Source organism: Jiella pacifica (assembly GCF_010500815.1).
GTDB lineage: Bacteria > Pseudomonadota > Alphaproteobacteria > Rhizobiales > Rhizobiaceae > Jiella > Jiella pacifica.
Map to the genome: position 1 here is coordinate 1 of NZ_JAAAMG010000015.1, position 55,553 is coordinate 55,553.

Here is a 55,553-nt window from a genome sequence, read left to right on the forward strand (position 1 = left end):
TAACGACTTGGTTGTCTCCAGAACTCACAAACCAATCAGATCACTCCGATCAATCCATGAGCCGCAGATCCCGCGCCGCCCACGCTTCTCTTTCTTGTCTCTACTACCAACAATGTCAAAGAGCACGATCGAGTTCGATCGTCGAGTGAAAAGGCGTTTCCGCTTCGCCACCCATTTTTTCAGTTCCGACCGAAGCCTGAAGAACCATTTTCGAGGCGTTTCGGCAACCGTTGGGACGAACCGTCTGGCTCGCCGGCGGCGCCGCTGCCGTCGATGACCGGCTTATAGGCCCTACCCGTTTTCGAAGTCAACGCGTTTTTTTCAGAAAAATTCAGACCCCCCAAAACCCCCGAAAAAGTGCGAAAACCGCCGGTTTGGCTGGGCTTACCCGTGTCATCGCCCGGTCATGATGACGAATCGATGGAGGATTTTGCGCCCTCGCGATTCGTCATGGGGCCGATTTTTGTCGCTCGCGCGGTCGATTTTGGTCGAAGCGTCCGGGCGAGTTCCCGCGATCGGGCTCGGGACGGCCTCTACAGGTGCGAATCCCCGCCCGGCCCGTCGCGGGCTGGCGCAGGCGGATAAGTTTCTTCTTCGGAAAACTATTCGCGGCCGCAGGCCGCTCGCATCATTGCTTGCGCCAGCGCGTCGGCCCGCCTGGGTGCCGTCCCCCCCCCGGCGTCCTCTTGGGATCTGCGTCGACGGGTCGGATCAGAAGCCGGCTTGGATGAAGTCGAAGACCAGCTTGGCATTGAGGACGACGATGATCACGGCGATGACGGCCGTCGTCGCCAAGAGCCAGCGGGGCGGCATGTGCTCGCCCATCTGGCGCTTCTGGCCGGAGAACAGCACCAGCGGGATCACCGCGAAGGGCAGCTGCAGCGACAGGACCACCTGGCTGAGCACCAGGAGTTCGGCAGCCCCCTTTTCGCCATAGGAAACGATCGCGATCGCGGCTGGGATGATGGCGAAGCCCCGCGTGATCAACCGCCTGGCGACGACCGGCATGCGAAGCTTCAGGAAGCCCTGCATGACGATCTGCCCGGCGAGCGTTGCCGTGACCGTGGACGACAGGCCCGAGGCCAGCAGCGCCACGGCAAAGAGGATGGGCGCCAGCGACGATCCGAGCAGCGGCTGCAGGAGCGCATGGGCGTCGGTCAGATCGTCCACCTGGCCCGATCCCGAGCCGTAGAAGGCGGCGGCGGCGAGAATCAGGATCGAGGCGTTGACCAGGAAGGCGAAGCCCAGCGCCGTCGAAGAATCGATGGTGGCGTATTTGATCGCCTGCTCCCGCCCCTTCTTGTCGAGCGCGTAGGCGCGGGTGTGGAGGATGCCGGTGTGGAGGTAGAGATTGTGGGGCATCACCGTCGCCCCGAGAATGCCGAGGGCGAGATAGAGCATCCGGTTGTCGGTGACGATCTCCGGCGAGGGGATCAGCCCGCCGAGGACTGCGGCGATCTCCGGCCGGGCGAGAATCAGCTGGCCGACGAAGCAGAAGGCGATGACCAGAATCATCGACGCGACGAAGGCCTCCAGCCGGCGAAAGCCCTTGGCCTGCAGATAGAGAATCAGGAAGACGTCGAGGGCGGTGACCACCACGCCCCAGACCAGCGGCAGGCCGAACAGGAGTTGCAGGCCGATCGCCGTGCCGATCACCTCGGCAAGGTCGGTGGCGACGATGGCGAGTTCGGCGAGCACCCACAGCACCCGCGACACCCAGCGCGGAAAATATTCGCGGCAGGCCTCGGCGAGATCCATGCCGGTGGCGATGGCGAAGCGGGCACAGAGGGCCTGCAGGAGGATCGCCATCAGCGAGGACAGGAGCACGGCCGCGAGCAGCGTGTAGCCGAACTGCGAGCCGCCGGCGATCGAGGTGGCCCAGTTGCCGGGGTCCATGTAGCCGACGGCGACGAGGAAGCCGGGGCCGAGAAAGGCGAGGAAGCGGCGCCAGGGATTTTTCCCGCCGACTGCGATCGAGCGGTAGGATTCGTCCAGCGAGGCCTGCCGGGCGCCGGAAGCGAAGCCGGATGGCGCCGCCTGATCGGACCGTTCCTCGAATGCCATGCCGTCTCCTTCGCCCGCCTCGTGCGGCCGTCGCATCCCGGGGCTGGCCGGCACGGTGCAAAGGACGCTGGCCGGCGACGATGATGCGCCATGTTGATAAGAATGCAAATCATTTGCAAGAGAGATCGTTCCGGGTTTCTCCGCCTCCCTTGCCGTCTCCCGAGCTTGAAGCCGCCGCGACCTCGGCCGGGCCTTCGGACGGTGGCCGATCCTGCCGTCAGCAAAGCCCCATCCCTTCCTTCTTCCCTAGACGCGGCCTGCCGGTGAGCCCCCGTCCTTTCCGATCGAACGCAACGAGCGGCGCGGCGTTCACGGCGGCCGCCTCTCGCCGCCGATCCGATCGCAAGACGACTGCCGATCGGGGTCTGCCGGGGGGCCGCCTTCGCGCTTCGTCGCGCCGCCCGGTTGCCATGGCGGGCCGAACCGGGCAGGACTTTCACGATGGACGCATGAACGAGACGGCACCTTCACGAATGACCGACGGACGGGAACAAGGCGGGGCTGGCGAGCTGGAGGCCGTGCTCAGGGAGGCGGGTCTCAGGATCACCCGGCAGCGGCGCACCATCCTGGCGATTCTCGCCGAGGGCGGCGATCATCCCGATGCGCTCGCCCTCTTCCGCCGCGCCTCGCGGCAGGACCCGTCGATCTCGCTGTCGACGGTCTACCGGACGATGAAGGTCTTGGAGGAAAAGGGCGCGATCCAGCGCCACACCTTCGAGGGCGGGCCGGCGCGCTTCGAACATGCCGACGGCCAGCACCACGACCATCTCATCGACCTCGACACGGGTGACGTGGTGGAGTTCCGCTCCGACCGGATCGAGAAGCTGCAGGAAGAGATCGCCCGGGAGCTCGGCTACGAGATCGTCTCCCACCGGCTGGAACTCTACGGCCGCCGCCGCCGGGACTGACGCCGCCCCGAAGCCCGAACGGCCACGCCAATGCCACCGGCGCCGCGGCGCGGCCCGGTTTCTCCCGCTGCCCCGACCGACGAGAACGGCGGGGCGCTGTCTTCGCCGGCCGCCAACCAAGCGGACAGCGGAACGCCGGAGGCAAGCCCTCCGAACTTTTGTGTTGATACGGCTCGCCTCCGGCGTTCCGCGCGGTGTCTTTGCAGGCCCTTTCGGCTCGCTCGCCCCGCCCGGCGCGACGACTTTCGCCCTCGCCCCGAGCCTCGAGTTCGCTCACCGGCTGCCGACGCTTCACCCGCCCCGCCTTTTCAGCAGGGCGACCTCAAGCGGACCAATCCGCACCCGCGCCGTATTACGCGAGGGGTCGGCGGAGCCTTGGACCCGTCCGGGACGCGAAAACCCTCCGGAAGGGTTCGCGCCGCGGACACCGCCCGCCCTCCCGAACGATCCCGGCGATCGTCCGTGTCCCTCGGGACGGCGGTGCGGGGATTGTACGGGCGGCGCGGGGGGCGGGGATATCTTTTTGGCGCTCGCTCTCTTCCCTCGCCCGCAAGCAGGCGCGGGATGAGGGAAGAGAGCGGGTGCGGCCATGACAGTGCCGGGCAAAGATATTGACGGGTCGACGCCTCACGGCGGTTCGGTAGCCCCTCATCCTGAGCTTGTCGAAGGACGAGGGGCGCTCGGTGGCTGCTGTCGGCTTTGCGCCCATGTTGGTCATAGGTGTTCTAGTGGTACGCGCCCGAAAGCGGACATAGCTTCGCGTGCCGCGATGCCTCCTGCGCGCCAGAAGCCGAGATTGCCGCTGTCGCAATACCGTCTCTTCTAGAACGGTGCAAAAAACCAGAAGAGAAAGTGTTGCTATGATCGCGAATTTTCGCGATGCGCGCTGATTAGTCGCCTGAAGCCGGTTCGTCCTTTATGGCATCGGCAAACTTACGCATGAGCCGCACCAGGTCATCGACCTCGCGGGCGTCCCAGGTCTTGAAGATCGCGCGTGCGTTCCTGTCGCGCACTGCGTCGACCTTGTCGGTCATGGCCTTGCCCTTCGGTGCGATCACCGCCTTGTGGACCCGGCGGTCGGCCTCGCTTTTCTGGCGCTCGACCAGGCCGAGGCTTTCCAATTTTCCGACCTGACGGCTGACGGTCGTATAGTCGCGCCCCACTCCGTCAGCGAGTTCCACGACGCCGATCGGTCCGCGCCGCTCGATCACGACAAGCAGCGGAAACAAGGCCCGATCAAGGGCGATGCCGGCGTCGCGGACCATGCCTTCGTCGCGCTGCGGCCTGTTCATCACACTGGCAATGTCGATCAGTGCATCGTGAAGTTCGCGGATCTGAAGGCTTATATGTGTAATTTGCACATTCTTTCTTGACGTCATACCAATCCTCCTATTATGTGCAATTTACACATATGGAGGTGAGCATGACAAGAGACGTCACAACCGAGGTGCTGATTTGCGGCGCAGGCGCAGCCGGCCTCACCCTTGCAATCGACCTCGCAAGGCGGGGAATCTCCTTCCGCCTGATCGAGAAGATGGACGATGCCTTTCGCGGTTCGCGAGGCAAGGGACTGCAACCGCGCACGCTGGAAGTCTTCGAGGATTTGGGCATCGTTGACCGGATTGTTGCTGCGGGCGGCCCCTATCCGCTGCAGCGGGAATACGCAGAAGGCGGCGCGTTTACCGAGTCTCCTATTGCTGAGGCCGTGGAGCCGCGGGCGGACGAGCCTTACCGCACGCCCTTGATGATTCCGCAGTTCCTCACCGAAGGTGTCATGCGCGATCGGCTCGCCGAGCTCGGGCATCGTGTCGAGTTCGGCTGCGAGCTGATCGCCTTTACGCAGGATGATGACGGTGTGGCGGCTTGCATTGTCGGGACCACCGGGGAAGAGGTTGTGCGCGCGCGTTATCTCGTCGGAGCCGATGGCGGCCGCAGCTTTGTCCGCCACGCGCTTGGCATCGACTTTCCGGGCAAGACGCTGGGCGTCCGCGCCGTCGTGGCCGATGTTGTCCTGACGGGGCTCGATCGCGATGCGTGGCACCGCTTCAACGAAGGCGACATGCAGCGGCAGATCGGAATATGCCCGCTCGCAGGCACCGACCTGTTCCAGATTCAAGGTCCGGTCCCGCTGGAAGGCGACATAGACCTATCGGCGGAGGGCCTTTCGGCGCTCGTATCCGAGCGCACAGGCAAAGACATCAGCGTCCAGTCGGTGTCCTGGGCGTCGGCCTTTGATATGAACGCCCGGCTCGCCGACCGCTACCGTGTCGGGCGTACGTTCCTCGCGGGGGACGCCGCTCATACCCATCCGCCGACGGGTGGCCAGGGCCTCAACACCAGCGTTCAGGACGCCTACAATCTCGGCTGGAAGCTGGCGACGGTTCTGCGGGACGGTCCCAGTTCGTTGCTCGACAGCTACGAGGAAGAACGCCGCCCGATCGCGGCGCAGATGCTCGGTCTTGCGACCAAGCTGCTCGACGCGATGAAGCGCGGTGAGATGCGGCGCGGGCGCGAAGTTCACCAGCTCGACATCGGCTATCCCGAATCTCCGCTGGTTCTGGAAAAGCCCCCGCGGGCGGGCGGGCTGCTTGCCGGCGATCGTGCGCCCGAAGCTCCAGTCATGGGAGCATCCGGCCGCCCGACGAGCCTCTTCCAGCTTTTCAAGGGGCCTCACTGGACGCTGCTCGGTTACGAGGTCGAACGGTCCGCCATTGCGCCGCGCTATGGGCTGCGCATCCACGTTTTCGGCTCGCGCGGCGATGTCGTCGATCATGGCGACCACGTGCGTGATGCCTATGCCTTGACGCCCGGCACCTGGGTGCTGGTCCGTCCCGACGGCTATGTCGGCGCGATCGTCTCGGCCGAGGAAACCGCCGCCCTGGAGGAATATCTGCGAAACGTCGGGCTGAAACGGGGCCGCATGCGGCCCGTTGCGTGACGCGCTGCGCACAAGGCGGGTGACAAGATGGAAATCTGGCAGACTACCGAACATGTGCGGTTCTTCCGCAACTGGCTTTCCGACCCGTTGAGGGTCGGAGCGATCGCACCGTCCGGCCAGTCGCTGGCGGCCCTGATGACCTCAGAAATATCCGCCGCCACCGGTCCGGTTCTTGAGCTTGGTCCAGGGACGGGCGTGTTCACACAGTCGCTCCTGGAGAGAGGCATCCCGCCCCGCAACTTGACACTCATCGAATCCGGCGAGGATTTCGCGCTTCTCTTGGAAGCCCGGTTCCCCGGGGTGCGGGTCATTCATATGGATGCTGCACGGCTTCCTCGGACCACTCTGTTTGAAGCTGCTTCCTTGGGAGCCGTCATCAGCGGCTTGCCGCTTCTGTCGATGCCTCTGCGAAGAGTCATGGCTATTCTTGCCGGCGCAACCGGCTTGCTACGGCCGGGCGGAGCCTTTTTCCAGTTCACCTACGGGCCATCCTGCCCTGTGCCACGCCCGATACTGGACCGACTTGGGCTGAAGGCAAGACTCATTGGCCGCACATTCCACAACGTGCCACCTGCAACCATTTACCGCATCAGTCGGCGGCGGCTGCTGAATCCAGCAATTAAAGGAATGGCAACATGAAAGCTGCCGTCGTCCGGCAAGCCGGGCAAGACCCCGTCTATGGCGATTTCCCGGAGGCCGTCGCCGCCCCCGGCGACAGCCGCATCACGGTCACCGCGGCCGCTATCAGCAACGTCGCCAGAAGCCGCGCGTCTGGTGCGCATTACAGTTCATCGGGCGAATTCCCCCTCGTCGCCGGCATCGACGGCGTGGGGCGACTTGATGACGGGCGACGGGTCTACTTCGCCCTGCCGCATCCGCCCTATGGCAGCATGGCCGAGCGCACGGTTGCGCCGAGCACACAGTGCCTGCCGGTCCCTGACGAACTCGACGATGTGATGGCGGCCGCGATCGCCAATCCCGGCCTGTCCTCCTGGGCGGCCTTCACCGAACGCGCCCGGCTGAAGGCGGGCGAAACCGTGCTGGTGAACGGCGCAACCGGCATGGCGGGCCAGCTGGCCGTGCAGATCGCAAAGCATCTTGGTGCAGGCAAGGTGATCGCGACCGGCCGCAACGCGGATACGTTGCGCGCACTCACCGGCGTTGGCGCTGACGTGACGATCCAGTTGACCGGCGACGGCGAAGCGCTGGAACGGAGTGTCATGGCGCAGTTCGCGGAAGGGGTTGATGTCGTCATCGACTATCTTTGGGGCGAGAGCGCCGAGCGGCTTTTGATCGCTGCTTCAAGGACCGGAGCAGAGGCGGTCCCGATACGTTTCGTTCAGGTCGGATCGGTGAGCGGGCTAGAGATCACGCTTCCAAGCGCCGTGTTGCGCGCCTCGGCGATCGAGATGATGGGGAGCGGCATCGGCAGCATTGCGCTTGATCGGCTCGTCAGTCTCACCGGCGAGGTGCTGCGCGCCGCCGCATCCAGGGGGTTCAGGATCGCGGTCGATCCGATCCCGCTGTCAGAGGTCGGGGAGGCATGGTCGAAATCCGACAGTGCCTCGCGCACCGTTCTGACCCTTGACTCCAAAGGGGCCTGATATGAGCGGGCCAACCGGAGCGAATGGAGCAGAACAGGCTCCATCTCACCAAACACGGCTGAACTGGCAGGTCATGCTGCCAGTCTTCATCATCGTGAGCCTCGACGCGGCGAGCGCCGGGGCAGTCCTGCCCATTCTGCCCTTCTATATCAGGGAGCTTGGCGCTACGCCCCTGGTCCTCGGTGTCGTTCTCGGCGCGGAAGCTCTCAGCCAGTTCGTGGCCGCTCCGATTCTCGGGCAGCTTTCCGACCGTTTCGGTCGCAAGAAAGTGCTGCTGGCAAGCCAAGCGGGGGCGTTGGTGAGCCTCACCCTGTTGGCACTTGCGAACGCCGTGGTCTTCGTGCTGCTGGCGAGGGTCTTGCTCGGACTCACCGCGGCCAACTTCTCGGCCGCCGCCGCATATGCCGCCGACAACAGTTCGCCCAAGAACCGGCGTCAGGCAATCGGCATCCTCAGCGCGGGCCTCGGCCTTGGCGGCATCGTCGGGCCGGGCATTTCGGGGTATGTCTCCGATATTTCGCTCACGGCCCCGATCTGGCTGTCACTGATCCTTTCGGCAACCAGCATCGTCGTGACCACCTTTTGGGTGAAGAGCGCGCAAGCGCCCGGCCAGCCCGAAGGCGCGGCCGAGAGTGCCGAGATTCACGAAAGGGTGTCATTCAGGTCGATCGTCGCAGCGCCTGCCATCCGCGTGCTCATCATCGTTCTTCTCTGCCACTATTTCTCTTATGGCCTGTTCACCTCGCAGCTCGCCGTTTTTCTCGGCGACACCTTCTCGTGGAACGGACATGCCTTTGGCCCCAAAGAACTCAGCTACCTTCTGGCTGCCGACGGCGTCATCAACATCGTCGTCCAGCTCTTTCTCCTCAAGCGGATTAGCGAATACTTCACCGAACGCAATCTCGTGGTCTTGGTGTTCTGCGTTCTGTCGCTCGGTTACATTGCGGCGGGCATCGCCACAAATATTCCGACACTTGCCTTTGCCGTGCTTTGCATCAGTACAGGCGTTGCGCTGGCGCGTCCGACCTTCATGGCGGCGCTCTCCGTCCAGGTTCCACAGGAACGGCAGGGCGTTGTTATGGGAACCATGCAGTCGCTTGTTGCTGTGACGGACATTGCTAGCCCGGTCGCTGCCGGCTCCATCCTCGGATTGGGTCTTTACGGAGCATGGATTGGGGCGGTGGTGGCGATTGCGCTGACCGGAGCGTTCATCGCGCGCACGCATCTGCGTCGTGAGGACGATCCCGAGGCGATTGAATGCCGAGCTGGCAGGGAAGTCTCGGAGTATGGCAATAGTTGCCAATCAACGGAGCGTAGATAGGTTGTCTCACAAATTCTAGGTTTCGCGACAAAATCGCCGGCGATGAATCTTCAGGAAAATCTCTGCTACAAAACTCAACGCCGGCACGGACTTACCTGTCTTCGGAGTTGTCTCGAAGCGGACATCAGCTGTGCATGGTTTGGATGACCGCAGGGGGGAAACCCGAATGGCGGCTTTCCACCCGCGACCCCTCAAAGCCGCCAGTCTATTTTCGGCCCATCCTCGCCAACCCTCCGCCCCCGCAAAAAACCCGCGCGGCCTTCACCGCACGGGTTCCCTTGCATCGTCCGGAGCCGCTTCAAGGCAGCGGCCGCCTCACATCAGCTTCGCGTCCAGCGTCACCGTGATCGCGCCCAGCGCCTTCGAGACCGGGCAGCCTTCCTTGGCTTTCGCCGCCAGCTCGCCGAAGGTGCCTTCGTCGATGCCGGGGACCTTGGCCTGAAGGGTGATGGCGCTCGACTTGATGGCGAAGCCGCCGCCTTCCTGCTCGACGCTGACCACCGCCTTGGCGTTCAGCTCTTCGGCCGGCGTGCCGTTTTCGGCAAGAAAGTGCGACAGCTGCATGGCAAAGCAGCCGGCATGGGCGGCGGCGAGCAGCTCTTCCGGGTTGGTGCCCGACTTGCCGCTTTCGTCCTCGAAGCGCGCCTTGAAGGAATAGCCGTGATTGTCGAGAGCGCCGGACTGGGTGGTGATGGCGCCGGTTCCGTCGGAAAGGGCACCCTTCCAGATGGCGGTGGCATGACGTTTCATGAGAGTGTCTCCGTGGTGTCTGTGGGAATTTCGAAACTGCCGCCCGCGCCGCGAGGGCGCCGGGTGGCGATGACGAAGGGAATAGTGCAGGCGTGAACGAAATCGAGGCGTCCGTTCGCCGCCCGTCCTCAGAAAGACTCTCTCAACGGGCAGATGGTTTCATGCGCCGAGCCCTCAGGGCACGAAAAAGACGGTGCGGGGCCAAGCCCTTGAGGCGGCGGCGCGGCGGCAGGAGCCTTCGGGAATGAGCGACACCATCCTGGTTCATGCGACGGGGGAGCTTCTGGCCGAGAAGGCCGCCTGGCTCGCCGCCCTTGCCGACGAGCGCAACGCCAGCGCCCATACGATCGCCGCCTATGAGCGGGATCTCAGGCAATTCCTCGTCTTCCTCACCGGATACAACGCCCGGCCGGCGGCGCTGGCCGACCTCGCCGATCTGAGGACCGCCGAGCTGCGCGCCTTCCTCGCCTCGCGGCGGGGGGACGGCGCCGGGGCCCGCTCGCTCGGCCGCAATCTCTCGGGCGTCCGGGCGTTTCTCAAGCATCTGGAGCGCAAGGGCCTCGTCTCGGCCGCCGGCGCGCGGGCGATGCGGGCGCCCAAGGCGCAGAAGTCGCTGCCCCGGCCGCTGTCGGTGGACGACGCGCTGGAGGTCACCGAGGATGCGGGGAGCTTTGCGGTCGAGCCGTGGATCTCGGCGCGCGACGTCGCGGTGCTGACGCTGCTCTATGGCTGCGGCTTGCGCATTTCCGAGGCGCTCGGCCTTCCCGGCGACGCGCTCGCCGATCCGAACGAGCGGGCGATGGCGATCTCCGGCAAGGGCGGCAAGACGCGGCTCGTGCCGCTGCTTCCGGCGGTGCTTGCGGCGGTGGCGGAATATCGCCGGCTCTGCCCCTTCGCACTGCCCGCCGAAGAACCGCTGTTTCGCGGCGCAAGGGGCGGTCCGCTTCGGGCGCAGATCGTCCAGCGCAACATGGCGCGCCTGCGCGGCGCGCTCGGGCTGCCGGCGTCGGCGACGCCGCATGCGCTGCGCCACTCCTTCGCCACCCATCTGCTGGCCGCCGGCGGCGACCTCAGGACCATCCAGGACCTGCTCGGCCATGCCAGCCTCTCGACCACCCAGACCTATACGGCGGTCGACTCCGGCCGGCTGATGTCCATCTATCGCTCGGCCCATCCGCGCGCCCGCAGGAAGAGCGCGGCGGAGGGGTGAGCGCCGTCGCGTCCGACATGTCGCCGGATTGCGGTGCGCCGGGGTGACGGACCGAAAGAACGGGAGCAGGCGGTGATCGGACGAGCGAAGACCACGGTGGCCCGGCGGCGAGGCGCCCTGCCGGCGATGCTGATTGCCCTTGCGGGCCTGTTCTGGCCGGTGGAAAGCCTCGCCGCCTCCCCCGCCTGCGAGGGCGAAAACCTCGTGCCGGGGCTCGTCGCCGCCGGCAAGTACGAGGCCGTCGAGGCGAAGGCCGCCAAGGTGGAGAACGGCGAAGGGCGGTTCTTCCGGGTCGCGGCGGAGGGCGTCGCGCCGTCCTATCTCTTCGGCACCATGCATCTCGGCGATCCGCGGCTCCTCGCTCTGCCGGCGCCCGTCGAGACCGCCTTCGAGGAAAGCGACCGCCTGATCATCGAGACGACCGACATCCTCGATCAGATGAAGATGGCCGGCGCGCTGTTTGCCGATCCTGGCCTGACGACGCTGGCCGACGGCAAGACGCTTGAAGACTATCTCACCCCCGACCAGCGGCAGAAGCTCGAAACGATGCTTTCGGCCAAGGGTGTCCCCTTCCAGGCGATCGAGCGGCTGCAGCCATGGTTCCTGTCGAGCGGCTTCATGCTGCCGGACTGCCTGAAGCCGGCTCCCGGCGGCGTCCCGCTCGTCCTCGACACCGATCTCGCGGCGGCGGCGAGGCGGTCGGGCAAGCCGGTCGAGGGGCTGGAGACCGCCGCCGAACAGCTGCAGAGCCTCGCGGCGATCCCGATGAAGGAGCAGATGGACGGGCTGGTCGCGCTGCTCGCCGCCGAGGATCGGCTGGACGACGTCTTCGAGACGATGATCGCGCTCTATCTCGGCGAGCACGTCGCGACGATCCTGCCGGCGATCGAGGCGGCGGTGCCGGAAGGCGGCATGCTGGTCGGCTCCGGCGAAGGCTATGGCAGCTTCGAGGAGAAGGTCATCACCGAGCGCAATCTGCGCATGGCCGACCGGCTGCAGCCCTTCCTGGAGACGGGCGGCAGTTTCGTCGCCGTCGGGGCGCTGCATCTTCCCGGCGAGGAGGGTCTCGTCGCGCTGCTCCGCGAGCGTGGCTTTACGGTGACGCGGGTGAAGGCGCCGGTGGATGCGGATGGCGAAGCCCTGGGAGGAAGCATCGCAACGCCATCCGTGGGCGAAGACGGCGCCGGCGCGGATCACCCCGCCCACACCAACAAGTGATTCCCGCCCGCCCCACAGCGCTTGCGCGAGATCGGCCGTCCGCTACCATCGATCATGTGGAAACCGCAGACGGAGATCGTATCCCATGAAGACGTTTCTCGCAGTGACGACCGCCACCGGCCTCGTGCTCGCCGCAGCATCCGGCGCCATGGCCTGCAGCTTCAAGAAGGACGTCACGGCCGAAGCGCCGATGACGCCGATCGTCACCGCCGACGAAAAGGCGAGCGACGGCGCCACCACGCCGCGGCTGCCGGCGGGCGACCAGAAGAAGGGCTGACCCCGGCCCATTCGAGATAGCGGCGGCCGGAGCTTCGCCTCTCCCGGCCGACAGGATTCATATTGACCGGCAGAGCTTTGCCGGCAAGCCGGTGCCGGCAGGCACCGGCTTGGTAGGCGGTGTCATCCATGTGGACGGCGAATGGCGAACCTCGATGCCCTGAGCTGGCACCTTCGTGCCGGAACGTTTGACACATATCGTAGAGGTTTATCAGCGAGTTGATGCCGGGGAGCAGCTGCGTCGACGAGTACCGGCGTATCTTGAAGCTTCGGCATTCTGGAGACCCTGCCGACGAGATTAACATGTCTCAGAGGGGCTTCATTGGTGAGCCTGTGCCAAGCGCTGCCACCGTTTGAGGGTGTCGCGAGACCTCGCGGCCTCGTCATTCTCAGGCCCCGTCCCGAGAATCCAGGGGCATCCGCCGCAACATCACCGCTTCGGCTTTCTGCGGCTGAAGCGAAAGGTGCCCGACGATCTCTGGATTCTCGGGACGGGGCCCGAGAATGACGAAGCGTCGGGGGTGGCGCCTTGCTTTTCTCTGCCTCCGGCCACTCCGATCTCAATCCTAACACGCTGTCTTATACCGACGGCCCGGGAAATTGACTCGCGGGCCGTCGGTATCAAGACCGCGCGGCACTTGAGCGTAGACCCCTTGGCGCCGGTCAAAGACCGGGGCCGACGGTATTAGATCATGATCCCGAAAAGTGGGAACCGGCTTTCAGAAAAGATCATTCGCAAACAGGGAGATAGAGCGAGATGATGAGCGGAGCTCATCTCATCACGCTCTAAGAAGAGCATTTGATAAGTGGATGCTTCGCAGGCGGAGGCCATTCTGCAAGGATTTTGTCGCTGAGCTGGCGGTAGATCCTCTCGACGAGCCCAAGGATGACGCAGTTTCAACGGCTTTGCCTAATCATCGTCTCCCCGCCCGTGCACGCGGCCTGGCCACGACCGTAGCTCGATCCAATCTGCGAATGTTGGAGGGAGGGGACACGAGAATGAGGAGCCGTCACGGCCGGCGCCTCCAGTTTCTGCTCCGCGGTGTCCCGGTGCTCTCTCGCAAGCCGCTGTCTTGGAAGCGTTTTCGAGATGTGTGAATGGGGTAGTCTCCGAGCCGCGGGCCGTTGGCATTTCGTTGGGGAGCAACGATGTGTCGGCAGCGAACCCCAACACTATCCCATTGATTTGGAATGGCTCCCGGGTCAGGCCCGGGATGACGAAGCGGTGATGCATCCAGCCATTCGGCAACGCCTCTGCAGCGCCAACCGCTGGGCAGGAACGAGGTGTGTGAATGCGGGTCAACACCCGACCGATGACGTCGAAACGCCACGAGTGCCTGTGTGCGAGTGCAACGTCCTCGCACGGGACGACCGTCACGCGGACGCAGCCACCGAAACGATGCCTGCGCCGCGACGAGCAGTGACCGCCGGCTCGAAGGGCCGCAGCGTCATCCGGCCGTCCGGCCAGGCCGTCAGGACCGAGGACGGCGGCACGAGATTCCAGCCGTCGTCGACCTCGTCGAAGGGTTCGGAGGCGATCACCGTGCCCGGGGCAGCCGCATTGCCGTGGCGGCGCCAATAGAGCGACGGCGGCCGGCCGTCGTCGGCCCAGCGATAGGCGGTGAGGCAGGCGCCGTCGGCATGGACGGCGGCAAAGCGGATCGCTCCCGTCTCGTCGGTGCCGCAGGGGTTTTGCTCCATTTCCCGTCGCTCGCCGGCTTGCGTCTCGCGCGGGGTCGGCATTTCGCCAACGGCGGCGTCGCGAATGGCGGCGATGTCCGCGAGGGTCGCGGCGATGGCGCCGGCCGCATCCTCGCCGGACCGATTGCGACGCGACGCCAGGAAGATCGCTTCCGAATCCGTCGAGCCCTGCCTGAGATGATAGAGGTCGTCGGCGATCAGCGCCTCGACGGCGCGGCGCATCCGCCCGTAGTGGCCGATCTGGCCGTTATGGGTGAAGATCGCCCGGCCGTCGGTGAAGGGATGGCAGTTCGCCGTCGACACCTCGCCGCTGGTCGCCGCGCGGACATGGGCCATGAACAAAGGCGAGCGGATCTGCCGGCACAGGGAGACGAGATTGGCGTCCGACCAGGCCGGCACGATCGAGCGATAGAGACCGGGTTCGGCCCGCTCGCCATACCAGCCGATGCCGCTGCCGTCGCCATTCACCGCCGTGCGCGCCCGGCGGGCCGCCATCGACTGGGCGATCAGCGAGGCGCGGGGCTCGACGAGCAGCGCATCGAGGAAGATCGGCGGACCGGCATAGGCGAGAAGACGGCACATGGCGGTGGCAAAACCATTCGGATAATCAGGACGCTGAGTGGAAGGCCGAGGCTTTTTTCAGATTGTCGGCCGCGATCATGTCTCGAAGCTGACCTGTCTCACCGCGCACCGCCTTTGAAGGTATGGGCGGCGCGCTGGACGAGTCGGTTCACCGAGCAAGGACGCCGAGGCGTCCGCCCGTCGGACACGCTCGTGATTTTCGGCGCCAAGCCGAAGGCGCGGCGAAATCGCGGCATGGAACCAGGCTCGCTTTCAGTGGCTCCTGGTATCGCTGCCCGTCTCGGATCGCCCGTCACCACCGGACAGGATTTCAGCGAGGATCGCCTTCACCTGGCGCTGCGCATCCTCGATCCCCCGCGAGGTGTCGACGACGAAGTCGGCCCGGGCCCGCTTCTCGGCGTCCGGCGTCTGCTTGGCGAGGATCGACTGGAACTTTGCTTCGCTCATGCCCGGCCGCGCGAGAACGCGCGACTGCTGCACCGCGAACGGCGCGGAGACGACGACGATGCGGTCGCAGCGGGTCTCGCCGCCGGTCTCGAAAAGCAACGGAATGTCGAGGATCGCGGCCGGTGCGCCCCTGGCCTCGGCGTCTTTCAAAAACCGCCGCTCCGCCTCGCGGACCAGCGGATGGACGATCGCTTCCAGCCGCTTCAGTGCCGCCGGGTCGCCGAGAACCCGTTCGGCCAAAAGCGCGCGATCAACGACCCCCTCCCGAACGCTGCCGGGAAATTCCGCCTCGATCGCCGGTGCGGCCGCGCCGCGATAGAGGTCATGCACCGCCGCATCGGCCGAATGGATCGGCAGGCCGGCCTCGGCGAAGAATTCGGCGGTGGTCGACTTTCCCATGCCGATCGAGCCGGTCAGGCCGATGACGATCACTGCAGCGAGACCTCTTCCTCGTTGATCACCAGCGCGATCAGCCAGTGGCCGGACAGATCGTTGCGCCTGAGGGCGTAGCGACAGCGAAACTCCATGGCGACCTCACCGTCCGAGCGCTCCTGCCGCCATGTCAGCGTGACGAAGGCGGCGTTGCCCGACGAGTGGGCCTCGATGACCGAGAAGTCGGAACGAACGATGTCCTCGCTCTCGAACATCTCGAACAGGGCTTCGACGTTTTCGGCAAGCTCGTCGGCATCGGCAAAGACCGTGCCCTTGCCGAGCTGCCAGATCGTCACCGGATAGGCGAAGCAGTCGAGCACCTTGCGCAGCTCGAAATCGTCGAAGCCTTCGGCATAGCCGCGAAAGAGGCTCTCCACCGCCAGTTTGAAACCCAGCGACTTGCCGGGTAGCGTCTCGCCGGCCATCGTCACATCCCGCTGTCGATATCGGCGACGAGCCGTTCGCGGAGCGCCGTCGAAACGATCGGCCGTTCGCCGAACCAGCGTTCGAAGCCGGGCACCGCCTGATGAAGGAGCATGCCGAGCCCGTCGGCAAAGCGCAGTCCCCGCGCCTCGGCCGCCTTCAGCGTCGGCGTCATCAGCGGCGTATAGACGATGTCGGTCACCATCGCCCGGTCCGGCAAGGCCGACAGATCCGGCAGCTTCTCCGGGAACCAGGCGGGCGTCTCGTCGTCGGGGTCCTTTTCCGGGATCGGCACGGTGTTGACCAGAAGATCGGCCCGCGCCAGCATCTTCCCGCGCGCCTCTTCCCCATGGCCGACGACGCGGCCGGGAAACAGGCGGTCGAACCGCTCGGCGAGATCCTCGGCCTTCGAGGTGGTGCGGTTGACAATCTCGACGCACTTTACCCCGCGCGAAAGAAGCGCATGGACGACCGCCCGCGCCGCGCCGCCGGCGCCGAGCACCACCGCCGTTTCTGCCTCCGCCCAGCCGGCGAGCCGCTCGTCGAGATTGGCGGCAAATCCATGGGCGTCGGTGTTGCCGCCGACGAGACGGCCGTCTTCGAACCACAGCGTGTTGACCGCGCCGATCGCCTCGGCCTCGCCGTCCCGCCGGCCGACGGCGCGAAAGGCCGCGACCTTGTGCGGGATCGTCACGTTGCCGCCGACGAAACCCTTCTGCCCGAGGGTTTCGAAAAACTCGCCGATCTCCTCCGGCGGCACCCCCATGCGGACATAGGAACCGGCAAGGCCGAGTTCCTTCAGCCAGGTCCCGTGGATCAAGGGCGAGCGGGAATGCCAGACCGGCCAGCCGGTGATGAAGGCTTTAGGCCCGTCGACCATCGCCGGACGGTGGTTCGGATCGAAGATCGAGCCCTCGCCGCGCGGCCGCGTCGCGCCGCTGACATAGGGCTCGGGCGTCCATTCGCCGTTTTCCTCAGCCATCGATTTCCCCCCTCGTTCTCAATTCCTGCAACAGCGGCAGGATCGGCAGGCCGATGATGGTGAAGTAGTCGCCATCGATCGCCTCCATCAGCTGCACGCCCTCGCGCTCGATCTGATAGGCGCCGACGCTGGTCAAGGCCCGTCCCCCCACCCCGGCGAGATAGCGCCCGATGAAGCCTGGATCGAGTTCGCGCATGGTGATCCGCGCGACGGCGACGTGGCGCCAGACGACGATGCCGTTCTCGACCAGGACGACGGCGCTGTTCAGGGTGTGCGTGCGCCCCGACAGCGACAGGAGCGTGCGCCGCGCCTCCTCCATGTTGGCCGGCTTGTGGAACACGCGGTCGCCCAGCGCCAGGGTCTGATCGGCGCCGATGACGATTTCGTCCGGATGGTTTTCCGAAACGTTCGTCGCCTTCGCCTCGGCCAGCACCGAGGCGACGTCTTCGGGCGTCGCGCCGCTGCCGAGAAGCGGCGCCTCGAGCGAGCGCTCGTCGAGCTCGGCCGGGCGGACGGTGAAGTCGACGCCGGCATTTTTCAGAAGTTCGCGGCGGTGGACGCTGCCGGAGGCGAGGACGATGCCTTTGGCCATGAATGGGAACCTTTTTAGTAAAATCTTCATCGATCCGGTGTTTGATAGCGTCATGCCCGCTCCGACCCAAGTGGGGCAGGATTCGATTCGCCCGGCCAAGGCAAGCGGCCAAGGGCGATTCACCCGGGATTCTTGCCACCCTGTGGGCAAGGCCGGGGTAACCAGGCATGGCCTGCGCCGCCGCAGCCGGGCCTGTTCATGGAACTGTCATTTATCCACATTTTGCGGCGCCGGCCCCCATGTGGACGGCTCTCCGCGAATCTGTGGCGAAGTGCCGTCAAGTCGGTGACGGAAACGAGTCGATCATCCCTCGTGAGCGCACACCGTGCGCCAGCGGCAAGTCGTTTGAGAGACTGGCGAATTGCCGTTCGTCCCCGATTCTCTCCGCCTGCCATCGATCGCCCTGGCGGGGCCGTTCGGCCGAACCCTCCAATTCGGCAGGAAATTGGCGTGGGATGTGAATCCCGGCTATCCACCGACTCATAGAATCATAAATCTCATTTCAAAGAGATTCTTGAAGATTTGGGAGAAAGCCGGTGACGGAACAGCGCAAGCTCATGAGGGTGCTCCAGGGAGAGACCGTGTTTCCTCCCCCGGTATGGCTGATGCGCCAGGCGGGCCGGTATCTTCCCGAATATCGCGAGACACGGTCGAAGGCCGGCGGCTTCCTCGAACTGTGCTACGATCCGGACTTCGCGACCGAAGTCACCTTGCAGCCGATCCGCCGGTTCGGCTTCGACGCGGCGATCCTGTTTTCGGACATCCTGGTCATTCCCGACGCCCTCGATCGCGGGCTTCACTTCGTCGCCGGCGAGGGGCCGAAGCTGACGCCGCTGCGCGAGGACGAGGTGGCAGGCCTCGATCCGACCCGGGCCGAGACCCATCTCGCGCCTGTGATCGCAACGGTGGCGAGACTGCGCGAGGAGCTTCCCGACGAGACGACGCTGATCGGCTTTTGCGGCGCGCCCTTCACGGTCGCGACCTACATGATCGCCGGCCACGGCACGCCCGACCAGGCGCCGGCGCGGCTGTTCGGCTATCGCCACCCCGAAGCGATGGAAAGGCTGCTGTATCTCCTCGCCGAGATGAGCGCCGACTACCTGATTCGCCAGCTCACCGCCGGGGCCGACTGCGTCCAGATCTTCGATTCCTGGGCCGGCGTTCTCGACGAGGCCTGTTTCGAGTCCTATGCGATCGGCCCGGTCCGCCGCATGGTCGAGAAGATCCGCGCCGCCAAACCCGACGCCAAGATCATCGGCTTCGCCAAGGGCGCCGGGGCATTTCTCGAAACCTACCGGCAAAAGACCGGCGTCGATGCCGTCGGCCTCGACTGGCAGGTGCCGATGGATTTCGCCCGCAAACTCCAGACGGAGGGCGCGGTCCAGGGCAATCTCGATCCGCTGCGGCTGATCGCCGGCGGCAGGGCGCTGGACGAGGGCGTCGACCGGATCCTTCAAAATCTGGGGCAAGGCCCGCTGATCTTCAATCTCGGCCACGGCATTACGCCCGATGCGCCGCTCGAGCATGTCGAGGCGCTGCTGAAGCGGATCCGGGGATGATCGGGCGGCCGGCTCTTCCCGGTCACCGGTGGCGGGGCTGAACGGGCGGAGGCTCGGGAGGATGAAGCCGGCCTCGGGCCTCCCACCAACAGCTTTCCCACAGGCCCGACTGTATGAGCGGGGTTTTGCGGCCGATGCGGCTGCGGCGAATTGACTCGACGGTAGCGTCCGAGTCACCAACGGAGCCGGCGGCGACCGGGGACGACTCGGCCGGCGCCGGACCACCGGCCACCCGGACCACCGACCATCCAAGGGACCACCCGCAGCTCCGATGAAGAACGCGATGATCGCCCTTGCCGTGACCTGCCTCATCGCGGCGCTGATGTTCCTCGTTTTGCCCGATTCGGCCTATCTGTGGGTGAAGTCGGTGCATGTCTTCGCCGTCATCGCCTGGATGGCGGGCATGCTCTATCTGCCGCGTTTGTTCGTCTATCACGCGGGCGCCGAGGTCGGTTCGGTCCAGTCGGAAACCTTCAAGGTGATGGAACGGCGGCTGCTCAAGGGGATCATCAATCCCTCGATGATCGGCACCTGGGTGGCTGGCGTCTGGCTGGCGGTCTCCGGCGGATGGCTGACCAGCGGCGACGTCTGGCTGCACGTGAAGATCCTGCTCGTCCTGATCATGTCGGGCATCCACGGCACGCTCACCGGCGCGACGCGGCGCTTTGCCGAAGACCGCAACGAAAAGTCGGCGCGCTACTGGCGGGTGCTCAACGAGGTCCCCGCCGTCCTCCTCGTCGGCATCATCATATTGGTGGTGGTGAAGCCGTTCTGACGCCGCCGTCGATGTGCTGATCGACCCTCTCCGGCAAGCCGAGACAGGGCGATCTGGTGGTCGATGGCGATTGCCCTCAGCCGAGATATCCCGCCTCATCGACCGGCAGAAACTCCCCGGCGATCTCCGCTGCCGCCTCGACGAGGCTCATCGACAGCTTGTTGCCGTCGACCTTCAGCGGCAGCGGCGCCTCGCGCCAGCGCGCTCCGTGGGCGGCGATGTGGTCCATCGCCCGGTTGGCGTTGGAAAAGGCGTTGGCGCCGCCCTCGCTCTGGGCCTTGGTGAAAATGGCGGTCACGGCATCCGACAGCCTCGCCGACAAGGCGGCAGCTTCCTCGCGACGCCCATCCGCCTTGAGGGCGAGCAGCTGGCGCAACGGCTCGCCGAGGACGTTGCCGGTCGACAAGAGCCAGCCGTCATAGGGCCCTTCCGGCTTCAACGCTTCGAGATAACCACCTTCGGCACCGCGCACGAGCGCGACCTGACCGAAATCGAGCCCGCTTTCGGCAACCTCGTCCTCGCCGGACGAATCCTTGAACAACGGCACCCGCGGCGATGCTGCGAGTTGGCGGAAGGTTTCCGGGGCGATCCGGCAGCCGGTTACCTGCGGCAGCTGATAGGCGGCGATCGGCAGTCGGCTCGCCTCGAAGACCGCCTGGTAATGGGCGAGGATCGCGTCCTGGCTGGCCTGCGCGTCGACGGGCGGGCAGACGACGGCGGCAGTCACGCGCGCCGCCAGGGCGGCATCCGCGTCGAGCCTCCTTTCGAGGTGCTGCAAGCGGGCGATCACCTCGCCGGTGGAAGGTCGCAGGGCGCCGAAGATCAGCGAGGCGTCGAGTTCGCCGACGTCGGGCGAAGCCGCGAGGTCGATGAGCGCGTCGAAGGCCGCGTCGCTCGTCTCCCAGCCGTCGCCGGTCGAGCCGGCGAGCATGATCTGCCGCACGTTCGGCCGGAGGGCGCGGATGTGGGCGAGTGTGCGGGCCGGATCGACCGTGCCCGGCGCGCCGGCGGCGTAGTGGGTGAGAACCGGCACGAAGAGGGCGTCGGCGAGACGGCTGGCGTTGGGCTCCGGATTCATCACGGCAGGCTCCTTCCGGCGTGTTGCATCGCCGGTTGGAAACTGGGCCGGCGACGCCGATAATCCACCATCGAAGCCGATCAAGGCAGACCTGGCGCAGAAGGCGGCAAGCTGAGAGATCGCCCGCTGCCCGCCCGTCGGCTTGGGTTTCGAGGCGCTCGGGCGGCCGGGAAAACCGAGGGCACAAAAAAGCCGGACCCGAAGGCCCGGCTCGTCTCGGATGTTTCGCCGGAAGGCGAGGATCAGTTCAGCCGCTTGCGGACTTCGGCGATCGAATTGTCGATGAAGAGGCCGCTGGAGCTGCCGGAATTGCGATCCGCGATGACCTTGGCCGAGGCGGCCACGGCGATATCGACGGCTGCGGCGCGGACTTCGGCGATGGCGTCGTTCTCGGCCTGGGCGATCTTCGCCTCGGCCATGGCGGTGCGCCGCTCGACATATTCCTCGTTGCGCTGGCGGGTTTCCTTGAGCATCGCTTCCGCCTCGCGCTTGGCGGCGGCGACGATGTCCTTGGCTTCCTCTTCGGCCTCGCGGCGGCGGCGCTGATACTCGGCCAGCTGCTGCTTGGCCTCTTCCTTCAGCTCCCGCGCCTCCTCGATCTCCTTGCGGATCCGGACGGCGCGATCGTCGAGCGACTTGCCGATCCGGCCGGGCGCCTTGAGATAGACGATCAGCACGAAGAACAGGATGAGGCCGACGAATGTCCAGAACGTGTTGTCCATTTTCGTCCTCCCTTACCGGTCCGCCTGGCTGACGGCGCTGGCGATTTCGTCCTGGCTGGCCTCGATCGAGGCGACCTCGCGCAGGATGGTGTCGGTCACGTCGCGGGCGATCTGGTCGACCTCTGCGAGCGCGCCCCGTTTGACCTCGGCGATCCGCGCCTGGGCTGCGTCGAGCTTGTCGTTCAACTCGGCGTCGAGACGCTTGCGCTCCTTCTCGGCATCGGCCTTGGCCGATTCCCTGGCGTCGGTGGCAATCGCATGGGCGCGATTGCGGGCCGCGGTGAGCTCCTGCTCGTAGGCTGCCTGGGCCTCGTCCGCATCGGAGCGCATGCGCTCGGCCGCTTCGAGATCGAGCGCGATCCTGTCGCGCCGGTTTTCCAGGATGCCGCCGATACGCGGCATGATCACGGTCTTCAGCAGCCAGTAGAAGACGCCGAAGGTGATCGCGAGCCAGAGGATCTGCGAAGGGTAGAATTCGGGATCGAACGGCGGAAAGCCCGCCCCGTGTTCACTGGCGGGGATGGAGCCCTCGTGATGGGTCTCCTGCACACCATGAACCTCCGACGGCAGTTGCTCCGTCGTTCCCCCGTCCTGGGCATAGGCTTGCGTGACGAACATCGCGGGTCTCCGTCAAGGAAGACCGGCGGCTTCGTGGGCCGCCGGTCGGAACGTTCGATTCGCTTGCGTCCTGCCTCAGACGGCGAAGAGCAGAAGCAGCGCGATGAGCAGCGAGAAGATGCCGAGCGCTTCCGTGACGGCGAAGCCGAAGATCAAGCGGCCGAACTGGCCGTCGGCTGCCGACGGGTTGCGCAGGGCGCCCGCGAGATACTGGGCGAACATGTAGCCGAGGCCGAGGGCGGTGAAGCCCATGCCGAAACATGCAAGGCCGGCGCCGATGAACTTTGCTGCATCCGCTTCCATTGTCGAAACTCCTCTTGAACTTTCTCGATTGCGGCTGGGTTTGCGGCGCTAGGCCGCGCGGTGGGCGAACCCGCCCGTCCACGGAAGATCAGTGATGTGGATGGACGGCGTCGTTCAGATACATGCAGGTCAGGACGGCAAAGACATAGGCCTGTAGCGCCGCGACCAGAAATTCGAGTGCCGTAAGGGCGATGGTCATCAACAGCGGCAGGATCGAGCCGATGATGCCGAGCGTGCCGAGCGCGCTCATCGACACCACGAAGCCGGCGAAAACCTTCAGCGTGATGTGGCCCGCGAGCATGTTGGCGAAGAGACGAACCGAGAGCGAGACCGGCCGGGACAGGAAGGAAACGATCTCGATGGTGACGACGAGGGGCAGGATGTAGCCCGGCACGCCGGACGGCACGAAGACCATCAGCCATTTCAGCCCGTGCTTGTAGAAGCCGTAGCCGACGACGACGCCGATCACCAGGAGGGCGAGGGCGAAGGTCACGATCAGATGGCTGGTGACGGTGAAGAAGAACGGCACCATGCCGAACAGGTTTGCGACCAGCACGAACATGAAGATCGAGAAGACGAAGGGAAAGAACTTCATCCCCGCCGTGCCGGCGGCGTCGCGCAGCATGTTGGCGGTGAACTCGTAAGACAGTTCGGTGATCGACTGCCCGCGCGAGGGGACGAGCCCACGGCCGCGCGTCGTATAATAGAGGAACGCGGTGGTGACCGCGACGGTCAGCACCATGAACAGTGCCGAGTTGGTGAAGGAGAAATCCCAGTCGCCGATCTGAATCGGCACGATACGGTTGATCTGGAACTGATGAATCGGATCTGTCGGGTCGTGTTCCAAACGGCCTGGTCCTTCGTCGAATGCGGCACCCACGGGGAGACGAATTGCCCATAGCGTTCCCTGCAGCGCGAAGCAACACCCTGACGCCCCTTTCGGGGGGTTTTCGTTTAGCTTCCAAAATCCTTGGACGGCGGCTCGGCTGCATTTGCGGAAGGCTCTCGCTTGGGCGAGACCGAACGAAGCACGTTTCTGACCCCGGCCCCAAAGCCGATCATCAGGAAGACGATCAGCCCGAACGGCATGGTTCCGGCAATGGAGTCGATGCCGTAGCCGATCGCCGCGCCGACGACGACGCCGGCGACGAATTCCGAGCCGAGTTTCAGACCCTCGGCGAGTCCCTGCATGGTGCCGGGCCGGCTATCGCGCTGGGCTTCGGCGGCAGTGCGCAACCGGTGCTCCGCGAGCTTTGCCTCCAGCGCCGACCGGCGGGCGTCCCACGCCGCCGCATCTGGCGGCTCGGAGCTCGTCGGGCCGGACGGGCGGTCCCCGCCCGTGCCGCTACCGGTCTTTCGCTCTGCCACGTTTCGTCGCGCTCCTCGTCGCGGCACCGTCCCGGCGCCTTCGGCCTTCGAACTCAAGTCCGGCCCAAGGCACTGACAGTCCAGGGCCGCCGATGCAAGGCCGACCTTATTTCGGCGGCTTTTCCGACAGCGGGACCATCGAGCGACTCTTCAACAGGCTGGCGATGGTGGTGATCACCAGGATGGAGACGATGACGATCAGCGAGAAGGAGGTGCTGATGTGCGGCAGGCCTTCGATCGGCTGGCCGCCATTGATGAAGGGAAGCGTGTTCGCCTCCATGGCATGGAGGATCAGTTTCACGCCGATGAAGCCGAGGACGAGGGACAGGCCCAGGCCAAGATAGACCAGCCGGTCGAGCAGCCCGCCCACCAGGAAGTAGAGCTGGAGAAGGCCGAGCAACGCGAAGGCGTTGGCGGTGAAGACGATATAGGGAGCGTCCGTCAGGCCGTAGATCGCCGGGATCGAATCGAGCGCGAAGAGGATGTCGGTCATGCCGAGAGCGATGATCACCAGCACCATCGGCGTGTAGAAGCGCTTGCCGTTCTGGATCACGGTGAGAGCATTGCCGTGGAACTGCGAGGTCACCGGCATGCGGCTCTGGAACCACTTCACGAAGGCGTTGGGCTCGTAGTCCTCGTCCGTCGACTTGTGGCCGGACATGCTCTCGACCGCGAGCTTCCAGGCCGTCCACAGGAGGAAGACGCCGAAGATGTAGAACACCCAGGAGAACCGCTCGATCGCCGCCGCGCCGATGGCGATGAAGATGCCGCGCATGATCAGCGCCAGCACGATGCCGATCAGGAGGGCCTTCTGCTGGTCCTCCCGGGGCACCTGAAACGACTTCATGATGATGACGAAGACGAAGAGATTGTCGACCGACAGGCTCTTCTCGGTGATGAAACCGGCAAAATATTCGACGCCGTGGGTATGATCCCAGAACCAGAAGACGCCGCCGCCGAAGATGCAGGCGAGGGCGATGTAGAAGACCGACCAGACCGCCGCTTCCTTGAAGCTCGGCTCGTGGGCCTTGCGCACATGGGTGAGGAAATCGAACAGGAAGAGGGCGGCGAAACCGCCGATCGTGGCCAGCCACACGAAAAGCGGGATCGAACCGTCGCCCGCCGAACCGGCGAAGAAATCTTCCAACATCGAACTCCAGTCGGTGGAATCGGCCGAGGGCCGATGTTTTTCATGTCTTCATGGCGACCGCCCGGCGGGGCCTGCCCACGCGCAAAGGCGGCCGGCGAGCCTTTCGGCTCCGCCGGCCGTCACCCTTAGATGTGTTGCCGCAAGACGGCTTCAAACGGGGGGTGCGCAGATTTTCAGCGGGATGGAAGAAAAAGACCGCCGGGCAAACCGTCGCCGGCCGGGATTGCCGCACCCGTGCCTGGCAGGTCTTGAAAAGCCTTCGGCGCCAGACGATTGACGGGCTCTGGAAGGGTCTCAGCCAGGCAGTTGCGGGCTGGCTGCGTCGGCGGCGATCCGGTCGTCGGCATCGTCCTTGAGCCGCGTGCCGGACAGTCCGAGTTCGGCTGCCCGCACGATCAGGCCGGCGAGCTTTTCTCCGGCGATTTCGGGGCGCAATCCGCCGGGGCGGATGTTGGAGACGCAGTTGCGGTCGGCGTCGGAGCGGCCCGGACCGGGCCGGAAGGTCAGATAGGCGCCGAGGCTGTTTGCCGCAGAAAGGCCGGGTCGCTCGCCGATGAGGATCAGGGCGATCTTCGCATCGAGGGCTTCGCCGATCGGGTCGGACAGGGCGACGCGGGCGCCGGACGCGATGACCACCGGCGCGACGGTCCAACCCTCAGGCAGTGCCGCGAGAAGGCCGGTCGCGACCGCGGCGCCATGGGCGTTCACCGCCGTCGCCGACAGGCCATCGGCGAGGACGACCACCAGATCGAACGGCCCGCCGGACGTCGCTTCCAGCTTCTGCCGCGACCCCTCCGACAGCCGCCGGCCGAGATCCGGACGCCTCAGATAGGTGGCGCGGTCGCTCGCCTGGCTCTCGATGGCGACGGTGTCGAATCCGGCTTCCTCCAGCGTTTTCGCGAGGGCGCCGGCCTGAAATTCCGAATGCACGGCATCGCGGGCCTTCGCATGGGCCTCGGCGAAGTCGAGATGGGCGGCCGTCGGCAGCCCTGCCCCATGCCGGCCGAGGCCGATCCGCGCCTCGGTGAATTGCCGCAGTCGTTCGAGGGGGTGGTCGGCGCCGACGGACGGCGCGGGCGTCTTCGGCGTGTCGCCCGTCATTGCGCGGATTCCAACAGTTTCGATCGTGCGATCAACCCGGCATCCCCCCGGTCGCTCTCCGGCAAAAGGAATCCGGCGTCGTCGAACACGCCCGCCTCTCTCAGCCACGCCTCGAATTCCGGCGCCGGCTTCAGATCCAGCGCCCGGCGGACATAGGCGGCATCGTGATAGGAGGTCGACTGGTAGTTCAACATGACGTCGTCGGAGCCCGGCACGCCCATGACGAAGTTGACGCCGGCAACGGCGAGCAGCGTCAGCAGATTGTCCATGTCGTCCTGATCGGCCTCGGCATGGTTGGTGTAGCAGACGTCCACCCCCATCGGCACGCCGAGCAGCTTGCCGCAGAAATGGTCCTCCAGCCCCGCCCGGGTGATCTCCTTGCCATCGTATAGGTATTCCGGGCCGATGAAGCCGACGACGGTGTTGACGAGCAGCGGGTCGAAGGCCCGCGCGACGGCATAGGCCCGCGCCTCCATGGTCTGCTGGTCGATGCCGAAATGCGCGTCGGCCGACAGCGCCGCCCCCTGCCCCGTCTCGAAATACATGACGTCTTCGCCGATCGTGCCACGCTTCAGGGATTTTGCCGCGTCCTGCGCCTCCTTCAGCATCGACAGCGAGATCCCGAAGGAGGCGTTGGCCTTTTCCGACCCCGCGATCGACTGGAAGACCAGATCCACCGGCGCGCCGCGGGACATGCAGTCGATCGCCGTCGTCACATGGGCCAGCACGCAGGACTGCACCGGGCAGTCGAGCCTGAGGCGCAGCTCCTCGATCAGATCGAGCAGCCGGCGCATCGCCGAGGGGCTGTCGGTCGCCGGATTGATGCCGATCACCGCGTCGCCGCAGCCGAAGGCGAGGCCGTCGAGGATCGAGGCCGCGACGCCCTTGGCATCGTCGGTCGGGTGATTCGGCTGGATGCGCACCGCGAGGCGCCCCGGTAGTCCCACCGTCGTGCGGAACTTCGTCACCACCGGCCGCTTCCTGGCGATGGCGATCAGATCCTGGTTGCGGCAGATCTTCGACACCGCGGCGACCATTTCGGGCGTCAGCGCCCATTTCAGCGCCGAGATTGCCTCGGGCGACGCCTCGTCGGACAGGAGAAAGTCGCGGAAGTCGCCGACGGAAAGCCCGGCGATCGGCCGGAAGGCGGCCTCGTCATGCTGGTCGAGGATCAGCCGCTGGACCTCGTCCGTCTCCGGATCGATCAGCGGCGTTTGGAGGATCTCGGCAAGCCCGGTCTCGGCCAGCCGCCGCTGCGCCCTCACCCGCGCTTCCTGGCTCTCGGCCGCGACGCCGGCGAGAAAATCGCCGGAACGGGCCGGCGAAGCCTCGGCGAGAAGGGTCTTGAGCTGCTCGGGACCCATGAAGCCTGTCCTTAAGTGCGCAGCCTCCGGCACTCCTATTTTCCGAAAGACTGCCCGTTTGCCTGATGGAACGGCATTTCAAGTCAGTGGTCAAATCCAATGCAGGTAGTTCCGAGCCAAAAGCCCTAACCCGGGGAGCTTTCCGCAACAGCGCAATCTCTGAACAAACGACAGAAAAACGCGGCCGTCGCCGTGAGCCTTGCCCATCAGTAGTAGGCTGAGCCCTTGTCCCATCGCTTTATGCGATGGATTGCAATTGAGCGATCCTCGAGCGGCTCCACTATCAGTCCGGGCTTGAGATCGACGTCGCCGAGAAACATGAACGGCGAAGGATCATTGAAGAGCTTTGCCGAGAGTGATTGGCAGCGCTTGCCCTCTATCGTTGTTTCTGTGCACAGACGACGCCCTTTCTCGGGATCGAAACGGCCATAAAAAAAGACTCTAGTCGTAGAATAGCCATCAAACCGCTCGCCTTCGAAATCACCAAATTCGAACCCGAAATCAGTGTAAGCCGTGAGATACGCACCAATCGCTTCGATTAGTTCGCTCAGCGTAATCATAGGAATGCGACGTTTGGGCCTGGGCGGAACGATGAAGGTATCTGACATGCCGGAGACTATACAACCAGGATAAGAAAAAGCGAGATTTATCAAATCTCAGATCCCCGTCGGCTAGCCACTCACCCCGCGCTCAGCTTCTCCAGGATCGCCGAAAAGTCCCTGCCCTTGCCGCCGCCCTCGACGAACGCCTTATAGACGTCCCGCGCGTGCCGGCCGAGTTCGGTCGCCGCGCCGTTCTTTTCGGCGGCGGTCTGGGAGAGGTCGAGGTCCTTGAGCATCAGCTCGGCGGCAAAGCCCGGCTTGTAGTCGCGATCCGCCGGGCTTTCCGGCCCGACGCCCGGCGCCGGGCAATAGGTGTTGAGGGACCAGCAGGAGCCGGAGGAGGTCGAGGCGACGTCGAACATCGCCTGGCGGTCGAGGCCGAGCTTGTCGGCGAGATGGAAGGCCTCACAGACGCCGATCATGGATATCCCGAGGATCATGTTGTTGCAGATCTTCGCCGCCTGGCCGGCGCCGGCCTCGCCGCAGTGGACGGCCTTCGCCCCCATGAGCTCGAACAGCGGCCGGCCCTTGGCGAAGGCCGCCTCAGACCCGCCGACCATGAAAGTCAGCGTGCCGGCGGCAGCGCCGCCCGTTCCGCCGGAGACCGGCGCGTCGAGGGACATCAGCCCCTTTTCGCCGGCGAGCGCGTGGACGGCCCGGGCGCTTTCGACGTCGATGGTCGAGCAGTCGATGATCAGCGTCTCCGGATCGGCCGCTGCGACGATCGCCTCGTGTACCGTCCGCACAATCGCGCCGTTCGGCAGCATGGTGACGATCACCTCCTGGCCGCTCACCGCGTCTTCCATCGCGGCGGCCGGCGTCACGCCCTCGACCGTCACGCCCGCCGTGTCGAAGCCGGTGACCGCGTGGCCGGCCGCGACGAGGTTCTTCGCCATCGGCGCGCCCATGTTGCCGAGACCGACGAAACCGATCTTCATGGCATTTCCTCCCCTGTTGTCCTGCAGCGCCCCGGGGGCGCTCTCATTTATACGGACAAGGCTATCGCGTCCGCCTGCCCGACACACCATCCAAAACCGGCGCCGGTCAGAACGCCAGCTCGTCCTCGCCCAGCGGCGCCAGCATTGCCTCGACACGCTCCCGCGGCAGATCCTCGATCCGCGCCGCCGACCAGCGGGGATTTTTATCCTTGTCGATGACGACCGCGCGGGTGCCTTCGAGAAAGTCGCCGTCCGACTGGGCGCGGTGGGTGTAGCGATATTCGCGTTGCAGCGCCGTTTCTATGGTTGGATCGGCACGGGCGGCGCGCACCAGCTCCAGCGTCGCGGCGACCGAGAGGGGCGAGCCGCGGCGGATGAGCCTGGCGGTCTGCGCCGCGAAGTCGCCGCCGTCGTCCTCCAGCGCCGCGAGGATCGCGCTAGCGTCCGGCTCGGCGAAGAACCGATCGATCTCGGCCATCCGGCCCTCCAGTTCGCCGGCCTCGGGCGTCTCGAACAGATCGTCGAGCGCTTGCGGATCGCCGGTCGATTCCAGCCGGCCGATCGCCTCGCCGATCTTCGCCGCGGGCAGATACCGGTCGGCGAAGCCGGAAAAGATCGCGTCGGCGGCCTTCATGCGAAAGCCGGTGAGGCCGAGATATTCGCCGAGCCGGCCCGGCGCTCGGGCGAGAACCAGCGAACCGCCGACGTCGGGAATGAGGCCGATGCCGCATTCGGGCATCGCCACCATCGAGCGCTCGGTGACGATCTTGAGATCGCCATGGGCGGAAAGGCCGACGCCGCCGCCCATGACGATGCCGTCCATCATCGCGACATAGGGTTTTTCGTAGCGGGCGATCGCCCGGTTCATCCGGTACTCGTCGGCAAAGAAGCGTCGCGCCGGCTCGAACCGGCCGGCCTTGCCCTCGTGATAGAGCGCGGCGATGTCGCCGCCGGCCGAGAAGGCCTTTTCGCCCATCGCGTCGATGACGACGATCTTCACCGTGTCGTCTTCGGCCCATGCGGCGAGCGCGGCATCGATGGCGAGCGCCATCTCGTGGTCGAGAGCGTTCAGCGCCTTCGGCTTGGCGAGGGTGATTCGCCCGGCCTGCCCGGCCTTCTTCAGGATGACGCCCTTGGAGGCCGCAGGCTCTTCGTCGATTGCTGGCAAGGCTTGGCTCCCCGTTTTGGCCGTTTGCGTTTCGGCCTTCGTGCCAAGATGTCGTCTCCGGCCGGCTTGTCCATCGCTGGCGCAATGGGCCAAGCGCATGTTCACGTCGCGCCGCCGACGAGCGGCCGGCTGCGACGAGCCGGCTGGCAAGACGAGAAAGAGGATCGCATGTCCGAGAAGGAAAGGCCGCAGGCGCCGCACCCGCTTGCCGAAAGGGAACGGCTCGATCCTGCCCGCGCCACCACCTTCGTCGCCGCGAACACGTCGGTGTCCTGCCCGCCGCACTTGCCGGAAATCCGCCTCCGTCTCGCCTCCGAGGCCCACGAGATCTGGTTGAAGAGCGAGGTGGAACTGGAGGCGATCGGCCTGCCGCCACCCTTCTGGGCCTTTGCCTGGGCGGGCGGCCAGGGGCTCGCGCGGTTTCTGCTCGATCATCCCGAGACCGTCGCCGGGCGCAGCGTCCTCGACTTCGCCTCGGGCTCCGGCCTCGTCGCCATCGCCGCCGCGATGGCCGGCGCGAAGCCGGTGACGGCGGCCGACATCGACCCCTTCGCCGCGGCGGCGCTCGAAGCGAACCTCGCGCTCAACTTCGGCGGCAGCTTCGGGACCGGCGCGGAGAAGGTGCGGTTTCTTCGGGGCGACCTCGTCGGGCGTGCGGTCGACGCCGACCTCGTTCTTGCCGGCGACGTCTTCTACGACCGGGAGATGGCCGGAAGCCTGATTCCCTGGTTCGACAAGCTGGCGGCCGGCGGGACGACCGTTCTCGTCGGCGATCCCGGCCGGGCCTATCTGCCGCGCGGACGGCTCGAATGGCTCGGCGAATACAAAGTGCCGGTCAGCCGGGAACTGGAGGACCAGGAGATCAAGCGCGTCGCGGTCTGGCGATGGCTGGCGAGGCCGTGAGGATCCGCCCTGGCCCTCGTCTCGGGAGGGGCGCCGAAGTCGCACCAAATGGTAATGTTCGGTTGACGAAATCGCCATGGAATCGCAAGCTCGTTTCCGGGGAAACGAGGGGGCGGACGACCGATGTCGCTGACGGCGGTCGATTACTTTGCCATCGTGCTGGCGACGGTGGTGTCGATGATCGTCGGGACGATCTGGTACACGGCGTTCGCCCGCAACTGGCGGCGCGCGGCGCGGCTCGAAGTGCTCGGCGGCGGGGACCGCACCAGCAACATCTTTCTCGCCGCATTGGCCGAGCTGGTGATGGCGACGATCTTCGCCCTCCTGCTCGCCCATTTCCAGGCGGTGACGCTTGCCGGCGCCTTGCTGGCCGCCTTCTATCTCTGGCTCGGCTTCGTCGCGACGACCGTCGTCGTCAACCGTCGCTTCCAGCGCTTCGGCTGGGATCTGGCCCTGATCGACGCCGGCCACTGGCTGTTCGTGCTGCTCGGCCAGGGCCTCGTCTTCGGCAGCTTCTGATCTGCGGGATGAAGGCCCGGTCGTGCCGGGTGCGGGGGCGAGCGTAGAGACGCCGCGCGTCTTTCTCATCCAACAGCGTATTCGCTATCGCCGATTGCATCACCTGTCGAAGACATGCGTTCGGGCCAGCGTTTGCGCGAGCGTCGGGGGGTCTACATCCCGAGCGCGCCTCATTTTCGCGAGATCGGTGGTGATGGAAGCGCCCGAAAGCCAAGGAAGACTTTGCGCTCGCCGGCGCTTATTGTATACGTCGTTCCATGACAAATGAGGCCTCCGCCCGCGGCGGACGGGCCGGGAGCCGCAATGACCGATTCGAATTTCCCCAAGATCCCCCTCAGGTCCCGTGCGTGGTTCGACAACCCCGACAATCCGGACATGACGGCGCTCTATCTCGAGCGCTACCTGAATTTCGGCCTCAGCCAGGATGAACTCCAGTCCGGCAAGCCGATCATCGGCATCGCCCAGACCGGCTCGGACCTGTCGCCCTGCAACCGCCACCATCTGGAACTGGCCAAGCGCGTGCGCGAGGGCATCCGCGAGGCCGGCGGTATCGCCATCGAGTTTCCCGTCCATCCGATCCAGGAGACCGGCAAGCGGCCGACCGCCTCGCTCGACCGGAACCTCGCCTATCTCGGCCTCGTCGAGCTCCTCTATGGCTATCCGCTCGACGGTGTCGTGCTCACCATCGGCTGCGACAAGACTACGCCGGCCTGCCTGATGGCGGCGGCGACGGTCAACATTCCGGCGATCGCGCTCTCCGTCGGGCCGATGCTGAACGGCTGGTTCCGCGGCGAGCGCACCGGTTCCGGCACCATCGTCTGGAAGGCCCGCGAGCTGATGGCCGCCGGCGAGATCGACTATCCGGGCTTCGTCAAGCTGGTCGCCTCCTCGGCGCCCTCCACCGGCTATTGCAACACCATGGGCACGGCCTCGACGATGAACTCGCTGGCCGAGGCGCTGGGCATGCAGTTGCCCGGCTCGGCGGCGATCCCGGCGCCCTATCGCGACCGCCAGGAGATGAGCTATCTCACCGGCAAGCGCATCGTCGAGATGGTCCATGAGGACCTCAAGCCGACCGACATCCTCACCAAGGACGCCTTCGTCAACGCCATCCGCGTCAATTCGGCGATCGGCGGCTCGACCAATGCACCGATCCATCTCAATGCGTTGGCACGCCATGTCGGCGTCGAGCTTTCGATCGACGACTGGCAGACCTATGGCGAGGAGATCCCGCTTTTGGTCAATCTCCAGCCGGCCGGCGAATATCTCGGCGAGGACTATTATCACGCCGGCGGCGTTCCGGCGGTGGTCAACCAGCTGATGGAACAGGGCCTCATCAAGGAGGACGCCCTGACGGTGAACGGCAAGTCGATCGGCGACAACTGCCGTGGCGCCGTCATCGAGGACAAGAACGTCATCCGCACCTACGACAACCCGCTGAAGCCCCATGCCGGCTTCCGGGTGCTGAAGGGCAATCTCTTCTCTTCGGCGATCATGAAGCTCTCGGTGATCTCGCCGAAGTTCCGCGAGCGCTACCTGTCGAACCCAGAGGACCCGATGGCCTTCGAGGGCAAGGCAGTGGTCTTCGACGGGCCGGAGGACTACCACCACCGGATCGACGATCCGGCGCTCGACATCGACGAGAATTCCGTCCTGTTCATGCGCGGCGCGGGGCCGATCGGCTATCCCGGCGGCGCCGAGGTGGTGAACATGCGGGCGCCCGACTATCTTATCAAGCGCGGCATCACCGAGCTGCCCTGCATCGGCGACGGCCGCCAGTCCGGCACGTCCGGCTCGCCGTCGATCCTCAACGCTTCGCCGGAAGCGGCCGCCGGCGGCGGGCTGGCGCTGCTTGTGACCGGCGACAAGGTGCGCATCGATCTCGGCCGCGGCACCGCCGACATCCTGATCTCGGAAGAGGATCTCGCCACCCGGCGCAAGGACCTCGAGGCCAAGGGCGGCTATCAGTTCCCCGCCCATCAGACGCCGTGGCAGGAAATCCAGCGGGGCATCGTCTCGCAGTTCGAGACCGGCATGGTGCTCGAGCCGGCCGTCACCTATCAGCGCCTCGCGCAAGGGGGGACGAGCGGCGACATGCCCAAGGTGCCGCGCGACAACCATTGAGGCGAGGCCGGGCCGGGCGGTCGCTTGCCGTTTCGGCCCAACGCCCGTTCGAGACGCAAGGCCGTTATCGGCTCGGCACTCGCCAGTGCCGGGCACCGGACAGATGACATGAAGGAATTCCGACCATGACAGGACGCCTCGAGGGCAAGGTCGCCGTCTGCACCGCCGCCGGGCAGGGCATCGGCCGCGCCGTCGCCGAAGCCTTCGTCGCCGAGGGGGCGACGGTCTACGCCACCGATCTCGACGCGCAGAAGCTCACCGGCCTCGATCATGCCGGCAACGCCCACCTCGCCGCCCTCGACGTCACCGATTCGGCGGCGGTGAAAGCCTATCTCGACACCATCGAGGCGCCCGACATCCTGTTCAACTGTGCCGGCTACGTCCATCACGGGACCATTCTCGACTGCGACGAGGCGGCCTGGGACTTCTCCTTCGACCTCAACGTCAAGGCGATGCACCGGACGATCTCGGCGCTGCTGCCACGCATGCTCGAAAACGGCGGCGGCTCGATCATCAACGTCGCTTCGGCCGCCTCCTCGATCAAGGCCGTGCCGAACCGCTACGTCTATATGGCCAGCAAGGCGGCGGTGGTTGGCCTCACACGGTCGATCGCCATCGACTTCGTCAAGCGCGGCATCCGCTGCAACGCCATCTGCCCCGGCACGATCGAATCCCCCTCGCTGGACGGGCGGATCGCGGAACTCGGCAAGTCGGTCGGCGGGACCGACAAGGCGCGGGCGGCCTTCGTCGAGCGCCAGCCGATGGGCCGCATCGGCCGGGCGGCGGAGATCGCCCATCTCGCGGTCTATCTCGCCTCGGACGAAAGCGCCTTCACGACGGGAACGACGCAGGTGATCGACGGCGGCTTTTCGCTGTAGGCGAAGAAGAGGGATCGGGACACAGGATCGGAGGCAGGGGAGCGAAGACGGTCGGACATGTCAGGATGGGCGAAAGCGACTGACCTCGTCATCCCGGGCTTGACCCGGGATCCATTCCAAATCGCCGACGCCGCCGAGACCGACGGCCGACGCCGCGATGGTGTCCCCGATCGGAGGGACTTCTTCGACGCAGAGGAATGGATCCCGGGTCAAGCCCGGGATGACGAAGCTTCAGCGTGATCGGCTTCCGCGATGACCTGAGCGACAGACGCTCCATCGACGACCGGGCAAGTGGCGGAGCGTGGTTCGATCTCTGCCCTTGAGGGGAGATGTCCGCCCTTCGACGGGCTCAGGAGGACAGAGGGGGCGCGCTGGACGCAAGCGCTTCCGACGGTCCCGCCGCGTCCAGGCGAATGAAATGCGCGTCCAGGCGAAGGCCGGCGCGTCAAAAGCATAAGGGAGGAAGAGCATGCGGATCCTGATCCTCGGCGCGGCCGGCATGGTGGGGCGGCGGCTGATCGAACGGCTGCTGGCCGAGAAGACCATCGCCGGCGAGGCGATCACGGCGATCGACGCCTTCGACGTCGTGGAGCCGCAGATCGCGGCGCCTGAGGGTGTCGCCATCGAGGCTGCGGCCGGCGACATCGCCGACAAGGCGACGGTCGAGGCGCTGGTCAAAAAGCGTCCCGACATGATCTTCCACCTTGCGGCCATCGTCTCCGGCGAGGCTGAGGCGGATTTCGACAAGGGCTACCGGATCAACCAGCAGGGCATGTCGTATCTGCTCGAGGCGATCCGCGCCGCAGGCGAGAACTACCGCCCGCGCCTCGTCTTCACCTCCTCGATCGCCGTCTTCGGCGCCCCCTTCGAGGACAAGATCACCGACACCTTTCTCGCCGCGCCCTTGACCAGCTACGGCACCCAGAAGGCGATCTGCGAGCTCCTCCTCAACGACTACAGCCGCAAGGGCTTCGTCGACGGCGTCGGCATCCGGCTTCCGACCATCGTCGTGCGTCCCGGCAAGCCGAACAAGGCGGCGTCGAGCTTCTTTTCCGGCATCATCCGCGAGCCTCTGGCCGGCGAGGAGGCGATCCTTCCCGTCGCCGACGACGTCCGGCACTGGGTGGCGAGCCCGGCCTCGGCAGTGGAATTCCTGATGCATGCGGCGACCATGGACACCGACGTCCTCGGGGCCCGCCGCTGCCTGACCATGCCCGGCCTTTCGGTCACCATCGCCGAGATGATCGAGGCGCTGCGGGAGGTGGCCGGCGACGCGGTGGTGAACCGCATCCGCCGCGAGCCCGATGCGGTGATCGAGAAGATCGTCGCCGGCTGGCCGCGCGACTTCGACGCCAGCCGGGCGACGAGCGTCGGCTTTTCCGCCGACAAGAGCTTTGCCGATATCGTTCGGGCGCACATCGCCGACGAGGCGGCGCGGGGGTGATCGCGCGACGCCAACACCGACACGAGCCGCATAATCGAACCGAGGAGATCCACATCATGACCGACCGCCCCCATATCGGCTTCATCGGCGCCGGGCTGATGGGCCACGGCATGGCGAAGAATCTCGTCGAAGCCGGCTATCCCCTGTCCGTCCTCGCCCATCGCAACCGCGAGCCGATCGAGGATCTCGTTTCACGTGGAGCAGGCGAGGCGAAGGACGTCGCCGAAATCGCGTCGAATGCCGACGTAGTCTTTCTCTGCCTGCCCGGCAGCCCGGAGGTCGAGGCTGCCGTCGACACCCTCCTCGGTGCCAAGGGCAAGGTGCGGACGATCATCGACAGTTCCACCGCCAATCCCGTGTCGACCGGCACGCTCGCCGCGCGCTGCGAGGCAGCCGGCGTCACCTTCGTCGACGCGCCTCTGTCGCGGACGCCGAAGGAGGCCTGGGAGGGCAATCTCGACATCATGGTCGGGGCGAGCGAAGAGGTGTTCGCGCGGCTCAAGCCGATCCTCGACGTCGTCGGCGGCAAGGTGGTGCGGGTCGGCGAGGTCGGCGCCGGCCACACGATGAAGCTCCTCAACAATTTCCTGTCGCTCGGCTATGCGTCGATCTATGCCGAAGCGCTGGCCATCGGCGCCAAGAGCGGCGTCTCGGCCGAGGTGTTCCATTCGGTCATCGGCGGCGGCCGGATGGATTGCGGCTTCTACCAGACCTTCATGGACTATGTCGTCGGCGGCAATCCGAACGCCCACAAGTTCACTTTGCGCAACGCCCACAAGGACATGCGCTATCTCGTGTCGCTCGCCAATGAGAGCGGCATCGCCAGCAACGTTTCCTCGGCGGTGAAGAACGGGCTCGCCACCGCCGAGTCGCTCGGCCGCGGCGGCAACTACCTGCCGACGCTCGCCGACACCGTCGCCGAGCTGAACGGCGTTACGAAGACGAAGGGGCAGTGACCGGGGCGGGCCCAGGGGAAGGGAACGTGGATGCCGACGATGCCATGGCGGCGATGACGCCCGAGGACCGGCCGGAGACGGCGGAGGGTCCGCAGATCGTGCCGGGCGACCTCGCCCGGCCGAAAAAGGCCCGGCCGAGCCGGGCGCCCGCCGGTTCGCGGCCGCGGCCGACTCTCGCCGGCGTCGCCCGCATGCCGGCCCGCGACCGCGCCTATCACGACCTGAAGTTCCGCATCCTCGAAGGCCGGCTGCCGCCTGGCACGAAACTCCTCGAGGCGGAGGTCGCGAGCCTGCTCGGCCTCTCCCGCACGCCGGTGCGCGAGGCGCTGATCCGGCTGGAGGAGGAGGATCTCGTCGAGGTCCGGCCGCGCCACGGCATCACCGTGAAGTCCCAGTCGCTGGACGACCTCGCCCAGATCTACGACGTCCTCTCGCCCCTGGAGGTCCGGGCCGCGGCGCGGCTCGCAAGGCGCGGCCTCGAGGAGGACGAGGCGCGGCGCCTGTCGTCCCTGCTCGACCAGATGGAGCGGGAAACGACCCGCGGCGACATCGTCCAGTGGTCGCATCTCGACAACGTCTTCCATTCCGAACTCGTCGGCCTGTGCGGCAATCGCCGTCTGCAGGCGGCGCTGCGGCTGTGCTGGGACCAGCAGTACCGGGCGCATATGGCGATCGTGAAGCTCAGGCCCCGGCCGACCCAGTCGGACCGCGAGCACAGGGCGATCTTCGAGGCGATCCGCGCCGGCGACGAGCGCCTCGCGACCCATCTTCACGCCCAGCACCGGGACCGGGCCGACCGGATGGCCCTGTCCATCCTCAGGCAGCAGGCGGGGGGCTTTGCCGCCCCGGGATGAATGCGACCGGGTCCGGGCAGCCGGACCAACCGGCGACGTATACGTTGATCGCAAGGGACCGATATGGCATGGCGAGGCGGCTCGCGGCGCCGATGACCGCGACAAGGGAGTGAACGGACATGAACCGCATCGATCTTTCCGGCCGCAGGGCCGTCGTCACCGGCGGCGCCAGGGGCATCGGCCTTGCCACCGCCGAGCGGATGATCGACAGCGGCGCCTCGGTCATTCTCTGGGACGTCGACGGCGCAGCGATCGAGGCGGCCGTCGGCCAGCTCGGGCCGCAGGCGAGCGGCTCCGTCGTCGAACTCACCGACGAGACCTCGGTCGGGGCCGCGGCCGTGGCGGCGCTCGCCGGCGGCAACATCGACATCCTGATCAACAATGCCGGCATCACCGGCGGCAACGGCAAGACCTGGGAGCTCGAGCCTGCGATCTGGCGCAAGACCCTCGAGGTCAATCTCGTCGGGCCCTATCTGACTGCCCGCGCCCTCGTCCCCGCGATGGTCGAGGCCGGCTACGGCCGCATCGTCAATGTCGCCTCGATCGCCGGCAAGGAGGGCAACCCCAACGCCTCGCACTACTCGGCCTCGAAGGCCGGGCTGATCGGACTGACCAAGTCCCTCGGCAAGGAGCTTGCGGGCTCCGGCGTCCTCGTCAACTGCATCACGCCCGCCGCCGCGCGCACCGCGATCTTCGACCAGATGAGCCAGGAGCATATCGACTTCATGCTGTCGAAGATCCCGCTCGCTCGCTTTGTCGAGCCGTCGGAGGTTGCGGCGATGATCGTCTGGCTGTCGTCGGAAGACTGTTCGTTTTCCACCGGCGCGGTGTTCGACATCTCCGGCGGCCGCGCGGTGTATTGAGGCACATGGTGGACGCAGTCTTGGCGATGAGCGCCGTTCAGACCGGAGGCTTATGCAGAAGATTGCCCCGCTGGACGCAGAAACTGGAGGCGCCAACCCCAACGCTTCGTCATTCTCGGACCCCGTCCCGAGAATCCAGAGATCGTCGGGCGCCTTCGGCTTCAGCTGCAGAGGGCGGAAGCGGCCAATGCGGCGGCAACCGCCCCTGGATTCTCGGGACGGGGCCCGAGAATGACGACCGTGTTGTCTCAGTTGCAGTCTGTCCTCGGGAATGCCCATCGGCAGCGGGTTCCTGGAAGACGCCTGAAAGCAGGGTCGCGAACATTGCAGCCTCGTCATCCCGGCCTCCGAGCCGGGACCCATTCCAAATCGTCGAAGCTGGCTCTCGCTGCAGAAAGCCCATTCGGTGGAAGTGCGTTACGGCAACGGCTTCAGCGATTTGGAATGGATCCCGGGTCAGGCCCGGGATGACGAACCTGCGGTGCTGACACCCGTTTTGCCACGTCGCGGCGCTGCCCGGGCATCCGGACGTTGGAGCCCGCAAGGGAGGCGCAACTCTTTTCACCACGAACCCGAGGACGTCGCCGCGCCGACGGTTTCGTGCCCCACCCCCACCCCCACCACCTCTGAAAGGACACCATGAAACTCGTTCGCTACGGCCCCCTCGGCCAGGAAAAGCCCGGCATGATCGATGCCGATGGCAAGCTCCGCGACCTCTCCGGCCATGTCGCCGACATCGCCGGCGACGTCCTGTCGCAAAAGGGCCTCGCCGCCCTCGAGGCGATCGACCCGGCCACCCTGCCGGCGGTCGAGGGCAACCCCCGCTACGGCGCCCCGGTCGGCGGCGTCTCGAAGATCCTCTGCATCGGCCTCAACTATTCCGACCATGCCGCGGAGACCGGCGCCGAGCCGCCGAGCGAGCCGATCATCTTCACCAAGCAGATCAACGCTTTGTGCGGCCCGAACGACGACGTCGAGATGCCGCGCGGCTCCGACGCCCTCGATTGGGAGGTCGAGCTGGCGGTGATCATCGGCTCGCGGGCGAAATACGTCTCGAAGTCCGACGCGATGGACTACGTCGCCGGCTTTGCGGTGATGAACGACGTCTCCGAGCGGACCTTCCAGATCAAGCGCCAGGGCCAGTGGACCAAGGGCAAGAGCCACGACACCTTCGGGCCCCTCGGCCCCTGGCTGGTCACCCGGAACGAGGTGTCCGATCCGCACGATCTCGACATGTGGCTGGACGTCAATGGCGAGCGGCGCCAGACCGGCACCACCTCGACGCTGATCTTCGACCTGCCCCACGTCGTCTCCTACGTGTCGCAGTTCATGACGCTGATGCCGGGCGACGTCATCACCACCGGCACGCCTCCCGGCGTCGCCATGGGCATGAAGCCGCCGCAGTACCTCAAGGTCGGCGACGTCATGACACTGGGCATCGCCGGGCTCGGCGAGCAGAAGCAGACGGTGATCGCCGCGCGGGATTGAGCAAGCTCGAAGGCACGCTAGAGCGGGATGAGATGAGCTTCGCTCATCATCTCGCTCTATCTCTCTGTCTGCGCATGATCTTCTCCGAAAACCGGTTCCCACTTTTCGGGATCATGCCCTAAAGGCAAAGCAGCGAAGGCGTCCGGTTCGGGCGCCTTCGTCGTTTCAGGCCCCTGGAACGGCGATCGGCCGCGCGGAATCGATAAATCAGCCGGATTGAATTGCCACGTATACGTTGACACTGCGTCATCGGACCCGGATAGTGCCGGCCAGTGAGATCGCCGGGCTGGGAGGCTGGGATCGCTCGGTGCGAGGAGGCATCGGGCGAACCTTTGGAGAGGCAGCAATGTCTCTTGCAGGCAGGACATCCTGTGGCGATCGATCGGTTTTGGGAGGAAACATGCTCAGACGTTCGCTTCTCGCCGCGACGGCCGCCATCACCATGGCCGCTCTCGCCGCCCCTGTCGCTAATGCGCAGGAGGACTATCCCAGCCGGCCGATCCAGATGATCGTGCCCTGGGGCGCCGGCGGCGGCACCGATGCGGTCGGCCGCGTCGTCGCCTCGCTGCTGCAGGAAGAGCTCGGCCAGCCGGTCACCGTCATCAACCGCACCGGCGGTTCGGGCGTCGTCGGCCACAGCGCCATCGCCAATGCCGAGCCGGACGGCTACACCCTCGGCATCATGACGATCGAGATCGACATGATGCACTGGCAGGGCCTGACCGATCTCACCTACGAGAATTACGACATCCTCGCTCTCGTCAATGCCGATCCCGGCGGCGTCATGGTCTCGGCCGATTCCGGCTACGAGAACGTCCAGGCGCTGCTCGACAAGATCAAGTCGGAACCCAAAGGCACCTTCAAGGCGTCCGGCACCGGCCAGGGGGGCATCTGGCATCTCGGCCTCGCCGGCTGGCTGCTCTCGGAAGGCCTCGAGCCCGACTACGTCACCTTCGTGCCGAGCCAGGGCGCGGCCGCCGGCATCACCGACATGGTCGCCGGCGGCGTCGACATCGTCCCCTCCTCGCTCGCCGAGGGCCGCTCGATGATCGATGCCGGCCGGGTCAAGCCGCTCGCCTCCATGTCGGCCGAGCGCCAGGAAATGTTCCCCGACGTGCCGACCCTGAAGGAAGGCACCGGTTCGGACTGGACGCTCGCCGTCTGGCGGGCGGTGGTGGCGCCGAAGGGCCTGCCGGAGGACGTCAAGGCGAAGCTGATCGGCGCCGTCGAGACGGCCTACAACTCCGAGGAATACCAGACCTTCATGAAGGATCGCGGCTTCGGCGTGCGCTGGGCCGCCGGCGAGGAGGCGACCAAGATCGTCGCCGAGGACGACGCGGCTCTCGGCGAGGTGATGAAGAAGGCCGGGCTGGCGAAGCAGTAGGACGGCCGATCGCGCAGGCGCCTTCGGGCGCCTCGCTTTCGGGCGCCGAGGCTGCGAACCCCCCTCTGCCTGCCGGCATCTCCCCCACAAGGGGGGAGATCGACCCTTCGCCCGCGTCCCTTCCATGGTTTCGGCGTCTGGTCCAAAGAGCCAGCCGTGGATCATGAGGTGCGGACGAAGATCGAGGAACTGATCTCCCCCCTTGTGGGGGAGATGCCGGCAGGCAGAGGGGGGGTCCCCGCGCGGCCGTGAACGAGCTTCCCGCAACCGCCGCCTCGTCCCAATTCCCGGACAACCCCATGAAATTCAACGACCTGCTTCTCGGCCTCCTCGTCCTTCTCGGCGGTATCGCGATCTACGTCTCGGCCCTCGGCTTCACCGACATTCCCGGGCAGGATTACGGCGCCGGGACGATGCCGCGGGCGGTCGCGGTCTTTGCCTCGCTTCTCGGCCTGTTCATGATCGTCAAGGCGCTGCTCGCCGGTCTCCGCATTCCCGGACTGGAACTCGCGCCCTGGCTCCGCTCGCGCCGTTCCGTCCTGTCGGTCGTCGTCGCCCTCGCCCTCGTCGTCTTCTACATCGTCGCGGCGCCGTCGATCGGCTTCGTCCCGGCCTCGCTGGTGGTCATGGCCGTGCTCATGCTGACGCTGAAGACCAAGCCGCTGACGGCCATCGCGGTGTCCGTACTCGCCTGCGTCGTCATCCAGCAGGCCTTCGGGCGGCTCCTGCTCGTGCCGCTGCCGCGCAGCGAATTCCTCGGGTTTCTGTGGTAGCCGATGTCCATTCTCGCTGAGGCCTTCGCTCTCGTCTTCCAACCCTATGTGCTGATGGTCATCCTGTCCGCCGCCGCCTTCGGCATGTTCGTCGGCGCGATTCCCGGCCTGACGGCGACCATGGCGACGGCCCTGCTCGTGCCCGTCACCTTCTTCATGGATCCGGTGCCGGCGATCGCCGCCATCGTCACGGCGACGGCGATGGCGATCTTCGCCGGCGACATTCCCGGCACGCTGCTGCGGATGCCTGGCACGCCGGCGAGCGCCGCCTATGTCGAGGACGCCTACAAGATGACCCGCTCGGGCCGGGCGGAGGAGGCGCTCGGCGCCTCGCTGGTCTTTTCGGCGATCGGCGGCATCTTCGGCACCATCGTTCTCGTCACGGCCGCCCCGATGCTGGCCGAGGTGGCGCTGAAATTCTCCTCCTTCGAATATTTCTGGCTGGTCGTCCTCGGCCTGTCCTGCGCCGTCTTCGTCTCGCCGGGCTCGGTGTCGCGCGGGATGATCTCGCTGATCATCGGCCTCTTCGCCGCCACCATCGGCATCGACAATCCGGCCGGCCAGCCGCGCTACACCTTCGGCAATGTCGAGCTTCTCGCCGGGGTGCAGTTCATTCCCGCGATGATCGGCCTCTTCGCCGTCTCGGAGGTGCTGCGCTTCGTCGCCTCCGGCGCGGAGACGCCGGCGGTTGAAAAGGGCGGGCGCACGGGCGTCTTCGCCAAGCAATGGACGAACCTCAAGCGCTATCCCGTCCAGGCGATGCGCGGCTCGGTCACCGGCACGGCCATCGGCGCCCTGCCCGGCGCCGGCGCCGACATCGCCGCCTGGATCTCCTATGCGATCTCCAAGAAGTTCTCCAAACAGCCGCAGAAGTTCGGCACCGGCCATGTCGAAGGCCTGGTCGAGGCCGGCGCCTCCAACAACGGTGCCGTCAGCGGCGCCTGGATTCCCGCCCTCGTCTTCGGCATTCCCGGCGATTCGATCACCGCCATCGTCATCGGCGTCCTCTACATCAAGGGTCTCAACCCAGGCCCGACGATCTTCATCAACCAGCCGCAGCTGATCTATGCGGTGTTCATCGTCTTCTTCCTCGCCAATGTGATCATGCTGCCGATGGGCTGGATCGCCATCAAGGCAGCCCGCACCATCCTGTCGATTCCCGCCCGGATCCTGATGCCGATCATCCTGATGTTCTGCATCGTCGGCTCCTTCGCCATCAACAATTCGCCCTTCGGCATCACGTTGATGGTGGTCTTCGGCGTCATCGGCTTCCTGATGGAGGAGAACGACATCCCGATCGCCCCGGCGATCCTCGGCCTCGTCCTCGGCCCGATGCTGGAGCAGAACTTCGTCACCTCGATGATCAAGGCGGACGGCAGCTTCCTTGCCTTCTTCGAGCGGCCGATCGCGGCAGGCCTCGGCCTCTTTACCATCGCCATCTGGTGCATTCCGCTGGTGATGCTGCTTCTGCGCCGTGGCCGCGGCCGGAGTGGGGGCAAGCCGTCTGCCGGCGCGTCTGATCGGATCGGCGGCTGAGATTTCGGGCGAAATTCGCCTCCTGCCCCAGATAGATGTTCACGCCGGCCCGGTCCGGCATCGCCCTTTCACGTGAAACGCCAAGGATCAACGCCCATGGCCAAGCCCGACCTCCTGCAAGTCTGTTCCTTCGCCGAGCCCGTCGAGGCGGCGCTCGCAGAGGACTTCACTCTGCACCGCTATTTCGAGGCCGACGACAAAGAGGCCTTCCTCAAGAAAGTCGCGCCGACGACGCGCTTCATCGCCACCGGCGGCCATCACGGCGCCTCGCGCGACATGATCGCGGCGCTGCCGAACCTCGAGATCATCTCGTCCTTCGGCGTCGGCTACGACGCCGTCGACGTGACTGCAGCCAAGGAGCACGGCGTTTCGGTCACCAACACGCCGGACGTTTTGAACGACTGCGTCGCCGAGACCACCCTCGCTTTGATGCTGGCGCTCTGCCACCGCGTGCCCCAGTCCGACGCCTATGTCCGCGCCGGCCGCTGGGAGAGCGAAGGCACCTTCGGCCTGACGGACGAGCTCACCGGCACGCGCGCCGGCATCCTCGGCCTCGGCCGGATCGGCAAGACCATCGCCAAGCTCTGCCAGGCCTTCAACATGGAGGTGGTCTATCACGGCCGGAACCGGCAGGAGCACGTGCCCTATCCCTATTACGCGGACCTCGCCGAGATGGCGAAGGCGGTCGACTGGCTGATCGTCATCGCGCCGGGAACAGAGGAGACCAAGGGCATCGTCAGCCGCAAGGTGATGGAGGCGCTGGGCTCGAAGGGCAAGCTCGTCAACATGGGCCGCGGCTCGCTGGTCGACGAACCGGCGATGATCGCGCTTCTGGAGACCGGTGGCCTCGGCGGCGCGGCGCTCGACGTCTTCGCCAAGGAGCCGCATGTGCCGGAGCGGCTGCGGGCGCTGCAGAACGTCGTCCTGCTGCCGCATCAGGGCTCGGCGACCCACAAGACCCGCGCTGCCATGGGTCAGCTGGTGGTGAAGAACCTGAAGGCCCATCTCAGGGGCGAGCCGCTGATCAGCCCAGTGGTCTGAGGCGAAGCTGCAGGCGGCGCGCTTGATGCCAGATAGGTGTTGTCAGGGGGCTCTCCGTGACCCGTCGCCTTGGATGGTTCACCATGAGACGCCGCGCCGCCGCCACATCGCAATTGCAGGTCCTGATCGCTTCGATCGAGGGGCGGCTTTCGACCCTTCATTGCCAATTCGTATGTAGCGTCTCGCCGGAAAGCGGCCGTGGCGATGAGATCTCGCGTCAGTGGAACAGCGTCGGACGACCTGCTTCATGGTCAAGCAGCCACTGTTTGCGTGGTAGCCCGCCACCGTAGCCGGTCAGGGATGCATTGGCGCCGACGACGCGATGGCAGGGTACGGCGATGTTGATCGGGTTGAGACTGTTGGCATATCCCACCGCCCGAAAGACGGTCGGACGCCCGATGCGGCGTGCGAGTTCGCCGTAGGTGATCGTGGTCCCGACCTCGATCCGCAGCAGCTCGTTCCAGACGGTGCACTGGAACGGCGTTCCGGTCATCCGCACCGATATCGACGAGAGTGCGTCGACTTCGCCCGCGAAGTAGGCATCGAACGCGCGGCAGGCCTCGGACCGCCCCGGTCGTTCTTCGATCGCGACGGTGCCGTGCTTGAGGGCGAGGAGGCGGTTCATCCGCTCTGCGTAATCCTCCCAGTCCGCGACGCGGAGGCGGTCGTCGATGTCGGTGAGAAGGACCAGGTGCCCGATCGGCGTCCGCTGGCGCTCGATGAAGAAGGTTTTGCCCATCTCTATGCCTTTTCCGCGTCGGTCTGCGTATGAGCCCGACAAGCGGGTCCGCCCTTATGGCAGCGTGACGGAAACGACGTCGCCCACGATCGCAATCATGCCGACAAGATCAGTCGCCCTTCAGCATGCGCGTGCTGGGCAGGAAGGCCGCGAGGATGCCGAGGACCGGCAGGAACGCGCAAACCCGGAACACGAAGCCGATGCTGGTGTAGTCGGCGAGGATGCCGAGGAGCGCCGCGCCGATGCCGCCGATGCCGAAGATGAACCCGAAGAACAGCCCGGAGACCATGCCGACCCGTCCGGGCATCAGCTCCTGCCCGTAGACCACGATCGCAGGGAAGGCCGAGGACATGACGAAGCCAATCACGACGGACAGCACAGCCGTCAGGGTCAGGCCGGCATAGGGAAGCAGCAGCGTGAACGGCAGGACGCCGAGGATCGACACCCAGATGACCACCTTGCGCCCCACCCTGTCGCCGATCGGCCCGCCCGCGACGGTTCCTGCGGCAACGGCCGCGAATAAGACGAACTGATAAACCTGCGCCGTCTGGGTCGAGAGCCCGAACCGCTCCATCATGAAGAAGATATAGTAGCTCGTGAACGACCCGAGATAGATATACTTCGAGAACAGGAGGGCGAGCAGGATCGTCATCGCCTTCGACACCTGTCCGCGAGACAGGTTAGGGTGGCGGGCGGGCGCCGTGCTGGACGGCTTCTTCGCATGGCCGTTCCGCTCGTACCAGCGTCCGAGGGCCGTCAGGATCGCAATGCCCGCCAGCGCCGCCAGGGCGAACCAGGCCAGGCCCGCCTGGCCCCGCGGCAGGACGATGAAGGCCGCGGCAAGCGGCCCGAGCGCCGAACCGAAGTTGCCGCCCACCTGAAAGACGGATTGCGCCAGGCCATGTCGACCGCCGGATGCGAGACGGGCGATGCGTGACGATTCCGGATGGAAAATCGCGGACCCGAGGCCCAGAAGAACGCCGCCGATGAGCAGCACGACGAAGTTCGGCGCGTAGGCCAGCGTCATGAGACCGGCGAGCGACGAGGCCATGCCGACGGGAAGCGAGTAGGGCAGCGGATGGCGGTCGGTGTAGAGGCCGATGAACGGCTGAAACAGGGAGGCGGTGATCTGGTACACGAAAGTCAGCAGACCGACCTGGGCGAATGACAGGCCGAACTCATCCTGGAAGATCGGATAGCTCGCCGGCAGGAGCGCCTGCATCAGGTCGTTCAGGAGGTGACAGACGCTGGCCGCCCCCAGGACGGAGACGACCGTCGTCGCCGGTGCAGTGTTCATTGCCGCGGTCTGAGTCATTGCCTCGAGCCTCTGGATCCTGTCTCGGGCCCACACGACGTTGCGCGCCCGGAAGCCTGAGGGATAGACAAGCTCCGATTGGCCCGCCACTCGATGTGGGTCAGCGTGCTACGCAAGTGGGCCAAAATGCGCGACATCTACATCAACATCGTCGACGGGACCCCGCGAAAGATCGTGGCCATCGCCAAGCGCTACCCGTCGGGACACTACGTCGAACCGCACGAGCACCGACGCGGGCAACTCATGACCGCCAGCGAAGGCATCATCCTGCTGACGACACCCGAGGGTGCGTGGCTGATGCCCCCGGAACGGGGGATGTGGATCCCGCCCGGCACCGTCCACCACGTCCGGATGATCGGGACCGTTGAAATGCACAGCCTCTACATCGAGGCGGATGCGGTGCCCGGCATGCCCGCAACGTGCCAGGTCGTTGGTCTGTCGTCGTTCATGCGGGCCCTGATGGCGGAGGCGCTCACCTGCCCGCTGGAGTACGACCTCCATGGCCGCGACGGGGCGCTGATGGACCTGATCCTGTGCGAGGTGGGACGCATGCCGGCGCTGCCGCTGTCTCTGCCCTATCCGGCCCACGAGCCCTTGGCAGCGCGCTGTCAGGCCTTCATTGCAGCTCCTTCCATCGGGGAGACGATCGACGACTGGTGCACAGGGCTCGCCATGAGCCGAAGGACGTTCACCCGCCTGTTCCGGGCGCAGACGGGTCTCAGCTTCGCGAATTGGCGACAACAGGCCTGTCTCATGGCCGCGATGACGAAGCTGGTTGCCGGAGCTTCGGTCACAGCCGTGGCGGGCGAACTCGGCTATGACAACCCGGCCGCGTTCACGAGCATGTTCAAGCGAGCATTCGGCGCGCCGCCGCTCACTTACCTGAAGCTTCGGGCGAACTCATAAGGGGCTTGGCTCGCAGCCCCGCTTTGGCCTGAACTTAACCCAAGCGAACGGGCAGCTTCTCACCCGAGCCGGCCGTTTGGCATGACGCCCCGGCCTCAAGTCTCGCCCGCGAAAAGGGGTCCGCCCTGGCCCTGGCCGTGGGCCAGAAGTGGCCGCATTGCCCGTATGGCGGGGATGGGTCGCGCGATGTCGAGGGCTTTGACGTCCTTCCACCGTCACCCTAAACCCGCCGCTCTGCGCCGGTTCCTTTCGCCAGGATGTCGCGGATCTCCTCCAGCAGCCGTTCCTCGCGCGGCGTCTCGGCGACCTCGGCCGGCTTTTCCTCCTCGCGGCGCTTCAGCCGGTTCATCATCTTGACCACCAGGAACAGGATGAAGGCGATGATCAGGAAGTTGATCGTGAGCGTCAGGAACTTGCCATAGGCAAAGACCGGCCCCTGCTTGCGGGCTTCTTCCAGGCCCGCCGCGGTGACGGCGCTGGAGAGCGCGACGAACTTGTTGGAGAAATCGACGCCGCCGGTGATCACCGCGACCAGCGGCATGAACAGATCGGAGACGATCGAATTGACGAGGCCGGAAAAGGCCGCGCCGATGATGATGCCGATGGCGAGATCGACCATGTTGCCCTTGAGGGCGAATTCGCGAAATTCCTTCAGCATGGCGGCGGCTCCGGGCAAGATCTCGATCGGCAACTATCTAGGCGGCCCGAGGCGATTGTCCGCAAGACGTTTCACGTGAAATGCCGGGCTCGATCGGCCGACGACGGGCAATGCGACGAAGGTTCCGCACGAAGCGGGGTTGAGCTTCGGGGACCGGCTATGAGAAGCTTCGGCCATGGGCCATTTTCGGCCCCATCGGGAGGAGTTTCATGAGACATTTCACGCGCCTTGCGGCGTCCGCCGTCGTCGCCGGCCTCGCCTTCGCGCCGGCCTCGGCCTCGGCCCAGCAGTTCATCAACGTCCTGACCGGCGGCACCTCCGGCGTCTATTATCCGCTCGGCGTTGCCCTCGCCAAAGTCTACAGCGACAACATCGAGGGCGTGAAGACGCAGGTTCAGTCGACCAAGGCCTCGGTCGAGAACATCAAGCTGGTCACGCAAGGGCGCGGCGAGATCGGCTTTGCCCTCGGCGATTCGGTCAAGGCGGCGGCGGAAGGCAACGCCGAGGCCGGCTTCCCGGAGAAGGTCGAGAAGCTTCGGGCGATCGCGGCGATCTATCCGAACTACGTGCAGATCGTCGCCTCGAAGGATTCCGGCATCACCGATCTGGAAGGCCTGAAGGGCAAGGCGCTATCGGTCGGCGCGCCTGCTTCGGGCACCGAGCTGAACGCGAGGGCGATCTTTTCGGCTGCCGGCATGAGCTATGACGATCTCGGCAAGACCGAATATCTGCCCTTCGCCGAGTCTGTCGAGCTGATCAAGAACCGCCAGCTCGACGCGACGCTCCAGTCCGCCGGCCTCGGCGTCGCCTCGATCCGCGACCTCGCCGCCTCGCTGCCGATCAGCGTCGTCGCCGTCCCCGCCGCGATCGCCGAGAAACTCGGCGCGCCGTTCCAGGCGGTGGAGATCCCCGCCGGTACCTATGACGGCCAGGACCAGGCGGTGCCGACGCTTGCGATCACCAACATCCTCGTCACCTCCTCCGACGTCGACGAGGAGCTCGCCTACCAGATGACCAAGCAGATGTTCGAGCATCTGGACGAGCTGACCGCCGCCCATAATGCGGCGAAGGCCATCGACCCGAAGACGGCGGCGAAGAACCTCCCGGTGCCGCTGCATCCGGGCGCCGAGCGCTACTATAAGGAAGCCGGGCTGCTGTAAGGCGGCTGGGGCGATCGGCTCCGGCAGTTGCTTGGTGCCATGACATGGCCGGTGCCGCGAGCACCGGCCAACTCATTTGCGCCAACTCGTTTGCGATGGGCTTCGCCGGTTTTGACACCGGCCTCGATGGCCGGTTGATCTTGCGGCAGATATCGCTCCGATCCATATTCACGCATGGACATCGACTGGAGCGAAGAGAAGAACGAGATCCTGAAGACGCGCTATGGCTTTGGCTTCGAAAGGGCGGTCATCGCTCTGTCCGCAGGTGGGCTGATTCAGGTCAGCGAGCATCCGAACCGCGCGCGCTACGGCCATCAGAAGCAGTTTTTTCTCTGGATCGATGACTATGTCTGGGTCGTCCCGTTCGTTGAGACTTCGCAGGGCGTTTTTCTCAAGACGATGTTTCCGAGCCGAAAAGCCACCAAACGAAGCCGGGGAACACGGATATGACGGGCAAGACTGAGCCTCAGCCGATCTTCGACAGCGAGGAAGAACGTGCCGAGTTCGAATTCCACGATTCCGACGAGTGGGTTTCGGTTGAAAATTTCGACGAGCAACGCAGGCGTCTTGAATTGGCGGCGCGGCAGATGCTCGAAGGAAGCGCACGCCAGCAAATCTCGATTTCGATCTCCGAGCGCGACCTCGCACGATTGAAGACGCGGGCGGCGGAGAAGGGCATCCCCTACGAGACGCTGATCGACTCGATCCTCCACGAATACGCCGAAGCGTGAGGCACGGTCTTCCTCGGCCTGACGCAATTCGGGCCGAGCGTCAGCCCACCGCCCCGCTTCGGCTCAACAACCCCGCCAAATCTTCCGCCGAAAACACCGGCGCGCGGCACACCCGCGCCTCGCACAGAAGCGCCGCCGGCAGACGCTCCGGGCGGATCCCGGCGATGGCGAGCTGCGGTGGCAGTTCGTCCGGCGAGGCGGCGAGAAGGTCCAGCCGGTCGAGGTCGACGCTTCTCTGCGCCGCCGCCTGCATCGCTTCCCGCGTTTCCTCGCCTTCTGCCCCGAAAATCGCCAGCTCCGAGCCCCGCACGAGCCGCCTTGCCGCCGCGACGATGCCCGGATGGCCCGAGACGTTGCCGCCGATGCGGCCGGCCGCCCGTTCGGCGGCGCGCTCGGCCGCCTCGGTGACGGCGATGCGTCCGGTCACTTGGCCGAGCATGGCGAGACCCTCGATGACGAGGGACGTGGCGCTCGGCACCGCCTCGTCCTGATCGCCGCGCAGGCGGAACAGGACGTCGGCGGAATCCTCGGCGTTCAGCGTATGGCCGCCCTCGCCGTCGCCGTGCCAGCGCTCGAGCTCTGCGGCGAGCCACAGGCCGCGGTCAAGATAGTCGCTCTCAAGGGTCGCGGCGAACAGCGCCGCCGCCGCCGAGATCAGGGCGCCATAGTCGGAGGACAGCGCCAGACCCGCCGTCCGCCCGTCGCGGGCCGCATGGCGCAACCGGCCGCCCTCGACCATCTGATCCATCACGAAGGCGAAGGCGCCCTTGGCCATGGCAAGCGCCCGGTCGTCGCCGAGGAGCTTCGAGACCTCGCACAGCGCCCGGATGGCAAGGCCGTTCCAGTCGGCGAGCACCTTGTCGTCGCGGCCCGGCCGGTGACGCTTCTCCCGCACTGCCAGGAGAGTCGCCCGCGCCTCGTCAAAGTGCGGATCGTCGCTCCTTGCGCCCGGATGCAGGCGATGGAGGATCGTCTTGCCCTCCCAGTTGCCCGCGCCCGAAACGTCGTAGGCGCGGGCGAAGGCGGCTGCCTGCGCGCCGAGGAGCGCGTTCACCTCGCCTTCCTGCCAGACATAGAAGGCCCCCTCCTCCGCATGGCCGTCTTCGTCGAGGCTGTCGGCGTCGAGCGAGGCGGCGAGCCCCCCGCCGTCGAGCCGCATCTCGCGATCCAGCCAGCCGACGGTCTCCTCGATCCGCCGGCGGAAGAGGTCGTCGCCGGTCGCCCGATAGGCCCAGCAGAGGTGCCGCAGGAACTGGGCGTTGTCGTAGAGCATCTTCTCGAAATGCGGCACCAGCCAGCGATCGTCGGTGGAATAGCGATGCAGCCCGCCGCCGAGATGGTCGTAGATGCCGCCCTCGGCCAAGGCCCGGGTGGTCCTGAGGAAGGCGCTAAGATGGGCCTCCCCGTCGGTCTCGAAGGCCGAGCGGGCGAGGATCTCCATGAAGGGCGCATTGGGAAATTTCGGCGCGCCCTTCATGCCGCCGCGGGCGGGATCGACGAGCCCGCCGATGCGCGCGGCGGCGCCCGGAAGATCGAGCGCCGCCAAGGCGCCCGAGGATGGCGCGCCGGCCTCCAGCGGTCCGCCGATCACCGACTGGAGATGGCCGGCGATCGTCCCGGCGCTGTTTTCGATCTCCTCGCGCCGCTCGGCCCAGGCCTTGGCAATCGCCTCCATCACCTGGACGAAGCCCGGCCTGCCGTAGCGCGGCTCCTTGGGAAAATAGGTGCCGCCGAAGAAGGGCCGCCCGTCCGGCGTCAGGAACATCGTCATCGGCCAGCCGCCCTGCTCGCCCATGGCATGCAGCGCCGACATGTAGAGATGGTCGATGTCCGGCCGCTCCTCGCGGTCGACCTTCACGTTGACGAACAGCCGGTTCATCACCCCCGCGACGGCTGGGTCCTCGAAGCTCTCATGGGCCATGACGTGGCACCAGTGGCAGGCGGCATAGCCGACCGAGAGCAGGATCGGGCAGTCCCTCGCCTTCGCCTCGTTTAGCGCCTGCGGGGACCATTGCCGCCAGTCGACGGGATTCTGCTCGTGTTGCAGCAGATACGGGCTGACCGCATCGCCAAGCTGGTTGCTCATGGGGTCGCTCCGGCTCGGGTGTCTGGAAGCACTGCGTATCGAGCGCTGGAAGCTAGAGCCCCGTGGCTTCGCTTCGAGGGCAGATCGGCCGGGGCGCGAGTTCAGGCCGACATCGAGGCCTCCGCCTCCGGCCGGCTCGTCCGCCCATCCCTCTCGGCCCGTCGGTCGAAGCTCGCCCTCGCCGCTTCGACCGTGTCGAGATTCTGCATCGTCCAGGCGTAGAGCGCCTTGAAGGGCGGCTGCAGCGTGCGGCCGAGGTCGGTGATCTCGTATTCGACCGCGACCGGCGAAGTCGCGATCACGTGGCGGGCCAGAAGGCCGTTGCGTTCCAGCCTTCGTAGACACTGCGTCAACGCCTTCTGCGACACCCCCTCGAGCCGGCGCTTGATCTCGTTGAAGCGCAAGGGGCCGCGATCGAGGACGGTCAGCACCATCATCGACCATTTGTCGGCGATCTGGTCGAACAACAGCCGGCTTGGGCAGTTGACGTCGAAGCAGATTTTCCCGGTCTCGGTCATGGCGCGGTTTCCTCCAAGATACTTGGTCGATCGAAAGTGCGTAATTGATCCCTGGTCACCAATGTATACCTGTGAGCCTCCCATCTCAACGGAGCTCCCGATCGATGCCCTCTGAAACAACCAACGCCCTCTTCCGCCCGTTTCGTCTGAAAAGCCTGGAGTTGAAAAACCGCATCGTCATGGCGCCGATGACCCGCTCGATGGCGCCGAACGGCGTTCCCGGTGCGGCCAATGCGGCCTATTACCGCCGGCGCGCCGAAGGCGGCGTCGGGCTGATCCTGTCGGAAGGCACGGTGATCGACCGGCCGGCTGCCCGCAACGACCCGGGCATTCCCTTCTTCCACGGCGATGAGGCGCTTGCCGGCTGGCAGGCCGTCATCGATGAAGTGCACGCGGCCGGCGGCAAGATGGCGCCGCAGATCTGGCATGTCGGCTCGGTGAAGAGCTTCCTGACCAAATGGGAGCCGGCGGCCGGGATCGAGAGTCCCTCGGGCCTCGTCGCGCCCGCGACCCTCAGGGGCGACGCGATGAGCGAGGAAGCGATCGCCGACACGGTCGCCGCCTTCGCCAAGGCGGCCGTCGATGCGAAGCGCCTCGGCTTCGATACGGTGGAGATCCATGGCGCCCATGGCTATCTGATCGATCAGTTCTTCTGGTCGGGCACGAATGATCGGGCCGATCGCTGGGGCGGCGCGACGATCAGGGAGCGTTCGCGCTTTGCCGCCGAGGTGATCGCGGCAATGCGCGAAGCCGTCGGGCCGGACTATCCGATCATCCTGCGCGTCAGCCAATGGAAGCAGCAGGATTTTACCGCGCGGCTCGCCGAAACCCCGGATGCCATGACGGACTGGCTGGCGCCGCTGGTCGAGGCCGGGGTCGACATTCTCCACTGCTCGCAGCGCCGCTTCTGGGAGCCGGAATTTCCCGAGATCGACGGCGAAGAGGGCCTCAACTTCGCCGGCTGGGCGAAGAGGCTGACCGGCGCGGCGACGATCAGCGTCGGCTCCGTCGCCCTTTCCGGCGACTTCATGGGCGCCTTCGGCGGCGAAAGCTCGACCTCGGCGGGCCTCGACAGGCTGATCGCCCGCATGGAGCGCGACGAGTTCGACCTCATCGCCGTCGGCCGCGCCTTGATCAGCGATCCTGACTGGCCGCGGAGGGTGAAAGAGGGCGAAGCTCTGAAGGGCTTCGATGCGGCGAACCTCGCCGAACTCGCCTGAGGCACATCCGCGAGACGGGTTCTTTTCCGGCAGTGGCGAAACGCTGCCGGAAGGGCGGGCGTCTTCCTGAAGATGCGGAGAGCGGTCGAAGGAGACCGCACGTCGAAGGCAGGCGGGTCGATTTTCGGGCTGCGGCGGGCGCCCGGCCGGTTTAGAACGGCGATGCAGAACGCCCTATGACGAGAGCCCGATGACCGCTGCCGTGATTGCCCCCTATCTCGCCTATGCCGCCGCGCTCGGCATCGCCGCCTTCATTCCGGGGCCGGGCGTCGCCGGCCTCGTGGGCCAGTCGCTCGGCAACGGGCTTCGGGCCTCGCTGTTCTTTCTCGCCGGCTTGGCGCTGGGCGATATCGTTTACCTGACCATCGCCGTCGCCGGTCTCGCCGCTTTGGCGGAGATCTTCGCCGAGGCGCTGCTCGTCGTGAAGATCCTCGGCGGGGCCTATCTGATCTATCTCGGCTATCTCTTCTGGAACAGCAGAGGCGGCCTCACAAAGCTCGGCGCGGCAAGGGCCCGCAGCGGCCTGAAGGCTTTTCTCGCCGGCTTCACCGTCACCCTCGGCAACCCCAAGACCATCGTCTTCTACCTGGCACTGCTCCCGAGCGTCCTCGATCTTCACGGCGTCGGCGTTCCCGAGTGGTCGATGCTGGCGGTCCTCACCGTCATCGTCCTCTTCGTCGTCCTGTCGCCCTATGCGTTGGTTGCCGCCAAGGCGCGCTCGCTGATGACGCAGCCGGCGGCGCTGCGCCGGCTCAACCGGGTGGCCGGCGGCATCCTCGGCGGCGCCGGGGCGCTGATCCTCGGCGAGGCGGCGGTGTCGGCGATCCGGCGCGTCTAGGGCACCGGCTCGCCTGCGGCCGGCAGTCATCGCACTGTCCAAGGCGGCTTCGAAGGACGCGTTTTGGCTTGCAGCCCAGGCACAATGGGCGTCGCCGCAGCCGCACCCGCAGCCTCCGAACATCGGACCCGGTCGCGCGCTCCGCCCCGATGGCGTAAGGTCGGCCGGAACGAACCACCGACGCGATTCAAGGACGCCGGGATGCATTCCGACACCATTGCCGCCCTTTCTTCCGGCGCGCTGCCCTCGGGCGTCGCGGTCGTCCGGGTCAGCGGGCCGGACGCGAGCGGAGCTTTGACGCGGCTCTGCGGCGGGGTCCCGCCGGAGCGGCGGGCTAGCCTTCGCACCTTCAGGGACGCGGCCGGCGCCGTCATCGATCGCGGCATCGCGATCTTCTTTCCCGGACCGGCGACCGTCACCGGCGA

The 55,553-nt window shown here is 66.0% G+C and carries 55 protein-coding genes (1 of these 55 running past the window's edge); 30 read left to right on the plus strand and 25 right to left on the minus strand.

What is annotated here, in order from left to right; genetic code table 11:
- Positions 1-711: 711 nt before the first annotated feature.
- Positions 712-2,064, minus strand: coding sequence for an Nramp family divalent metal transporter (locus GTK09_RS17190; RefSeq protein WP_163464705.1), 1,353 nt, complete (start codon positions 2,062-2,064; stop codon positions 712-714).
- 473 nt (positions 2,065-2,537) lie between these two features.
- On the opposite strand from GTK09_RS17190, the gene GTK09_RS17195 reads away from it, so the two are divergent.
- Positions 2,538-2,972 (plus strand): Fur family transcriptional regulator, encoded by a 435-nt coding sequence (locus GTK09_RS17195; protein ID WP_163464812.1) that lies wholly within the window; start codon positions 2,538-2,540, stop codon positions 2,970-2,972.
- Between the two features lie 890 nt (positions 2,973-3,862).
- Here GTK09_RS17195 and GTK09_RS17200 read toward each other — a convergent pair.
- A complete protein-coding gene (locus GTK09_RS17200; protein WP_163464706.1) occupies positions 3,863-4,351 on the minus strand; it encodes a MarR family winged helix-turn-helix transcriptional regulator in 489 nt (162 codons plus the stop codon).
- Between the two features lie 44 nt (positions 4,352-4,395).
- Here GTK09_RS17200 and GTK09_RS17205 point away from each other — a divergent pair, with 44 nt between their 5' ends.
- Genes GTK09_RS17205 through GTK09_RS17220 form a run of 4 tightly spaced genes read left to right on the plus strand, consistent with a single transcriptional unit; the run spans position 4,396 to position 8,835 of the window.
- Positions 4,396-5,910, plus strand: coding sequence for an FAD-dependent oxidoreductase (locus tag GTK09_RS17205; RefSeq protein WP_163464707.1), 1,515 nt, complete (start codon positions 4,396-4,398; stop codon positions 5,908-5,910).
- 27 nt (positions 5,911-5,937) lie between these two features.
- Positions 5,938-6,549, plus strand: coding sequence for a class I SAM-dependent methyltransferase (locus GTK09_RS17210; protein WP_163464708.1), 612 nt, complete (start codon positions 5,938-5,940; stop codon positions 6,547-6,549).
- On the plus strand, positions 6,546-7,514 hold the full coding sequence (locus GTK09_RS17215) for a quinone oxidoreductase family protein (protein WP_163464709.1): 969 nt from the start codon (positions 6,546-6,548) through the stop codon (positions 7,512-7,514). The genes GTK09_RS17210 and GTK09_RS17215 overlap by 4 nt, the downstream gene beginning before the upstream one ends.
- A gap of 1 nt (position 7,515) precedes the next feature.
- A complete protein-coding gene (locus GTK09_RS17220) occupies positions 7,516-8,835 on the plus strand; it encodes an MFS transporter (protein ID WP_163464710.1) in 1,320 nt (439 codons plus the stop codon).
- Positions 8,836-9,150: 315 nt separating this feature from the next.
- Here the strand turns inward: GTK09_RS17220 and GTK09_RS17225 are convergent, their stop codons facing one another.
- Positions 9,151-9,585: an OsmC family protein gene (locus GTK09_RS17225; protein ID WP_163464711.1), complete on the minus strand. Its 435-nt coding sequence runs from the start codon at positions 9,583-9,585 to the stop codon at positions 9,151-9,153.
- A 244-nt stretch (positions 9,586-9,829) separates the two neighbouring features.
- Here GTK09_RS17225 and GTK09_RS17230 point away from each other — a divergent pair, with 244 nt between their 5' ends.
- From GTK09_RS17230 to GTK09_RS17240, 3 genes are all read left to right on the plus strand, one after another.
- A complete protein-coding gene (locus GTK09_RS17230; RefSeq protein WP_163464712.1) occupies positions 9,830-10,795 on the plus strand; it encodes a tyrosine recombinase XerC in 966 nt (321 codons plus the stop codon).
- A gap of 72 nt (positions 10,796-10,867) precedes the next feature.
- A complete protein-coding gene (locus tag GTK09_RS17235) occupies positions 10,868-12,013 on the plus strand; it encodes a TraB/GumN family protein (protein WP_163464713.1) in 1,146 nt (381 codons plus the stop codon).
- Between the two features lie 85 nt (positions 12,014-12,098).
- A complete protein-coding gene (locus tag GTK09_RS17240) occupies positions 12,099-12,290 on the plus strand; it encodes a hypothetical protein (protein ID WP_163464714.1) in 192 nt (63 codons plus the stop codon).
- Between the two features lie 1,373 nt (positions 12,291-13,663).
- Here the strand turns inward: GTK09_RS17240 and GTK09_RS17245 are convergent.
- The 5 genes from GTK09_RS17245 to GTK09_RS17265 all read right to left on the minus strand — a co-directional run bounded on the left by GTK09_RS17245 (position 13,664) and on the right by GTK09_RS17265 (position 17,448).
- Positions 13,664-14,572: a class II glutamine amidotransferase gene (locus GTK09_RS17245; RefSeq protein WP_163464715.1), complete on the minus strand. Its 909-nt coding sequence runs from the start codon at positions 14,570-14,572 to the stop codon at positions 13,664-13,666.
- Between the two features lie 252 nt (positions 14,573-14,824).
- The gene (gene coaE / locus GTK09_RS17250) at positions 14,825-15,451 is read right to left on the minus strand and encodes a dephospho-CoA kinase (RefSeq protein ID WP_163464716.1); all 627 of its coding nucleotides are present in this window, start codon (positions 15,449-15,451) and stop codon (positions 14,825-14,827) included.
- A complete protein-coding gene (locus GTK09_RS17255; protein ID WP_163464717.1) occupies positions 15,448-15,876 on the minus strand; it encodes a DUF6841 family protein in 429 nt (142 codons plus the stop codon). Before GTK09_RS17255 ends, coaE begins: the two co-directional genes overlap by 4 nt.
- Before the next feature lie 2 nt (positions 15,877-15,878).
- Positions 15,879-16,754 carry a shikimate dehydrogenase gene (locus tag GTK09_RS17260; RefSeq protein WP_163464813.1) on the minus strand — a complete coding sequence of 292 codons (876 nt, stop codon included), beginning with the start codon at positions 16,752-16,754 and terminating at the stop codon, positions 15,879-15,881.
- Positions 16,755-16,848: 94 nt separating this feature from the next.
- On the minus strand, positions 16,849-17,448 hold the full coding sequence (locus GTK09_RS17265) for a Maf-like protein (protein WP_163464718.1): 600 nt from the start codon (positions 17,446-17,448) through the stop codon (positions 16,849-16,851).
- 536 nt (positions 17,449-17,984) lie between these two features.
- Between GTK09_RS17265 and hemE the strand changes: the two genes are divergently transcribed.
- Both hemE and hemJ read left to right on the plus strand, forming a co-directional pair.
- The gene (gene hemE / locus GTK09_RS17270; RefSeq protein ID WP_312869912.1) at positions 17,985-19,007 is read left to right on the plus strand and encodes a uroporphyrinogen decarboxylase; all 1,023 of its coding nucleotides are present in this window, start codon (positions 17,985-17,987) and stop codon (positions 19,005-19,007) included.
- A 283-nt stretch (positions 19,008-19,290) separates the two neighbouring features.
- Positions 19,291-19,782: a protoporphyrinogen oxidase HemJ gene (gene hemJ, locus GTK09_RS17275; protein ID WP_246217973.1), complete on the plus strand. Its 492-nt coding sequence runs from the start codon at positions 19,291-19,293 to the stop codon at positions 19,780-19,782.
- Between the two features lie 76 nt (positions 19,783-19,858).
- Here hemJ and GTK09_RS17280 read toward each other — a convergent pair whose 3' ends face one another.
- From GTK09_RS17280 to GTK09_RS17335, 12 genes are all read right to left on the minus strand, one after another.
- Entirely contained in the window at positions 19,859-20,860 is a 1,002-nt protein-coding gene (locus GTK09_RS17280; RefSeq protein ID WP_163464720.1) for a dihydrodipicolinate synthase family protein, read from the minus strand.
- Between the two features lie 242 nt (positions 20,861-21,102).
- Positions 21,103-21,582, minus strand: coding sequence for a F0F1 ATP synthase subunit B (locus GTK09_RS17285; RefSeq protein ID WP_163464721.1), 480 nt, complete (start codon positions 21,580-21,582; stop codon positions 21,103-21,105).
- A gap of 12 nt (positions 21,583-21,594) precedes the next feature.
- Positions 21,595-22,200, minus strand: coding sequence for a F0F1 ATP synthase subunit B (locus GTK09_RS17290; protein ID WP_163464722.1), 606 nt, complete (start codon positions 22,198-22,200; stop codon positions 21,595-21,597).
- A 75-nt stretch (positions 22,201-22,275) separates the two neighbouring features.
- A complete protein-coding gene (locus tag GTK09_RS17295; RefSeq protein WP_083592907.1) occupies positions 22,276-22,503 on the minus strand; it encodes a F0F1 ATP synthase subunit C in 228 nt (75 codons plus the stop codon).
- Between the two features lie 88 nt (positions 22,504-22,591).
- A complete protein-coding gene (locus GTK09_RS17300; RefSeq protein WP_163464723.1) occupies positions 22,592-23,350 on the minus strand; it encodes a F0F1 ATP synthase subunit A in 759 nt (252 codons plus the stop codon).
- 107 nt (positions 23,351-23,457) lie between these two features.
- Positions 23,458-23,871 carry an AtpZ/AtpI family protein gene (locus tag GTK09_RS28035; RefSeq protein WP_312869913.1) on the minus strand — a complete coding sequence of 138 codons (414 nt, stop codon included), beginning with the start codon at positions 23,869-23,871 and terminating at the stop codon, positions 23,458-23,460.
- A gap of 106 nt (positions 23,872-23,977) precedes the next feature.
- Complete coding sequence (locus GTK09_RS17310) at positions 23,978-25,021, minus strand: TerC/Alx family metal homeostasis membrane protein (RefSeq protein WP_163464724.1); 1,044 nt, start codon at positions 25,019-25,021, stop codon at positions 23,978-23,980.
- 294 nt (positions 25,022-25,315) lie between these two features.
- A complete protein-coding gene (eutC, locus tag GTK09_RS17315) occupies positions 25,316-26,122 on the minus strand; it encodes an ethanolamine ammonia-lyase subunit EutC (RefSeq protein WP_163464725.1) in 807 nt (268 codons plus the stop codon).
- On the minus strand, positions 26,119-27,486 hold the full coding sequence (locus GTK09_RS17320; protein ID WP_163464726.1) for an ethanolamine ammonia-lyase subunit EutB: 1,368 nt from the start codon (positions 27,484-27,486) through the stop codon (positions 26,119-26,121). Before GTK09_RS17320 ends, eutC begins: the two co-directional genes overlap by 4 nt.
- 206 nt (positions 27,487-27,692) lie before the next feature.
- Entirely contained in the window at positions 27,693-28,094 is a 402-nt protein-coding gene (locus tag GTK09_RS17325; protein ID WP_163464727.1) for a hypothetical protein, read from the minus strand.
- A gap of 71 nt (positions 28,095-28,165) precedes the next feature.
- Entirely contained in the window at positions 28,166-29,026 is an 861-nt protein-coding gene (gene mmsB, locus GTK09_RS17330) for a 3-hydroxyisobutyrate dehydrogenase (protein ID WP_163464728.1), read from the minus strand.
- Between the two features lie 106 nt (positions 29,027-29,132).
- Positions 29,133-30,194: an enoyl-CoA hydratase/isomerase family protein gene (locus tag GTK09_RS17335; protein ID WP_246217974.1), complete on the minus strand. Its 1,062-nt coding sequence runs from the start codon at positions 30,192-30,194 to the stop codon at positions 29,133-29,135.
- Between the two features lie 168 nt (positions 30,195-30,362).
- Here GTK09_RS17335 and GTK09_RS17340 point away from each other — a divergent pair, with 168 nt between their 5' ends.
- The 13 genes from GTK09_RS17340 to GTK09_RS17400 all read left to right on the plus strand — a co-directional run bounded on the left by GTK09_RS17340 (position 30,363) and on the right by GTK09_RS17400 (position 44,957).
- Positions 30,363-31,097: a class I SAM-dependent methyltransferase gene (locus GTK09_RS17340; protein WP_163464729.1), complete on the plus strand. Its 735-nt coding sequence runs from the start codon at positions 30,363-30,365 to the stop codon at positions 31,095-31,097.
- 123 nt (positions 31,098-31,220) lie between these two features.
- Positions 31,221-31,616 (plus strand): DUF1761 domain-containing protein, encoded by a 396-nt coding sequence (locus GTK09_RS17345; RefSeq protein WP_163464730.1) that lies wholly within the window; start codon positions 31,221-31,223, stop codon positions 31,614-31,616.
- Positions 31,617-31,919: 303 nt separating this feature from the next.
- Positions 31,920-33,740 carry an IlvD/Edd family dehydratase gene (locus GTK09_RS17350; RefSeq protein ID WP_163464731.1) on the plus strand — a complete coding sequence of 607 codons (1,821 nt, stop codon included), beginning with the start codon at positions 31,920-31,922 and terminating at the stop codon, positions 33,738-33,740.
- A 125-nt stretch (positions 33,741-33,865) separates the two neighbouring features.
- Positions 33,866-34,618, plus strand: coding sequence for an SDR family oxidoreductase (locus GTK09_RS17355; RefSeq protein ID WP_163464732.1), 753 nt, complete (start codon positions 33,866-33,868; stop codon positions 34,616-34,618).
- Between the two features lie 469 nt (positions 34,619-35,087).
- The gene (gene denD / locus GTK09_RS17360; protein WP_163464733.1) at positions 35,088-36,062 is read left to right on the plus strand and encodes a D-erythronate dehydrogenase; all 975 of its coding nucleotides are present in this window, start codon (positions 35,088-35,090) and stop codon (positions 36,060-36,062) included.
- Between the two features lie 56 nt (positions 36,063-36,118).
- Positions 36,119-37,018 (plus strand): NAD(P)-dependent oxidoreductase, encoded by a 900-nt coding sequence (locus GTK09_RS17365; protein WP_163464734.1) that lies wholly within the window; start codon positions 36,119-36,121, stop codon positions 37,016-37,018.
- Between the two features lie 26 nt (positions 37,019-37,044).
- Positions 37,045-37,872, plus strand: a complete 828-nt coding sequence (locus GTK09_RS17370; RefSeq protein ID WP_312869914.1) for a GntR family transcriptional regulator — start codon at positions 37,045-37,047, stop codon at positions 37,870-37,872.
- A 119-nt stretch (positions 37,873-37,991) separates the two neighbouring features.
- On the plus strand, positions 37,992-38,735 hold the full coding sequence (locus tag GTK09_RS17375; RefSeq protein WP_163464735.1) for an SDR family NAD(P)-dependent oxidoreductase: 744 nt from the start codon (positions 37,992-37,994) through the stop codon (positions 38,733-38,735).
- A gap of 639 nt (positions 38,736-39,374) precedes the next feature.
- On the plus strand, positions 39,375-40,223 hold the full coding sequence (locus GTK09_RS17380) for a fumarylacetoacetate hydrolase family protein (RefSeq protein WP_163464736.1): 849 nt from the start codon (positions 39,375-39,377) through the stop codon (positions 40,221-40,223).
- Positions 40,224-40,623: 400 nt separating this feature from the next.
- On the plus strand, positions 40,624-41,607 hold the full coding sequence (locus GTK09_RS17385) for a tripartite tricarboxylate transporter substrate binding protein (RefSeq protein WP_163464737.1): 984 nt from the start codon (positions 40,624-40,626) through the stop codon (positions 41,605-41,607).
- A 299-nt stretch (positions 41,608-41,906) separates the two neighbouring features.
- On the plus strand, positions 41,907-42,380 hold the full coding sequence (locus tag GTK09_RS17390) for a tripartite tricarboxylate transporter TctB family protein (protein WP_163464738.1): 474 nt from the start codon (positions 41,907-41,909) through the stop codon (positions 42,378-42,380).
- 3 nt (positions 42,381-42,383) lie between these two features.
- A complete protein-coding gene (locus tag GTK09_RS17395) occupies positions 42,384-43,916 on the plus strand; it encodes a tripartite tricarboxylate transporter permease (protein WP_163464739.1) in 1,533 nt (510 codons plus the stop codon).
- A gap of 96 nt (positions 43,917-44,012) precedes the next feature.
- A complete protein-coding gene (locus GTK09_RS17400) occupies positions 44,013-44,957 on the plus strand; it encodes a 2-hydroxyacid dehydrogenase (RefSeq protein ID WP_163464740.1) in 945 nt (314 codons plus the stop codon).
- 217 nt (positions 44,958-45,174) lie between these two features.
- On the opposite strand, the gene GTK09_RS17405 is transcribed toward GTK09_RS17400, so the two are convergent.
- Positions 45,175-45,696, minus strand: coding sequence for a methylated-DNA--[protein]-cysteine S-methyltransferase (locus tag GTK09_RS17405; protein ID WP_163464741.1), 522 nt, complete (start codon positions 45,694-45,696; stop codon positions 45,175-45,177).
- A 109-nt stretch (positions 45,697-45,805) separates the two neighbouring features.
- Positions 45,806-47,011 carry an MFS transporter gene (locus tag GTK09_RS17410; RefSeq protein ID WP_163464742.1) on the minus strand — a complete coding sequence of 402 codons (1,206 nt, stop codon included), beginning with the start codon at positions 47,009-47,011 and terminating at the stop codon, positions 45,806-45,808.
- A 126-nt stretch (positions 47,012-47,137) separates the two neighbouring features.
- Between GTK09_RS17410 and GTK09_RS17415 the strand changes: the two genes are divergently transcribed.
- Positions 47,138-47,917: an AraC family transcriptional regulator gene (locus tag GTK09_RS17415; RefSeq protein WP_203561083.1), complete on the plus strand. Its 780-nt coding sequence runs from the start codon at positions 47,138-47,140 to the stop codon at positions 47,915-47,917.
- 220 nt (positions 47,918-48,137) lie between these two features.
- On the opposite strand, the gene mscL is transcribed toward GTK09_RS17415, so the two are convergent.
- Positions 48,138-48,575 (minus strand): large conductance mechanosensitive channel protein MscL, encoded by a 438-nt coding sequence (mscL, locus tag GTK09_RS17420; RefSeq protein ID WP_163464744.1) that lies wholly within the window; start codon positions 48,573-48,575, stop codon positions 48,138-48,140.
- A gap of 209 nt (positions 48,576-48,784) precedes the next feature.
- On the opposite strand from mscL, the gene GTK09_RS17425 reads away from it, so the two are divergent.
- The 3 genes from GTK09_RS17425 (at position 48,785) to GTK09_RS17435 (ending at position 50,466) form a co-directional block, all read left to right on the plus strand.
- A complete protein-coding gene (locus GTK09_RS17425; RefSeq protein ID WP_163464745.1) occupies positions 48,785-49,735 on the plus strand; it encodes a TAXI family TRAP transporter solute-binding subunit in 951 nt (316 codons plus the stop codon).
- A gap of 174 nt (positions 49,736-49,909) precedes the next feature.
- Positions 49,910-50,185, plus strand: coding sequence for a toxin (locus tag GTK09_RS17430; RefSeq protein WP_163464746.1), 276 nt, complete (start codon positions 49,910-49,912; stop codon positions 50,183-50,185).
- Positions 50,182-50,466, plus strand: a complete 285-nt coding sequence (locus GTK09_RS17435; protein WP_163464747.1) for a CopG family antitoxin — start codon at positions 50,182-50,184, stop codon at positions 50,464-50,466. The genes GTK09_RS17430 and GTK09_RS17435 overlap by 4 nt, the downstream gene beginning before the upstream one ends.
- Positions 50,467-50,506: 40 nt before the next feature.
- On the opposite strand, the gene GTK09_RS17440 is transcribed toward GTK09_RS17435, so the two are convergent.
- Positions 50,507-52,552, minus strand: a complete 2,046-nt coding sequence (locus GTK09_RS17440; protein WP_163464748.1) for a thioredoxin domain-containing protein — start codon at positions 52,550-52,552, stop codon at positions 50,507-50,509.
- A 101-nt stretch (positions 52,553-52,653) separates the two neighbouring features.
- On the minus strand, positions 52,654-53,070 hold the full coding sequence (locus tag GTK09_RS17445; protein ID WP_163464749.1) for a winged helix-turn-helix transcriptional regulator: 417 nt from the start codon (positions 53,068-53,070) through the stop codon (positions 52,654-52,656).
- A 104-nt stretch (positions 53,071-53,174) separates the two neighbouring features.
- Between GTK09_RS17445 and GTK09_RS17450 the strand changes: the two genes are divergently transcribed.
- From GTK09_RS17450 to mnmE, 3 genes are all read left to right on the plus strand, one after another.
- A complete protein-coding gene (locus tag GTK09_RS17450) occupies positions 53,175-54,290 on the plus strand; it encodes an NADH:flavin oxidoreductase (RefSeq protein ID WP_163464750.1) in 1,116 nt (371 codons plus the stop codon).
- A gap of 190 nt (positions 54,291-54,480) precedes the next feature.
- Positions 54,481-55,128 (plus strand): LysE family translocator, encoded by a 648-nt coding sequence (locus GTK09_RS17455; protein ID WP_163464751.1) that lies wholly within the window; start codon positions 54,481-54,483, stop codon positions 55,126-55,128.
- Between the two features lie 201 nt (positions 55,129-55,329).
- On the plus strand, positions 55,330-55,553 hold the beginning of the coding sequence (gene mnmE, locus GTK09_RS17460; protein ID WP_163464752.1) for a tRNA uridine-5-carboxymethylaminomethyl(34) synthesis GTPase MnmE. The gene runs 1,216 nt beyond the window's last position; the window shows 224 of its 1,440 coding nt (coding positions 1-224); the start codon lies at positions 55,330-55,332; its stop codon lies off the right edge, out of view.

What these genes read in the sequence shown, in the direction of transcription:
- denD (WP_163464733.1), top strand. Translation starts at nt 35,088, where the DNA reads ATGCGGATCCTGATCCTCGGCGCGGCCGGCATGGTGGGGCGGCGGCTG.
- GTK09_RS17340 (WP_163464729.1), top strand. Translation starts at nt 30,363, where the DNA reads ATGTCCGAGAAGGAAAGGCCGCAGGCGCCGCACCCGCTTGCCGAAAGG.
- GTK09_RS17385 (WP_163464737.1), top strand. Translation starts at nt 40,624, where the DNA reads ATGCTCAGACGTTCGCTTCTCGCCGCGACGGCCGCCATCACCATGGCC.
- GTK09_RS17440 (WP_163464748.1), bottom strand. Translation starts at nt 52,552, where the DNA reads ATGAGCAACCAGCTTGGCGATGCGGTCAGCCCGTATCTGCTGCAACAC.
- GTK09_RS17220 (WP_163464710.1), top strand. Translation starts at nt 7,516, where the DNA reads ATGAGCGGGCCAACCGGAGCGAATGGAGCAGAACAGGCTCCATCTCAC.
- GTK09_RS17265 (WP_163464718.1), bottom strand. Translation starts at nt 17,448, where the DNA reads ATGGCCAAAGGCATCGTCCTCGCCTCCGGCAGCGTCCACCGCCGCGAA.
- GTK09_RS17280 (WP_163464720.1), bottom strand. Translation starts at nt 20,860, where the DNA reads ATGAATCCGGAGCCCAACGCCAGCCGTCTCGCCGACGCCCTCTTCGTG.
- GTK09_RS17290 (WP_163464722.1), bottom strand. Translation starts at nt 22,200, where the DNA reads ATGTTCGTCACGCAAGCCTATGCCCAGGACGGGGGAACGACGGAGCAA.
- GTK09_RS17435 (WP_163464747.1), top strand. Translation starts at nt 50,182, where the DNA reads ATGACGGGCAAGACTGAGCCTCAGCCGATCTTCGACAGCGAGGAAGAA.
- GTK09_RS17365 (WP_163464734.1), top strand. Translation starts at nt 36,119, where the DNA reads ATGACCGACCGCCCCCATATCGGCTTCATCGGCGCCGGGCTGATGGGC.
- GTK09_RS17200 (WP_163464706.1), bottom strand. Translation starts at nt 4,351, where the DNA reads ATGACGTCAAGAAAGAATGTGCAAATTACACATATAAGCCTTCAGATC.
- GTK09_RS17240 (WP_163464714.1), top strand. Translation starts at nt 12,099, where the DNA reads ATGAAGACGTTTCTCGCAGTGACGACCGCCACCGGCCTCGTGCTCGCC.
- GTK09_RS17215 (WP_163464709.1), top strand. Translation starts at nt 6,546, where the DNA reads ATGAAAGCTGCCGTCGTCCGGCAAGCCGGGCAAGACCCCGTCTATGGC.
- GTK09_RS17255 (WP_163464717.1), bottom strand. Translation starts at nt 15,876, where the DNA reads ATGGCCGGCGAGACGCTACCCGGCAAGTCGCTGGGTTTCAAACTGGCG.
- GTK09_RS17245 (WP_163464715.1), bottom strand. Translation starts at nt 14,572, where the DNA reads ATGTGCCGTCTTCTCGCCTATGCCGGTCCGCCGATCTTCCTCGATGCG.
- GTK09_RS17350 (WP_163464731.1), top strand. Translation starts at nt 31,920, where the DNA reads ATGACCGATTCGAATTTCCCCAAGATCCCCCTCAGGTCCCGTGCGTGG.
- GTK09_RS17295 (WP_083592907.1), bottom strand. Translation starts at nt 22,503, where the DNA reads ATGGAAGCGGATGCAGCAAAGTTCATCGGCGCCGGCCTTGCATGTTTC.
- GTK09_RS17225 (WP_163464711.1), bottom strand. Translation starts at nt 9,585, where the DNA reads ATGAAACGTCATGCCACCGCCATCTGGAAGGGTGCCCTTTCCGACGGA.
- GTK09_RS17450 (WP_163464750.1), top strand. Translation starts at nt 53,175, where the DNA reads ATGCCCTCTGAAACAACCAACGCCCTCTTCCGCCCGTTTCGTCTGAAA.
- GTK09_RS17445 (WP_163464749.1), bottom strand. Translation starts at nt 53,070, where the DNA reads ATGACCGAGACCGGGAAAATCTGCTTCGACGTCAACTGCCCAAGCCGG.
- GTK09_RS17390 (WP_163464738.1), top strand. Translation starts at nt 41,907, where the DNA reads ATGAAATTCAACGACCTGCTTCTCGGCCTCCTCGTCCTTCTCGGCGGT.
- GTK09_RS17310 (WP_163464724.1), bottom strand. Translation starts at nt 25,021, where the DNA reads ATGTTGGAAGATTTCTTCGCCGGTTCGGCGGGCGACGGTTCGATCCCG.
- GTK09_RS17380 (WP_163464736.1), top strand. Translation starts at nt 39,375, where the DNA reads ATGAAACTCGTTCGCTACGGCCCCCTCGGCCAGGAAAAGCCCGGCATG.
- GTK09_RS17260 (WP_163464813.1), bottom strand. Translation starts at nt 16,754, where the DNA reads ATGGTCGACGGGCCTAAAGCCTTCATCACCGGCTGGCCGGTCTGGCAT.
- mmsB (WP_163464728.1), bottom strand. Translation starts at nt 29,026, where the DNA reads ATGAAGATCGGTTTCGTCGGTCTCGGCAACATGGGCGCGCCGATGGCG.
- mscL (WP_163464744.1), bottom strand. Translation starts at nt 48,575, where the DNA reads ATGCTGAAGGAATTTCGCGAATTCGCCCTCAAGGGCAACATGGTCGAT.
- GTK09_RS17375 (WP_163464735.1), top strand. Translation starts at nt 37,992, where the DNA reads ATGAACCGCATCGATCTTTCCGGCCGCAGGGCCGTCGTCACCGGCGGC.
- GTK09_RS17285 (WP_163464721.1), bottom strand. Translation starts at nt 21,582, where the DNA reads ATGGACAACACGTTCTGGACATTCGTCGGCCTCATCCTGTTCTTCGTG.
- GTK09_RS17345 (WP_163464730.1), top strand. Translation starts at nt 31,221, where the DNA reads ATGTCGCTGACGGCGGTCGATTACTTTGCCATCGTGCTGGCGACGGTG.
- GTK09_RS17400 (WP_163464740.1), top strand. Translation starts at nt 44,013, where the DNA reads ATGGCCAAGCCCGACCTCCTGCAAGTCTGTTCCTTCGCCGAGCCCGTC.
- GTK09_RS17230 (WP_163464712.1), top strand. Translation starts at nt 9,830, where the DNA reads ATGAGCGACACCATCCTGGTTCATGCGACGGGGGAGCTTCTGGCCGAG.
- GTK09_RS17425 (WP_163464745.1), top strand. Translation starts at nt 48,785, where the DNA reads ATGAGACATTTCACGCGCCTTGCGGCGTCCGCCGTCGTCGCCGGCCTC.
- GTK09_RS17430 (WP_163464746.1), top strand. Translation starts at nt 49,910, where the DNA reads ATGGACATCGACTGGAGCGAAGAGAAGAACGAGATCCTGAAGACGCGC.
- GTK09_RS17415 (WP_203561083.1), top strand. Translation starts at nt 47,138, where the DNA reads ATGCGCGACATCTACATCAACATCGTCGACGGGACCCCGCGAAAGATC.
- GTK09_RS17410 (WP_163464742.1), bottom strand. Translation starts at nt 47,011, where the DNA reads ATGACTCAGACCGCGGCAATGAACACTGCACCGGCGACGACGGTCGTC.
- GTK09_RS17455 (WP_163464751.1), top strand. Translation starts at nt 54,481, where the DNA reads ATGACCGCTGCCGTGATTGCCCCCTATCTCGCCTATGCCGCCGCGCTC.
- eutC (WP_163464725.1), bottom strand. Translation starts at nt 26,122, where the DNA reads ATGACGGGCGACACGCCGAAGACGCCCGCGCCGTCCGTCGGCGCCGAC.
- GTK09_RS17210 (WP_163464708.1), top strand. Translation starts at nt 5,938, where the DNA reads ATGGAAATCTGGCAGACTACCGAACATGTGCGGTTCTTCCGCAACTGG.
- hemJ (WP_246217973.1), top strand. Translation starts at nt 19,291, where the DNA reads ATGATCGCCCTTGCCGTGACCTGCCTCATCGCGGCGCTGATGTTCCTC.
- GTK09_RS17195 (WP_163464812.1), top strand. Translation starts at nt 2,538, where the DNA reads ATGACCGACGGACGGGAACAAGGCGGGGCTGGCGAGCTGGAGGCCGTG.
- GTK09_RS17405 (WP_163464741.1), bottom strand. Translation starts at nt 45,696, where the DNA reads ATGGGCAAAACCTTCTTCATCGAGCGCCAGCGGACGCCGATCGGGCAC.
- GTK09_RS17320 (WP_163464726.1), bottom strand. Translation starts at nt 27,486, where the DNA reads ATGGGTCCCGAGCAGCTCAAGACCCTTCTCGCCGAGGCTTCGCCGGCC.
- GTK09_RS17205 (WP_163464707.1), top strand. Translation starts at nt 4,396, where the DNA reads ATGACAAGAGACGTCACAACCGAGGTGCTGATTTGCGGCGCAGGCGCA.
- GTK09_RS17190 (WP_163464705.1), bottom strand. Translation starts at nt 2,064, where the DNA reads ATGGCATTCGAGGAACGGTCCGATCAGGCGGCGCCATCCGGCTTCGCT.
- GTK09_RS17395 (WP_163464739.1), top strand. Translation starts at nt 42,384, where the DNA reads ATGTCCATTCTCGCTGAGGCCTTCGCTCTCGTCTTCCAACCCTATGTG.
- GTK09_RS17355 (WP_163464732.1), top strand. Translation starts at nt 33,866, where the DNA reads ATGACAGGACGCCTCGAGGGCAAGGTCGCCGTCTGCACCGCCGCCGGG.
- GTK09_RS17325 (WP_163464727.1), bottom strand. Translation starts at nt 28,094, where the DNA reads ATGTCAGATACCTTCATCGTTCCGCCCAGGCCCAAACGTCGCATTCCT.